Origin of the sequence: Microbacterium sp., from assembly GCF_035556355.1 — a bacterium.
GTDB lineage: Bacteria > Actinomycetota > Actinomycetes > Actinomycetales > Microbacteriaceae > Microbacterium.
The window spans coordinates 1-52,970 of the sequence record NZ_DATMFG010000031.1; the positions used below are offsets into that span (position 1 = coordinate 1).

Consider the following 52,970-nt stretch of genomic DNA (forward strand, 5'->3'; position numbering starts at 1 on the left):
CGCTCGGTGGTCGTGTTCACGCCGGCGAGCTCGGGCACCTCGTCGAGGTTGCGGTACGTCAGCTCGCCGACGATGTCGCGCAGAGCCTCGCTCGCGCGGCCGATGTCGACGACGATGCCGTTCTCGTCGACGTCGGCCGACCGGAACGTCGCGTCGACGAGGAAGGTCGCGCCGTGCAGCTGCTGCGCGGGACCGAACACCTCTCCGCGCAGGCTGTGCGCGATCATGATGTGGTCGCGGACGGTGAGGCTGAAGGTCATGCCTCGCTCCAATCGATCGTGTGGCACAGCGCACCGGCGGTGCCCTCGGCAAGGTCGGCGGTCAGGCGTGGAAGGTCGGTCCAGGGCGAGCTGTCTGCGAGAAGCGTGTCGAACGCGGGATCCGCGAGCAGGCGCAGGGCGAGCGCCAGGCGGTCGTGTGTCGACCTTCGCGACCGTCGGCTCGCGGCGACGGCGCCGACCTGGCTGGAGCGGATCGTGAGCCGACGCGAGTGGAAGTCGGCCCCGAGGTCGAGCGGAATCGGGCGGCTGCCGTACCAGCTCGCGACGACGATGAGCCCGTCGGTGGCCGCCGCGCGGAGTGCGTGCTGAAGCCCCGCACCGTTGCCGCTTGCTTCGATGACGATGTCTGCGGGCGGCAGCTCGTCGGCGGGGTCGGCGAACCCCACGCCGAGAGACGCGGAGACGTCGGCCTTCGCGGGGTCGACGTCGACGATCGTCACCTCGACGCCGGGGATGCGGCCCGCGAGTGCCGCCACGGCGCATCCGATCATTCCCGCCCCCACGACGATGACGCGATCGCCGAGGTGCGGCTCCGCGTCCCACAGGATGTTGACGGCGGTCTCGACCGCGCCCGCGAGGACGGCACGGCGGGCAGGCACATCGTCGGGCACGACAGTGAGGGCGTCGGCCGGGACGACGAAGCGCGACTGATGCGGGAAGAGCGAGAAGACCGTGCGGCCGACGAGGTCGTCGGGTCCCTCCTCGACGACGCCGACATTGAGGTAGCCGTATTTGACGGGGAACGGGAAGTCACCGGATTGGAAGGGCGCCCTCATACGGTCGCGCTCGCTCTCGGGCACTTCGCACCGCGCCACGAGGCTCTCGGTTCCGCGGCTGATGCCCGTCCAGAGCGTGCGCACGAGCGCCTCGCCGTCGCCGCGGGGCGGCAGCGGCTCGGGGCGGTGTTCACCCTCGCCCGGGGCCACGATCCACCATGCGATGGCCGCGTCTGTGGCATCCGCGTGAACCGCGGCGGGTACGTTCGTCGTATCCATGGTGGCCGCCATGAAATCTACACGGAGAGCACATGGGAAACGTTCAGTGGGTGCCGTGGTGGTTCGCGGTAGTAGGGTTTGCCGCCTTGATCGCCGCGTCGGCCCTCAGCCCCCTGTCTCCATGGGGATTCGGCGCAGGAATCGCGTACCTCGTCGTGTCGAACCTTCTGCTCGCGCTCGGGCTGCGCAGACGCGGTGCGGCACGGTTCGGGCAGGCCAACATCGTGACCGCGACACGTTCAGTCCTCGTGGGGCTCATCACGGCGATCGTCGTGTCGTCCTTCACCGCTGCCGTCTCGACGCCGCTGCTGGTGACACTCGCCGCGATCGCTCTCGCCCTCGACGGTATCGACGGATACGTCGCCCGGCGCACGTCGAGCGAGAGCGAGCTCGGCGCGCAGTTCGACATGGAGGTCGACGCGTTCCTGCTGCTCGTGCTCAGCGTGTGCTGCGGGCCGATCGTCGGCTGGTGGGTGCTCGCCTTCGGCCTCATGAGGTACGCGTTCGTCGCGGCCGGGCTCGTGCTGCCGTGGATGCGCGAGACGCTGCCGCCGCGGTTCTGGCGCAAGGCGGTCACCGCGATCTGCGGCATCGCCCTGACGGTCGTCGCCAGTCGCCTGCTCCCCGAGGTCGTCGCCGCGATCGTCGCGCTCGCAGCGCTCGCCCTCCTCGTCGAGTCGTTCGCACGGGATGTGACGTGGCTCGTGCGCACCCACCTGTCGCGGGTGAACCGCTCGGGCATCCGGCTCGTGTCCACTGAGGAGGCCTCGACAGAGGAGGCCTGAACCGCCAACATTCACTCGAAGCGAACCACTCGCAGAAGGAAGGGTCGGACATGAACGGAAGCGGCGGGCGTGTGCTCTGGGTCATGCGCATCCTCAGCGCGATCGCCCTCCTCGTGGCGGGCGGCATCCATCTCTACCTCGTGTTCGACGGCGTCGGGGGCATCCTGGGCGTGTTCTTCGTCCTGAACGCGATCGCCGCCCTGGTCCTCGCCGTCGGGATGGTCTTCCTGAAGGGGCGCCTGCTCCAGGTCGCGACCCTCCTGAGCCTGCTGTTCCTCATCGCGACACTCGGCTCGCTGCTTCTGGCGCTCACGGTCGGGCTGTTCGGCATCACCGAGACGTGGGACTTCACGCTCGTTCCCGAGACCGTCATCGCCGAGTCGATCGGCATCGTCATCCTCTTGATCACGACGGTGCTCGTCTTCCGCCGGTCGCCGGCGGTCGAGTCGGCGCGCTAAGGCGCGAGGAGCTGCGAGACGCGGTCGAGCGCGCCGGGAACGAGCTTGTAGTACGCCCACGTGCCGCGCTTGCTGCGCTCGAGGAAGCCCGCCGTGGTCAGGACCTTGAGGTGATGCGACACCGTCGGCTGGCTGAGCCCGACCGGTTCGATGAGGTCGCACACGCACGCTTCCGAACCCTCGGATGCCGCGACGATCGACAGCAGGCGCAGACGGGCCGGATCAGCCAACGCCTTCATCGTGGTGGCGAGCTGCTCGGCTTCGTCGGCGGAGAGCGGCTCCCGCACGAGCGGCGCGCAGCATGTGTCCGCAGTGATGTCGGTGACCTCGAGAACCGTCGGCATACATCGATGCTAGTCGATATTGACAACCATCGATAGCTCGGCGCAGAATCGGGCATCGAAGCTCATCGATATCTGGAGGTTCCCCGATGACCTTGCTCGACATCACACCGCGCACCGTCGACGACGATCGGCTGGCCTCACTGCCCGTCGCGATCATCGGCGGCGGACCGATCGGACTCGCCGCCGCCGCGAACCTCGTCGAGCGCGGGATCGACTTCGTGGTGTTCGAGGCAGGTGATGAGGTCGCGGCGAGCGTGCGCGCGTGGGGTCACACGCGGCTCTTCTCACCGTGGCGGCACCTCGTCGATCCGGCGGCGCGCCGCCTGCTCGAGGCGCGGGGGTGGGAGCATCCGGACTCCGATCGGGCACCGCTGGGCTGTGAGCTCGTCGATGACTACCTCGCTCCGCTCGCCGCGCTCGAGCAGCTCGCCCCCCGCATCCGATACGGCGTCGAGGTCATCGGAGTCGCTCGCGAGGGCATGGATCGCACGCGCACCCGCGGACGGGCGGGGGTGCCGTTCGTCGTCAGGCTCCGAGACCGCGGGGGCAGTGTCGACGAAGTGACGGCGCGCGCGGTGATCGACGCCTCCGGCACGTACACGTCGCCGAATCCGCTCACATCGAGCGGACTCGAGCTTCTCGGGATGACCGAGATCGCGGACCGCGTGACGGATGCCCTCCCCGACGTGCTCGGTCGAGACCGCGAGCGCTTCGCGGGCCGCCATACGACGGTCGTGGGCGCGGGTCATTCCGCGGCAAACACTCTGCTCGCGCTCGTGGAGCTCGCGCGCGAGGTTCCGGGCACATCGGTCACGTGGCTCATCCGCAACGCGCAAGCCGCGCGCCTCTCGTCCTCGGAGGATGACGAATTGGCGGACCGCGCCCGCCTCGGCAACAGGGTCGATCGAGCCGTCGCAGAGGGGGCGATCGCCGTTCTCGACCGGTTCGAGATCATCCGTGCGCGACGCGCGGGCGGTGCCGTCGAGCTCATCGGCCACCGCCGAGGCGACGTCGTGACCCACACGACCGAGGTCGTCGTGAACGCGACGGGGTTCCGCCCGAACCTCGACATGCTCCGCGAGATCCGGCTCGAACTGGATGAGATCGTCGAGGCCCCACGACGGCTCGCACCTCTGATCGACCCGAATGTCCACTCGTGCGGCACCGTCGAGCCGCACGGATTCCGTGAGCTCACGCATCCGGAACCCGGATTCTTCATCGTGGGCATGAAGTCGTACGGCCGTGCGCCGACGTTCCTGCTCGCGACCGGCTACGAGCAGGTGCGCTCGGTCACGGCGTGGCTCGCGGGCGACACCGCATCCGCCGCGGACGTGAAGCTGACCCTGCCCGCGACGGGCGTGTGCTCGACGGATGTCGGCAATGGCGGAGGATGTTGTTCGTGACGCGCATCCGACCGATGACGCCCGCCGACTGGCCGGCGGTCGAGCGCATCCACGCACAGGGCATCGAGGACCGCGAGGCGACAGGATTCCGAGTCGTCGGCCGCCGCGAACGGATGGCGAAGTCCGGTGCCGGCCCGCACGCGGGCCGATGGCGTGACACCATACTCATCGGGCGCCGGAGTCGCACGGTCGGCGTCGACCCGGAGGACGCACCATGACCGACAGACCGACGGTGCTCTTCGTATGCGTCCACAACGCAGGCCGCTCGCAGATGGCGGCCGGTTACCTGCGCGCTCTCGGCGGCGATGCCATCGAGGTGCTGTCGGCCGGATCCGCGCCGAAAGACGCGATCAATCCGGTCGCGGTGCAGGCGATGGCCGAAGAGGGCATCGACATCGCGGATGCCACGCCGACTCTGCTGACGACGGATGCCGTGCGCGAGTCGGACATCGTCATCACGATGGGCTGCGGAGACGCGTGCCCCGTCTTCCCCGGCAAACGCTACGAGGACTGGGAGCTCGAAGATCCCGCCGGCAAGGACCTCGAGACCGTCCGGTCGATCCGCGACGAGATCCGCACGCGCGTCGAGGCGCTCCTGGGCGAACTGTTGCCGGGTGCTTGGGTCACCGGCACGTGAACCACACCGACTCGCCCTCCGCGGCGGGGTTCTCCGGCACGCCGCGACCGACGAGCAGCTGCACGCGGCAATCGGGATCGTCGGCGGCGTAGTCGGGCACCCAGAAGCCGAGGTTCCCGGAGAGCTCCCCGCCCGGCTCGACATCCGCGATGGTGAACTCGTCCGGCATCCGTATCGTGCCCGCCTGCACCGCACGATGCGACACGTCCCACCCGGCCGCGTGCAGGATCACCTCGAACCCCCACGGGGCCGCGGGCTCCTGCCCGCCGTTGGCTGCCGTGAACGTCAGCAGCGCCCACCCGTATCCGTCGGCGACGGCCGGCGGGGCGTATGCCTCGGCCAGCACACGGTCGCGCTGATGCCACTGCACGGGATCGACGGTGTACTTCCAGCGCCCGTATTGCACCGACGTGCCCGCGGGAAGCGGCTCGGTCTCGCTCGACACCGGAAAGGCCTCGGCGGTCGGCGACGGGAGCGGCGGCGCCGTCGCGCGAGGTGCGGCGGCCCTCGCGGACTCCGTCCCGCATCCGGTCAGCACGACCGCGGCGGTCAGCAACGCCACGGCCGCGACGCAGCGCATACAGACACTCGTCACCTGCCGCCATACCCGCGGCAGCTCTCCACGCGCTCGCAGAACAGTCACCCCCGTCGAAGCGAACACGACAAGACCGCGCCGACGCACGAACCGGTGTGACGACGGAACGTCGAGATCACACGGGTGTGCTGCGGTCCCCCGAGAGCAATTTTATGCGGTCGATTCCGGGTGGGGCATGGAGCACTTCTTCGCACTCACGCTCACCGCGCCGACCGCGCCGGGAACCGCGAGCCACCGCGGACAGCCGGGATCAGAAGTTCACGAGGCCGGACCTGTGCGCGATGACCACCAGCTCGGGGCGGTCTCGCGCACCGAGCTTCGCGAGCATCCGACTCACGTAGGTCCGGACCGTCGCGGGACTCAAGTGAAGCGCCACCGCGATCTCGTCGTTGGTGTCGCCGTATCCGATGCGCGTGAGCACGTCTCGTTCGCGCGAGCTCAGCAGCTCCAGCCGAGGATCCGGCACTGCCGCCGCTCTCCCGGCCGCCACCATGTCCATGAGGCGTTCGGTGATCTCGGGCGAGAGCAGCCGCTCCCCTCGACCCGCACGTCTGACCGCGTCGCGCAACTCGTCTCGCGGCGTGCTCTTGAGCAGGTAGCCGACGGCCCCGGCGCGGATCGCCTCGACGATGTCCGCGTCATCGTCGAAGGTCGTCAACACCACGACGTGCGTATCGGCCAGCTCCTCGTCACCACGGATCACGCGGGTCGCCTCGATGCCGTCCATCAGCGGCATCCGGAGATCCATGAGGACGACACTCGGCTTGTGCTTGCGCGCCGCCTCGACCCCACGGCGGCCATCCGTCGCCTCGGCGACGACATGGATGGACTCGTCGCGCGTGAGGAGCGCGCGCAGACCGGCGCGCACGAGATCCTGATCGTCGACGAGGACGACCGTCGTCACGAGCCACCACCTCCCATCAGTGACCACCACCGTGACCGGTGAAGGGCGCCGTGTCATCGTCCCGGGAGGGGATGTCGATCACCTTCGGCGCCGTGGATGCGTCCTCCACGACGGTGAACTGCCCCATCATCCCAGCGTCCTCATGCGCGAGGAAGTGGCAGTGGTACATGTACGGCGTATCGGGATCCGCGTAGTCCTCGAACCGCATGATCAGCTCATAGATCACGCCGGGTCGCGTGTAGATCGTGTCCTTCCATCCGGCGAGCTCGGGCGGCGGAGCCTTCCCGTCCACCGAGAGCACCTGGAACTGGACGTCGTGGATGTGGAAGGAGTGCGCGAACTGCATCCGGTTGCGCACCTTCCAGATCTCGACGGTGTCGACCTCGACGATCTCGTTGACCGTGTGCATCTGCATGGACTGACCGTTGATCTGCAGGCCGTCCATCTCGAAGTGGCGTTCATTCGCCGCATCTGACGGGTTCATGCGCGAGATCTCGGCGAACCGCTCCGCGAGCGGCGCACTCGCCTCCAGCACGGGCGCGGCCCGCAGCTGCATGATGTCGAGCCTGTCGGACCCTCCGTTCATCGCCGCAATCGGACCGGGCATGCCCAGGTCGGGACTGATCGAGCGCAGCACGGGCTGTTCGCCGGGTCGCACACGCACCACGATCTCCGCGCGTTCACCGGGTGAAAGCTGCACATGGTCGGTGCGGTGCGGCGCCTCGAGCAGGCCGCCGTCGGTGCCCACCAGGTCGAACGACCGCTCATCGTCGAACTCGAATCGATAGGTGCGGGCTGTGGAGCCGTTCAGCAGCCGCAGTTTCACGAGCTCCGTCGTCACCTCCAGATACGGAGCTGCGGTGCCGTTGACGAGCACGGTGTCGCCCAGAGCCCCGACGAAGCCTCGGGTCGACGTCGTGAACTGGCCGCTGCTCGTGAACTGCCTGTCCTGGACGATCACCGGTATGTCGTCCACCCCGTATCGGTGAGGCAGCCCGAAGCGATCCGGATCCTCCGGTTCGAGCAGGAACAGGCCGGCGAGCCCCATCTCCACATGCGACTCGGTTTCGCCATGGAGGTGCGGGTGGTACCACAGGGTCGTGGGCTCCTGATCGATGGTCCAGGACGGCGACCAGGTCACGCCCGGCTCGATGACCTGATGAGGACCGCCGTCCATCTCAGCCGGAAGATGCATCCCGTGCCAGTGGACGGTGGTGGGCACGAAAAGGCCGTTCTCGACATGGATTCGGACGGGTTCGCCGACAGTCGCGGCGAGCGTCGGACCCAGGTAGCTCCCGTTGAATCCCCAAGTCGTCGTCCCGACACCCGGAGTGAACTCGGTGACCCCTTCGGCCGCGCGCAGCCGGAACTCCCGCACACCGTCGGGTCCGACCGTGCCCCGGTCCAGTGGCGGTATCGCGAGCGCGTTCTCGAACTCGACCTGACCGACCGTGTCCACCACGGGTGCTCGCTGGACAGCGTCGCAGCCGCTCAATGCGGTCACTGCCAAGGCGACAGCTGACGACACGGCGACCGAGCGGATCGACCGGCGACGAGCGATCCTTCTCGTACTCAGACGGGAATCTCTTGGCATTGATGCTCCTCGCATCGTGTCCCCGGTCCTGCCCGGGGACGGGAATGCAGGGTTTCGCTGAGCGGGCGGCGGGGTTTGTCCCTACTCGGTGCCGGTACGGCGGCGACGCGTCGCCGCGGAAATCGCCCACGCGACGAGCCCACCCACGGCACCGGAGACGACACCGGCGACAAAGCCTCCGGGGATCGCGATGAGGCGGATCGCGACCCCACTGCCACCGATCTCCGACGGGTAGTCCCAGAAGAGGACGTCCCACAGGGCTTGGTAGGTGATCATGAGCAGAACACCCGAGATGGCGCCGATCATGAGAACCGTCGAGAACGGATGCGGCACACTCCGGACGACCGCCACGACGACCCAGACAGCGACGACCACCCACGGCAGGAGCCCCGAGACCCAATGCCCGGCATCGACCACGCGGAGGTCTTCCAGGATCGAAGCGGGCACCCGCAGCGCGGCCAGACCGATGAGTGCGAGGAAGGGAAGCCCGAAGCTGCGCGGCCGCGGCACCTGCGTGTCTGATTGAGCGACGTCTTGTGACATGCCGCCACGGTATGGATCGCCTTGGCCGCCGGTCATCGTCCCGAAGACGACATCAGCGTCGCCATTCGACGACTGCCCGGTACACGCGAATGCGACAGCGGGCCGCACGACGCACGCCCGCGGGGCGTTCGGCGAGAAGACTCAGCCGGATGCGGCTTCGATCGGAATCCTCGCACGCACGGTGAATCCGTCACCCGAGCGCCCGGCGGAGAACTCACCGCCGAGCAGAACGGTTCTCTCGCGCATTCCTGCGATGCCGCTTCCCGTGTGGCTCTCGGCCGACGGGTTCGTCGGGCCGCCGCATCCGTCGTCGACGACGCTCACCGACACGGAACCGTCGGACTCTCGGACGCTCACGTCGACGCGCGACGCCTGCGCGTGCCGCACGACGTTGACGATGGACTCCTGCACGATCCGATAGATGGTCGTCTCCACTGCCGACGGCAGGGCGGTCATCACCGAGACACTCAGCGTGGTGGCGACGCCGATCTGCGCCGCGGGCGCGATGGCCGACTCGAGATCGGAGAGTCGCAGGGGCGATCGGGGCGCACTCCCTTCGCCTCGCAGGCTGAGGACGGTTCTCCGGAGGTCTGCGAACGTCGCCGCCGTCGTATCGGTGATGGCTCTGAGGGAGCGTCGCAATTCCTCGTCCTGTGGCGTGAGCGACTCCTCGAGCACCTGCCCATGGAGCGTGACCACCGTCAGAGCATGGCCCACGGAATCGTGCAGCTCCCGTGCGATCTCCAGCCGTTCGGTCATCACTCGCCACTCCGCCTCGCGTTCGTAGCGCTCCGCTGTCATGGCGGCTATCCGTTCCGATTGTCGGCGGAGCTCGCGGCGCGAACGTACGCCGTCCCCCAGCGCGACAGCACCCGCAAGCAGAAGCGCCTGGGCGGGCAGCTCGTACGCGATGAGGTACGCAGGGTCCTGGCCGATGGCGAGTCGGTATGAGAGCGCGATCGTGATCACGGCTGCCGAGACCACGGCTGCCCCCATGGCCCGCCCGAACTCAGCAGCAGAGAACATCACCGCAGCGAGAGGCACGGCGACCCCGATCGGCGCGTGTCCGGATGCGTGGTATCCGATGACCGCCGCTCCGGAGCCGATCGCGACGAGGAGTGGATACCGGCGACGCGCGAGCAGGAGTGCGCCGAGGACGAGGGCCCATGGGTACTCCCACCCGCCGGCGCCCATCCCTCCGACGTTGACGGCGATCAGCCACGCCACGGTCAGTGTGACGCCGAGACCGAGCAGTGCGTCGATCACCCATGGCGCAGGCGCGGTCGCGCCGCGGGGAGGACCGCTCGCCTCGAGCATCCTGCGTGTCATGGTAGGGGCCGCCTCGGCCGGTCATCGACGCCTGTGATCTGGCGAAGGAGCTGCTCCGAGTAGTTGCTCCCCGTGGCGATGGTCGCCACACGTGCCCCGGGGATGCCGTGCTGCATGATCGCTGCGATCCCGACGACGGCGGACGGTTCGAGGATCAGTCCGACCGTGTCCCGGACGAGCGACAAGGCGTGCCAGATGACCTCGTCTTCCACGAGCAGCATGTCGTCGACGTACTCGCGGAACATCGGGATGATGCTCGGCACCGGAACGCGAACCGCGACGCCGTCGGCGATGGTGTTCGCGCGATCAGTCGCCGCGGGAATCCCCGTGCGCCACGCGTTCGCCATCGCCGGCGCCCCGGCGGCGGAGACTCCGATCACTCTGCACCCCGGTCGCCGGGTCCGGACCCAGCACCCGATCCCCGTCGCCAGCGCACCATTGCCGACGGGGACGACGATGACATCGGGCGCCTGGTCGGCCAGCTCGACAGCGATGGTGCCGGCGCCTTCTGTGATCCGCAGGTCGTCTCCGTCTTCGACGAACCTGTGCCCTTCCACGGCCGCATGCTCCCGCGCCGCTTCCTTGGCGACATCGAAGTCCGCGCCACGCACGATGACCTCCGCGCCCACATCCCGGATTCGGGCCACCTTGGTGGCGTTGGCGGTCGCGGCGCAGTAGACCGTGACGTCCACTCCGCGCAGCATGCCCGCGTACGCCATCGCGAGCCCGAAGTTGCCTGCGGAAGCGGTGACGACGCGCTGACCGGGGGCCAGGTCTCGCATGAGGAGGCTCGCGCCTCGTCCCTTGAACGACCGGACGGGGTTGAGAGTCTCGAGTTTCAGAACGACATCGCGGCCGAGCGCGCGGGAGAGCGCGGCGTCGCGGAACTGCGGCGTGTCGACGAACACCGGCTCGATGAGCTCGACGGCGGACTCGATGCGCTCAGCGGAAAGGCCGACCATATCGTCTATCGTATACAATATACCGTTATGCCGGTACAGCCCACAGTCCAGCTCGGGAATCCGACACTTCGAGCCGCAACATCCGCCGTCACGCGCGAAGACCTGCGGGCGATCCAGCCGCTGGTCGCCGACCTCGCCGACACGCTGGCGGATTGGCGATCGCGGACCGGATACGGCCGAGGGATCGCGGCCCCGCAGATCGGAGTCGGCAAGCGGTTGGTGTACGTCGAGATCGACGAGCCGTGGGTCCTGGTGAATCCCCGGATCGTCGAGCGATCATCCGAGACCTGGGAGCCATGGGACGGATGCCTGAGCTTCTCCCTCTCGTTCTTCTGCCGAGTGAGGCGGAACGCCTGGGTCACGGTCGAGTACGAGACCCCCGAGGGCCGGCAGCAGACCATCCGCGCGGACGGCGAACTCGGCGAGCTGCTGCAGCACGAGATCGACCACCTGGACGGCATCCTCGCCGTGGACCGCATGACGGCGATCGAGACGCTGTGCATGCGATCCGAGTTCGAATCGCGGTACCGCGACGACAGCCCCTACCGCGTGCGAGCCACCCGATGACCGACGACCGCGGCCCGATTCAGCGCGGCCAGCCGTTGCGCGAGGCCGTCTACCGACGGGTCATCGCGCTGATCTCCTCGGGCGACTACTCCCCCGGCACGGCTCTGACCGAAGCGGCCATCAGCCGTTCGCTCGAGGTGTCGCGCACCCCTGTCCGAGAAGCCCTCATCAGGCTGGAGGCGGAAGGCGTGCTCCAGTCGTCCCTCGCTCGCGGTTTCGTGGTGCGTCCGCTGACGCGATCGGAAGCCGAAGAGATCTACCCCATCCTGGGCGCCCTCGAATCCCTCGCACTGACGACTTCCGGCGCGACCACCGAGTCCTCGCTCGGCGACCTGCGCGCGGTGGCGCGCGAACTCTCCGAGTGCGACGATCCGGTTCGCAGGTGGCAGCTGGACTCCCACTGGCACGATCTGCTGACGGCGACGTCAGGCAACGCCAAGCTCGTGGAGATGGCGCAGAGTCTGCGAACCAGCATCTCCCGATATGAACTGACCTACATGCGGTTGGTCGGGAGCAGAGCCGAGGCGGATGCCCAGCACCGAGCGATACTCGACGCACTGGCTGACGGAGACCGGGAGAGAGCCGCCGACATCGTCCGCCGGCACTGGCGCGACGGTCTGGAGCAGGTCCTGCATTGGCTCACACTGGACGACCGGCCCGCCTGAGACGGGCACGATCACCCGTTTCGTCGACGTGACGTGACCCAACGCCAGAGGAAGACGGCCGCCACCACCGCTGCAAGGGCGGCGATGACGACTGTCCACAGAACGACTGCCGCGGGCTGAGCCGGCCCCGTGAGGGACTCTGTATCGCCGGCGCCGGATGCGGGGTCGACAGTGTCGCCGTCCCCGACCCGGAACGTGAACGCTCCGGATATCGGGTGGCTGTCGCTCGAGACGACCCGCCACAGCACGTCATACTCACCGTCGGGGAGTTCTCGCTCGAGCTGGACGGTGACGGTCGCATCGTCGACGGCAGGTGAGCCGAACACCCAACCGCGGGACTCCGAATCCGACACCGCCACCACCGCGCTGTCCTCGAAGACGCGGTCCGAGAAGGTCAAGGTGATCTCCGAGGGACCCGATGCGAGGACGTCTCCGGATCTGGGCGAGCTGTCCGTGAGCGCGTCGTGCGCTCCGGCGCTGGTGGACGTCAGTGAGACCGCCAGTCCCAGCGCGATTCCCGCCGCGATGACCCTCCTTGTGATGATCATCCGATTCGGCCTTTCATCCTTCCTCCTGCTCCCCGTCCTCCTGCCCCGGCTCACGGATCGGCTGCGAACGTGTGATCGAACGTGATCGTTGCGTTGTCGAGATAGGGCTTGCGCGTCCACGGATCTTCGATCCCGAAGGCGACGTCTTCGAGCCACTTGCAGCGTGCGTGGAATCGGATGCGGCGCAGCTCGTCCTCGGTGATGGGCCCGTCCAGGCTCTCCCCCACGCGGAGCGCCGCGGCGGGCCCGAGGTCTCGGTAGAGGGACCCGATGTCGCGCGCCGGGTCGGTCATCGCCGCATCCGTCCAATCGATGATCCCGGTCACCTCTCCCGCGTCGTCGACGAGGATGTGCTCCGCTCCGAGGTCGTTGTGCTGAGCGACGGTCGAAGTCCGTGTGGGCGGCGGCGGCTCGCTCAGGAACGCGCGGACGATGCGCGCCTGCTCGCCGTCGAGGTGGTTCAACACGGCCGTGTACGTTTCTGCGGCATCCGCATGCCACTGCTCATTCGGATACGGATCGACCGGCAGGCGCGAGGCGCGTGGAGACTCTCGGAGCGCAGACAGCACGTCGATGAGCGCGTGTCGGATCTTCTTCGTGTCACGGTGACGTCGGTGAATGAGGGGCGCGCCTCGAAGCCGTCGGTATGCGAATGTTCCGGACTCCGGTTCGTGCAGCTCCGGTGTCGGTGTGGGGACGGAGGTCGCACCCGCGAGCGCGTCGAGCAGCTCCACCTCACGGTTGACTGCATCGAGATCGCCCGAACATCGGACGATGTACTCACCGACCGCGAAGGTCGTGTTCTCGCCCCCGCGGGATACGAGGGTCGGCTCCTCCGCGGGCGACCACAGTCGGTAGCGCATCCCCAACTCGGCGATTCGAGCACGGTCGTCCGCGCTCAGCTCAAGGGTCATATCCTCTCCCGAACGGTGGCTGTCGGTCTCATGGCTCCGGCTCGGCCGTCTGCCCTGGGCGGATAAAGGTCACACCAGGGTGTCGCCGGCGTATCCACCTTCCCCGAAGCCCGGCAGGATCGCGAAGATGGCACTGCCGGTGTGCTGGATGAACTCGTTCAGGCGATCCTGCTCGGCGAGCCGCTTCTGCGCCGCGATGAACTGACGATCCGGGTCGTTGCCGTACGCGCAGAACAGCAGGCCGACATCGAGCTTCCCGTGGCCACCGTGGTGGTGCTCCTCCGTTCCGGGAGCATGCGGATGATCCTCGGGATGCTCGAGCGGATCGGGGCTGCCACCGGCCATCGCCGTGAGGAGGCCGTAGTCGTAGTTGTAGCTGCGACGCAGCATCGGGACGCCGTGCGCACGCCGGATGTGCGCATCCGGCTCGATCACGGGCTCGCCCCCGGCCGTTGCGGCCTCGAAGTCGGGCTCGTCGAACTCCGTCTTCCCGGTCAACGGCGATCCGTCCGTGCGACGACGCCCCATCACCGCGTCCTGCTCGTCGCGCGCGGTGAGGTCCCACTTCGCGGTCATCATCCGGATCTTCCGGAAGACGAGGTAGGTGCCTCCGCGGAACCATGACGGCTCGTCCGGAAGCGACCACACGGCATCGTCGAACTGTGCGGTCCCGACGCGGGGGTTGGATGTTCCGTCCTTCTGCCCGAACATGTTGCGAGGCGTTCCGCCGCCCTTCGGCGGGGTGAGGAATCCGGTCTGCGTCCAACGGATGACCGCGTACCCGGGCATCCGTGCACGCAGCGCGCGCATGGCGGCGCTGACCACTTGCGGGTCGTCTGCGCAGATCTGGAACAGGAGGTCTCCCCCGCCCCAACGCGGATCGAGGTGATCGCCGGTGAACTCCGGCAGCGGTCGCAGCCGTCGTGGGCGCTCACGGGAGATTCCGGGCAGATCGAAGACGCGCGGTCCGACTCCCGTCGTCACCGTCAGGCGGGAGGGAGACAACCCCGTGGCGTAATCCGTCGGCGTCACCGCGTCGTCCGGATACAGCGGTGAGGGCGGGGTCTCCTCGCCGTGGACGATGGCCACGACCGTGTCCGAGACGTCGGCGAGGAGTCGACGAAGCAGCGCGGCGTCCTGCGCGGCCAGATCCGCCGCGACGAAGGTCGCGTACCGTTGCTGCGGCGTGGCGACGCCGGCCTGGTGCGCGCCGAAGGGCGAGATCACGTCCTCCGCGCCCGAGCCTGAGTCCGGCGACGCGGCATCGGCGGTCAGAGGTGCCACACGCGCGGCGGCGAAGCCGATCGCCGCGGCCCCGCCCGCAGTCACGAGCGCTGAGCCCAGGAGTGCGCGGCGGGACAAGGTCACTCCCCCGACCTGCTTCGCACCGAGTCCATCGGGCGCGCCCGGTGCGTGATCTTCATTGCTCTCGGGCCGCTGACCGGGAGTCTCATGCATGCTCAATGTCCGGGTCCTCCATCCGGTGACGACGAAGTGCGACTGCTCAGTTCGGCGGGCGCCGCATGAACCAGTTCGGCACGCCGAGGATCTCCTCCTCCGCGATGACCGCGTATCCGTGCCGCTCGTAGAAGCCGACCGCCTCGGGGCGATCCGTCTCGAGGTACCCGGCCACACCCAGCGAGTCGAGGTGAGTCGTGTGGCGGAGCATCAGGAGAGTGCCGATCCCCCGCCCTCGCAGATGCCGATCAACCGACACCGGCCCGAGGTGCACGTGCGGCTCCGAGATATCGTGCGCGGCCCATGCCCGATTCCAGGTCAGAAGGCGCTCCGCTGCTCGCGGGCCGAACGTCACGCCGCGAGTCACAAGCCGCAGCCGAGCCACGGCCCGTGGCTGACAGCGTCCCGGTGGTGCTGCCGCTGCAACGCCGACGAGCGCTCCGCCTTGCTCCACGCCGTCGATGGTCAGAGCGGGCGAACTCGAGAGGAGCACACGCATGAGCGACGCATGCCGACGGATTCGCGTGACTTCGTCGTCGCCGTACACCGATACGTGGATCGGGTTGTCGGCCATTCCCCGCCCGAGCAGGGCCGCGGCCTCAGCGACGTCGGTGCGATCAAGCACGCGAAGGTGGAGGTACGGTTCGCGATGTTCCATCGAGTCAGTCCTTGTCGTCGAGCGATCGCCATCCACCGTGCTCGATCCCTGGGCCGCCCGAAATCCTCACCGATCGACATCTGACACCGCCCTCCGACGACCTCGATGTCGTCGCGGAGCGAACGCGACCTCGAAGCGGTCTGCCTACCTTCGTCAGCATGAGCGAGCCTCCACCGCACTCTCACCCGCGAGCGGTACCCACCGGCCGGCATCCCGGACTGAGCTGGCCGGCCGTGGTCGGTTTCGGTCTTCTGGGGCTCCTCTGGCCCCTCCTTCGCCAGATCGGTCTGGAATCGATCGTCGGCGACGTCGCGACCGCGATGATCGCCTTCTTCGCCACCTTCGCCGTCTGGGTGCTGGGGGCCGGCCTGGGAAGGGTGCCGCGGCCGGTCCTCACCCTCACGCTTTCCGGAGTCCTCTTCGCGCTCCTGCTCGGCGCGACCACCGTCCTCACCGGCGACCGGTCCGACCACGGCGTCGGCCCGAACCTCCTCGTGGGCGCCGTCGAACTGGGCAGATCGGCCGGTCTCGGCGCGCTCAGCGGCCTCGTTGCCGAGTCGATCCAGAAGTCACGACGCCGGTGAGAACGTTCGTAGCAGGAGCGGGGCTCGGCCACTCCGCCACTCCACACGCCGCTGCGCGGCGCGCGGAGCCTCCGGCGGAGCGGGACCCCCCACGCGTGACGGGTTCGACCAACCGCCCCGGAACGAACGGAAGCCCGCCAAAAGGCGGGCTTCCGTTCGTAGCAGGAGCGGGGCTCGAACCCGCGACCTCACGATTATGAGTCGTGCGCTCTCACCAACTGAGCTACCCTGCCGCGACGCACCCGCGGTCACAGAGACGGATGCTGCGAGCCCCGAGTCAGGATTGAACTGACGACCCCTTCCTTACCATGGAAGTGCTCTGCCACTGAGCTATCGGGGCATGTCGCCCGCGCGCGGGCAACTAGAAGAGGATACCAGAGGCGCGGCATCCGTCTTAATCGAGATCAGCCTCCGGCGTGCTGGCGGAGCCACGGAATCGGGTCGATCGCCGTGGTGCCGTTGAGCAGGATCTCGAAGTGCGTGTGGGCGCCGTACGAGCGACCGGTGTTGCCGGTGAGACCCAGCACCGTGCCGACCGTGACGTGCTGCCCGGCCTGCACGCGGCGCGAGCCGTACTGCATGTGCGCGTAGTGGCTCGAGACGAGCTGACCGTCGATCACGTGGTCGATGATCACGTGGACGCCGTACGCGCCGCCCGCGTCGGTCGACTCCCGCACGACGCCGTCGGCGATCGCCTGGATCGGAGAGCCCGCACCGGGCGTGAAGTCCACGCCCTCGTGCATGCGGCCCGAGCGCATCCCGAAGCCGTAGCTGATGGGCACGCCCACCGCGAACGGCCACTGGATCGGCGAGTTCGGGTCGTTGACGAAGAAGTTCGAGAAGTTGCGGATGCCGGACTCCGAAGCCAGCTCGGCGAGCGTCATCGTCGAGTAGTCGTCGTCGGGACGGTCGAGCGCGACGGCCTCGAGCTCCGCCGGCGCGACATATGCCTGGACCTGGTCGTCGTCGAGCTCGGCCTCGGCGACCTCGCTGCCCGCGACGACCGAGAGCGGCTCGGGGACGGAGCCGTTCATCGCGGCGACGGCCTCGGCCGGAGTCGTCATGCCCACGGTCATGAGGCCGACGACGCCCATGACGCCGATCGAGAAGGACAGTCCTGCGATGCGCTTGATCGTCGTGCGCGAGGTCGGACGCGTGCGCCGCGGCGCGACGTGGTCATCGGACGATGCGGCCTTCGGCGCCTCGTCGGACTCGGCCTGCTCCGCCTTCGGCTCGACCTTCGCCTGCACCGGCGTCTCGCCGGTGAACGAGAACACGCGCGCAGCGACTTCGAACACGTCCTCGAGTTCGTCCTCGATGCCCCGCTCCGCGGCGGGCGCGGGGGCGGGCTGGGGCTCGGGTGCGACAACCGGCTCCAGCAGCTCGAACGGCTCGGCCGGGGTCATCACAGGCTGAACGGGCGAATCGACGGATGCCGCAGCCGGCGTCGGCTCGACGACCGGCTCCTCCGACGTCGAGGCGGCCGGCATGCGGATCGGCTCGGGGACGATCGGGGCCGCGGCTCCACGCCCCGCGGCGCGGCGGGCCCGACGGGCGCGGATCTGCGCCTGCTGGTCCTGCTGTGCCTCGTCGATCGGCGCGGCGGCGACCGGCGAGGGCGCGACGATCGACTCGGCCTGGGCGACCTGCTCGACCGGCTCGGCCGGGGCGGCGACGCTCGTGGGCGAGACGGTGACGGGGCTCGTGCTCGTGGTGACGGCGATGACCGTGTCGACGGGCCCGGTCTCGACGACGGGCTCGGGAACGGCCGCGGCGGCCTCGGGCTTCGAGGCGCCCGGGCGGTCCTCGACCGCGGGCTTGGGCCCCGGAACCGCGACGACGTTCTGCTCACCCGTCGAGGCGCGCGCGACGCGGGCTGCGCGGCGAGAGGTCCGGCCCGTGGAGGCTGTCGGGGTGGTGGGGGTCGCGGAGGGGACCGGCGCGGTGGGCGACGAGGTGGGGGTCGAGTCCGTGACGGTCGGAGGAACGGCGGTCGGCGTCGCGGAGACGACGGTGTCAGCCGGACGGCGGGAGGAGCGCGCGCGACGCGAAGGGGCGGGCGCGGCATCCGTGGCCGTGGACTCGGTCACCGGCTCGGCCGGTGCCGTCGACGACGGGGCGGCCGGGGTCGCGGAAGCGGTCGGGGCGGGAGCGGGAGCGGCTGCGGGAGGGGGTGTCGCGGGGCGGCCCCACACGATGGCGGGGCGCTCTGGAGCGTTCGCTCCTTCACGACGACGCGCTTCGGCGCGCGAGATCCCGGCTGCTTCCGCTCGCGCCTGTGCAGGCGTCGAAGCGGGGCGGCTCGAGCGGCGCGTGGGCGCAGGCTCAGCCATCGGGGCGTCGAAAGGCAAAACGCAGGGGCTCTCGGGTACTGGTCGCTCGCGGGGGCAACGGGCGGACAATCGGGCTTCTGATCACCCTCGCCGTTCGGGCGACGAAGGTAACAATCGCGTAAACACTACCCCGGTCTCTCTGAGAATGCCATGTACAGGTTCCCGCGTGGCGGGGCAAATCCATTCCCAGGGCTTGACTCCGACCCCCGATTCGTGGGAGCGGTCCCGGTCAATCGGCGATTGCGGTCGCGAAAAGCTCGTCGACGAGGCTGGGCCCCGCGGCCACGACGAGTGCCCGCGTCTCGCCGGGGTCCAGCGAGCGCCGGAACACCCCGCCGGCCTCGCGCACCAGGAGCTCTCCTGCGGCGTGGTCCCACGCGTTGATTCCCCGCTCGAAGTACCCGTCGAGGCGACCGGCGGCGACGAACGAGAGGTCGAGTGCGGCGGACCCGATCCGACGGATGTCGCGCGCCAACGGCATCACCCGCATGACGCGCACGAGGTCGCCTTCATGCGTCGCGGGGTCGTACCCGAATCCGGTCGCGAGCAGCGCTCCGGCCTCGCCGACGGGATCGTTGACCGCGAGGCGCGCATCCCCGAGCCACGCACCCTCCCCGAGCGCGGCGTGGAACTCCTCGCCGCTCGCAGGATTGCGCACGACTCCCGCGAGCACCTCCCAACGGCTCGGGTCGGGCTCGCCGGCGATGGCTGCGATGCTCACCGCGTATGACGGGATGCCGTAGGCGTAGTTCACCGTGCCGTCGATCGGGTCGACGACCCACGTGACGCCGGTCTCGCCGGACTCCGCGCCCGACTCCTCGCCGAGGAATCCGTCGCCCGGCCGCGCCGCGGTGAGCCGCTCGCGAATGAGCGCCTCGACCTCGCGGTCCGCGTCGGTGACGATGTCGGCGAGCGCGGACTTGGTCGCGGCGATCGCGACCCCCGCTGCGCGGAGGCGGTGGGCGAGCTCGCCGGCCTCGCGGGCGACCTCTCGTGCGATGCTCTCGAGTTCCCGCGGTTCGACCATGCCTCTACGGTATCGGCCGTACGGTATCGGCCGCGTCGGCTAGGCGCCGGGGTCGCTACCTTGGAGGGATGGTCGCCGAAGACTCCACTCGCACGCACGACGTCGTCATCGTCGGAGGGGGCCACAACGCCCTCGTCGCCGCTGCCTACCTCGCTCGTGCCGGGCGGTCGGTGATCGTGCTGGAGCGCCTCGACCACGTCGGCGGCGCCGCCGTGTCGGAGCGGCCGTGGGCGGGCGTCGACGCCCGCCTGTCGCGCTACTCGTACCTCGTGAGCCTCCTCCCCCGCCGCATCATCGACGAGCTCGGTCTGCGCATCGAGCTGCGCCGGCGCCGGTACGCGTCGTACACGCCCGACCCGGCAGACCCGTCGCGCGGCATCCTGGTCGACACGGCGGATGCCGCGGCCACCGCCGCTTCCTTCGCCCGTGTGCTGGGCGACGCCGGCGAGGCCGACCGCTTCTCCGCCTTCTACGACCGCATCGGCCCCGTCGCGAAGGTGCTGTTCCCCTCGATGACCGAGCCGCTGCGTCGACGCGCAGAGCTGCGCCGCGCGCTCGGCGACGACCGCCTGTGGGACGACGTGTTCGAGCGGCCGCTCGGCCACGTGCTGCGCGCGTCGCTCGAGAGCGACATCGCGCGCGGCATCGCGCTCACGGACGGGCTCATCGGCACGTTCGCGTCGTCCGACGACGAGACGCTCGCGCAGAACCGCTGCTTCGTCTACCACGTCATCGGCGGCGGAACGGGCGACTGGGACGTGCCGGTCGGCGGCATGGGCCGCGTGACGGGCGAGCTCGAGCGCGCCGCGCGCGACGCGGGGGCGACGCTCAGCACGAGCGCGGAGGTCGCCTCGATCGACCCCGACGGAGTCGTGACGCTGGCCGACGGCACGCGCGTGCACGGGCGCCTCGTGCTGAGCGGCGTGGGGCCGGCCGTGCTCGACCGGCTGCTCGCGGCCGGAGGCAGCGCATCCGTCTCTTCCGGCCCCACCGAGTCGGATCGCCCCGAGGGCGCACAGATCAAGATCAACATGCTGCTGACGCGCCTCCCTCGGCTGCGCGACGCGAGCGTCGACCCCGCGGCCGCGTTCGCCGGGACGTTCCACATCAACGAAACGATGACGCAGCTCGACGACGCGTACGCGCGTGCGTCGAGCGGCGACGCTCCGGAGCCCCTGCCGGCGGAGATCTACTGCCATTCGCTCACCGACCCCTCGATCCTCGGACCCGAGCTGCGGGCGGCGGGCGCCCAGACGCTCACGCTGTTCGGCCTGCATGTGCCGCACCGGCTGGTGCAGCGACGCGAACCGGATGCCGCGCGCCGCGACCTGCTCGAGGCCGCGCAGCGCTCGCTCGACTCGGTGCTCGCCGAGCCCGTCGCCGACTGCGTATACGTGGGTCCGGACGGCGAGCCGTGCATCGAGGCGCGCACGACCGCCGATCTCGAAGAGTCGCTCGGCATGATCGGCGGCGACATCTTCCACGGCCCACTCTCGTGGCCGTGGGCCGGCGACGACGAAGACCTCTCGACACCGGCGCAGCGATGGGGCGTAGCCACCGCGCACGAACGCGTCCTCGTGTGCGGCTCGGGCTCGCGCCGCGGCGGTGCGGTCAGCGGCCTCGGCGGGCACAGCGCCGCGATGGCGGCGCTCGAGATGCTCGGGGGCTGACCCGCTGACGCGCGCCCCTGATGCGAGTTATTGGCGCGGCGGAAGCGGCGGAGGCGGTGGGTAGCCCTCGTACCCCGTCGGCGGCACCGACGGCGGAACCTGCTCCGACGCCGTCGGCGGAGCCGGCTGCTCGGGCGCATGCTGCTCCGTCGGATACGGGAGCGTCTGGAACGCCACGAACGACTGGTCAGGCGCCGGCTGCACCGTGGGGTAGCCCGTGTAATACGCGTTCCAGTCAGGAGTGCCGTCGGGCATGACCGGCAGCGGCGTGACGCCGTCGGCGTACGTCGGCCACGGCGCGGGCGCATAACCGGCGATCGGCTGCTGGACGCCGCGCGGAGCCCGCGGCTTCTTGGGGGCGAACAGCGCGTTCACGAGCGGGATGAGCGCGGTTCCGACCGCCGCGAGGATCGTCACGGCGACGACGATCCGCCAGTAGAGCTCGGGGAAATCGAGCCACTCGTTGAGCACGATGGAGAGGATCAACAGGGCCGCGAGCGCGACCACGAGGGCGATCGTGATGATCGCGACGACGCGCGTGAACGCGGTCACGTAGCGCTGGAACGCCTTCACATAGAGCCGGATGTGCAGCAGGAGCAGCTGCAGGATGAGCACGACGACGAGGAACTGGAAGAACCTCGTGAAGCTGCCGAAGGCGTAGCGCTCCGGCATCCAGATGAGCACCGCGCCGATGAGCAGCGCGGCGACCCACGACGCCATGCTCGCGAGGGCGAACCACGCCGGACGCCGCGGCGCGAGGTGCGCGTCGAGGATGGCGACGCCTGCGAAAGCGGCGAGCAGGAGGATCGTGAGGAACGCCCGGCCGACGATGCCGTTCTGCGAGCCGATGAGCACCCACACGACGCACACGATCGCGGCGGCCACGAGGGCGCCGATCGCGACCCAGATGGCCGCTCGCAGGAGCGGGTTTCGAGCGGTGTCGGTCGCCTCGTGCGGCGCGGTCGGGTCGGGCACGGCCATGTCGCTCCTCTCAGTGCGGGCGGTGCCCGCGTGACTCATCCTGGCACGCGGGCCAAACCGTCGACCACGTTCGCGCCGGGGAGTGTGGAAAGCACCGACCCGGGGAGGAACAGCTTGCTCGACCGCACTCCCCCGCCGATCACCACCTCCGGCGCCGCCGCGACGGCGGCGTCGACGAAGATCGCCCAGTCGCCGGGCAGCCCGAGCGGAGTGATCCCGCCGTACTCCATGCCGGTGAGCTCGACAGCCTCATCCATCGGCGCGAACGACGCGGAGCGCACGTCGAGCAGTCGGCGCACGACGCCGTTGACGTCGGCGCGCGTCGTCGCGAGCACCATGCATGCCGCGTATCGCACCTCGCCCGCGCGCTTGCCCTTGACGATGACGCAGTTGGCCGACGCATCCGGAGCCACCCCGTAGCGTTCGCAGAACGCCGCCGTGTCAGCGAGCGACGGGTCGATCGACGCCACGCCGATCGTCGCGGCGACATCGGGAGCGAGGGCGCGGATGCCGTCGGCCACAGGCTCTGCGACGAGCTCGAGCTTTTCGAGCGCGGGCTCGGCCGTGAGGGATCCGGTCGCCGTCCAGCCCATCACTCTTCGTCGTGGTCGGTCGTCAAGAGCTCCTCGAGGCCGTCGAGGATCGACTCGTCGCCCTCGGTCGCGATCGTCACCTCGTCGCCCTGCACGACTCCGAGCGAGAGGACCGACAGGATGCTCGCGGCGTCGACGGTCTTGCCGCCTTTCGCGATCGTGACCTTGGCGCCCGCCCCGGCGGCCGCGCGTGTGAAGAGCGCGGCGGGTCGGGCGTGCAGCCCCTGGGCAGACGCGACGGTGACGGTGCGCTCGGGCATCCTTCTTCTCCTTCAATCGGTTGACGGACTCATTCGCCCGGTCATGCCGTGGGGCGGCGCATCAGCACCGCCCCACGGCCCCCGGGTCAGGTGTTGTCGGGCTTGCTCTCGCCCTCGGCCTGCGCCTTCGCCTCGGCGCGGGTCTGCGCCGGCTCGGATGCCGCGGCACCGACGCTCGCCGTCTCGTCGGCCTTGGCCTCGGCCTCCTGGGCGGCGAGGTACTCGTCGCGGCGCTTGCCGGGCGTCCAGCCGGTGTCGACGACCTTGCGCTGGAAGATCGACGCGGCGACCACGAGGATGATCGCGATCAGCAGGCTCACGACGATGCCGAGCACGGGACCGCCGAGGAAGCTCGAGCCGATGAGGGCGCCGAACCATCCGAAGTCGGCGTCGCCGAACGTCGAGTTCTCGAAGCCCAGCTCACCGAAGACGAGCAGCAGGAGCGCCGGCAGGATCGTGATGAGCACGCCGTTGACGAAGCCGCCGACCATCGCGCCGAGGCGACCGCCCGTCGCGTTGCCGTACACGCCCGCACCGCCACCGGTGAAGAAGTGCGGCACCATGCCGGGCAGGATCAGCGCGAGGCCGAACACGGGGTTGAGCCACGCGGCGATGATGCCGAGCGTCACGAGACCGCCGATGAACGAGAAGATGAAGCCGATCAGGACGGCGTTCGGGCCGTACGGGAACACGATCGGGATGTCGAGCGCGGGCTTGGCGCCGGGGACGACCTTGTCGGCGATGCCCTGGAACGCCGGCACGAGCTCACCCAGCACGGTGCGCACACCGAAGAGGATGATCGCGACACCCACGCCGAACTGCAGCGCCGAGCCGAACGCGGCCATGATGTACGCGCCCACGTCCGCGGAGCCGAAGATGCCGAGCGCCTCGTCGAGCGGGAGCACGATGAGGCCCCAGATCGCGAAGACCCAGTAGATCAGCACCATCGAGAGGGCCGTGGCGACCATCGAGTCGCGCAGGAACCGCAGGCCCTGCGGGAAGTTGATGGCCTCGGTCGAGTGGCTGCGACGGCCGACCGCCTGACCGGATGCACCGGCCGCGATGTACCCGAGAGTGCCGAAGTGGCCGATCGCGATCGTGTCGTCGCCGGTGATCTTGCGCGTCCACGGTTGGGCGAACGCGGGCATGACGACCATGATCACGCCGACGAGGATCGCGCCGAGCGGCACCACTGCCCACTGGCCGGACTCGCCCAGGCCCACCGAGAGCACGACCGTCAGCATGATCGACATGAAGACCATGTGATGGCCGGTGAGGAAGATGTAGTGCAGCGGAGTGAACCTCGCCAGGATCAGCATCACGATGAAGCCGAGCGTGAGGATGTACGCGCCCTGGGCACCGTACTGCTCGGCCGCGATCGCGGTGATGACCTCGTTCGTCGGGATGACGCCCTGCGCCCCGGTGACGGCGAGCACGAGCTCGCCGAGCGGGTCGAGGGACGCGATCACGACGCCGGCGCCCGCGCCGAGGATCAGGAACCCGAGCGCGGCCTTGAGACCGCCGCCGATGACCTGTCCTGCCGACCGGCGGAGCGCGATCAGGCCGATCGCCGTGATGATGCCGATCAGATACGCCGGGACGTTGAGGATCTGTTGACCGATGAAATCGAGGATGGCGACAAGCCACTCCATCGTGGACTTCCCTTCTTGTGTGCCTGGCGGGCCGCGAGGCGTCGGCCGCTTCGGCGGTTTCGGGTGCTAGCTGAGCGCCTCGGTGAGCTTCGAGGTGATCTCCTCGGTGTTCGTGAAGTTGTTGATCACGATGACCTTCGCGGGGACGTCGCCGATCTCATCGGCGAGGTCCGCGGAGGTCAGTACGATCTCGGCCGTACGGGCCGCGCCGCGCGCGGTGCCGATGTCGGCAGCCTCCACGTCGGCGTCCACGCCGAGTCCGCGAAGGGCCTTCTCGGCGTTCATCTTCAGCAGCACGGACGTTCCGATGCCCATGCCGCAGACGGTGATGATCTTCATGGGGTCTCCCCTTCCGGCGGCGTCGCCGCGTCCTGCCCGGCGCTTCCCGCCGCGCGAAGCTCTTCGAGCAATTGCTCCGGTGTCTCGGCGTCCCTCAGCCGAGCGAACAGGGCCTCGTCGCCGATCGCGCCGGCGAGCTCGGCCATCATGCCGATGTGCCCGTCGTGGTCGGTCGCCGCGAGGCCGACCACCACGCTGACGGGGTCGTTCTGCTCCGAGCCGAACTCGACCGGCTCAGCAAGCGACACCCAGCTCAGCCCGGCGCGCAGCACGGCGGGCGAGGGGCGCGAGTGAGCCAGGGCGAAGCCCGGCGCGATCACGATGTACGGTCCCAGGCGTTCGACGGTGTCGATCATCTCCTGCGTGTACTCGTCCGTCGTCGCGCCGCCGGCGACGAGCCCGTCGCCGGCGAGGCGGATCGCCTCGCGCCAGTCGGCGGCGTGCGCCCGCGTGCGAACCGCCTCGAGCGGCAGCGAGTCAGCGAGGGTCACAGCGCCTCCTTCCCACGGTCTCGAGCCGGGGCGGGCGCCCCGTTGGTCGTCACCATATACGTTGACCTGACTTTTGAACAGTATTGAACGAAAGCGGATGTCACGACTACGCCTCCGCTCCCACTGAGCGATCCGCGCGCTCGGTGCGCTCCGCCATCAGCCGGTCGACCCGGTCCGCGTCGAACAGCGCGTCCTGCGCGATGAGCGCCGCGCCCCGCACGCCGGCGCGATCGCCGAGCCGGCTCTTCTCGATGACGAGTCCCCGCCGGGCGTACGGCAGGGCGGTGCCGAGCAGCTCCGCGCGGACCGCGCTGAGGAATCGGTCGCCCGCGTCGGCGAGGTTGCCGCCGATGATGACCGCCTCCGGGTTGAGGATCCCGACGACCTCCGCGAGCGCGGAGCCGAGTCTCGTGCCCATCTCGACGAGCGCCTCCTCCGTGGTGCGGTCGCCGGACTGCGCGAGCGCCACGATCTCGGCGCTCGTGCGCGCGGCGATGCCGTCCCGCGCGAGGCGATCGCGCACGACCGCGCCGCTGGCGGTGACCTGCAGCTCGCGCAGCGGCTGATCGACGCCCGTGCGGGGCGCACTCAGCTGGCCCGCTCCCCCGCGCGCACCGCGCACGATCCGCCCGCCCGACACGATCGCGCAGCTCAGTCCGATGCCGGCCTTCACGACGAGGAGGTCGCTGTACGTCGGCCAACCGACGCGGCTCTCCGCCACGGCGTGCACGTTGACGTCTCGATCTAGCGCGAAGACCGCGTCGAACCCCTCGAAGTACCGCGAGACCCGCACGCCTTCCCATCGCCGGTCCGGTTGGCCCGCACCGAGCTCGCCCGTGCGCGGGTCGACCGGGCCCGGCACGCCGATGCCGATCCCGCGCACGTCGGCGCGCGTGCGGCCGACCCGCGCGAGCAGGAAGTCCCACACCTGGAGCGCCCACTCGAAGATGTCATCGGGGCCGTCCTCGTTGCCGATGTCCGCCTCGTCCTCCTCGAGGACGTTCGAGACGAGGTCGGTCAGACCGATGCGCGTGTGCGAGCCGCCGATGTCGAGCGCGAGAAGCACGCCCGCGTCCTTGTTCACGGCGAGGCGCTCGGGCGGCCTCCCGCCCGAGGAGTCCAGCTGCCCGCCGCTCACGATGAGCCCCGCGCCGACCAGTTCGTCGAGCCGACGGCCGAGCGTGACGCGCGACCACCCCAGGTGCGCGATGAGCTCGCCGCGCGTGGTCGCGCGCCCCGTGCGGATGAGCTCGAGCACCGCGCCCGGGCCGGTCGGCAGCATCCGTTCTCCCCTTTCACAAGTCCACAGACGACGTCACCGTCGCGTTGACTTTTGTATAGACCTATCCCAAAGTGGGATGATGCGCAACGACGAGCTTTCCTCCGACAGCGGCCAGTCCATCGTGCGCTCGTCCGATCCCGCCGAGGTGCGTGCGGTCGAGACCGCGATCGCGCTCCCCGCGCACGTCGTCCAGGCGAAGGGCCACGGGCATGCCGGCACCGCGATGGCCCTCGCTCCGGTCGCACATGTGCTCTACTCGCGCGTGCTGCACCACGACCCGGCCGATCCGTCGTGGGAGGGCCGCGACCGCGTGATCCTGTCGGCCGGGCACGCGTCGCTGCTGCTGTACGTGCAGCTGCTGCTGACCGGCTACGGCCTCGAGCCCTCCGACCTCGAACGCAGCCGCGGACTCGACTCGCGCACGCCCGGTCATCCCGAACTCGGTCACACCCCCGGCATCGAGCTGTCGACCGGCCCCCTCGGGCAGGGCGTCGCGAGCGCTGTCGGCGTGAGCCTCGCGGCCCGCCGGGATGAGGCGCTGCACGGTGCGGGCACCGGGCTGTTCGACCCGACGGTGTGGGTGATCGCCGGCGACGGATGCCTCGAAGAGGGCGTCTCCGGGGAGGCGAGCAGTCTCGCCGGCACGCTCGGCCTCGACAACCTCGTGATGCTGTGGGACGACAACCGCATCACGATCGACGGCCCCACCGACCTCGCATTCACCGAGGACGTGCGGGCCCGCTACCGCGCGTACGGATGGCGCGTGCTCGAGATCGACGACCCGCTCGACCTCGACGCCGTCGAGGGTGTTCTCCGTGAGGCGCGCGAGCGCACCGGGCGCCCGACGTTCGTCGCGATCCGCACCACGATCGGCTTCCCTTCGCCCGCGCGGGCGGGAACCGCCGCAGCGCACGCGGGGGCCTTCGGCGTCGACGACGTCGCCGAGGTGAAGCGCATTCTGCGGTTCCCGCCCGACGCGGGTCTCGACGACCTCATCCCCGACGAGGTCCTCGCCCACACCCGCCAGGCGCTCGATCGCGGCGCACGCCTGCGTGAGGAGTGGCTCATCCGCTTCGCGCAGTGGGAGCGCACGCACCGCGTCGAGGCGTCGCGGCGCCGCGTCCTCGCGCGCGGCGGCGACCCCGAGGCGCTGTCGCGCGAGCTGGACGCCGTCGCCGCCGAGATCCCCGGGCCCGGGGCATCCGTGGCCACCCGCGCCACGAACGGGAAGGTGCTCGTCGCACTCGCGCCGCAGGGCGTGCTGTGGGGCGGCTCGGCCGACCTGTCGGAGTCGACGAGCGTCGCCGTGCCCGGCACCGGCGTCGACGCGGCGAACCCCGGGGGCGATTTCATCCGGTTCGGCGTGCGCGAGCACGCCATGGCGGCGATCCTCACCGGCATCGCGGTGCACGGACTGTGGCGCCCGTTCGGCTCGACCTATCTGGCCTTCAGCGACTACCAGCGCCCGTCGATCCGCCTCACGGCGCTCATGCGGCAGCCGGTCGTATACGTGTACACGCATGACTCCGTCGCAGTCGGCGAGGACGGCCCGACGCATCAGCCCGTGGAGCAGATCGCGTCGCTGCGCACCGTGCCGCACCTCGACGTCGTGCGACCGGCCGACGCGCATGAGGTGGTCGGCGTGTGGCGCCGACTGCTGTCGGAGCGCTCGCACCCGACCGCCCTCATCCTGTCTCGTCAGGGCGTGCCCGTCGCTCCGTCCGGCACGGCCGCGGATCCGGAGTCGGTCGCGCGCGGCGCCTATGTCGCGTGGATGAGCGGACACGGGACGGATGCCGCGATCCTCGCGACCGGAAGCGAGCTCTCCCTCGCCATCGAGGCCGCGAAGCGCGTCGCCGACGAGGGCGTCCAGGTGCGCGTGATCTCGATGCCGTGCGAGACGTGGTTCGAGCGCGAGAGCGCCGAGTACCGCCACGAGGTGCTGCCGTCGTCGCTGCGCGCGCGTGTCGCCGTGGAGGCCGGGCGAGGGGCCGGCTGGTACAAGTGGGTCGGTCTCGACGGCGTCGTCGTGTCGGTGGAGGACTTCGGCGAGTCCGGTCCCGGTGCCGCGGTTCTCGAGCGCCGGGGAATCACCGTGGGGAACGTCGTCGAAGCCGTGCGGCGCGTGGTCGCGGGCGTGTAGCGGCCGCGCCGCATCCGCATCAGTCCGCTTCGTCAGGCTCTGCCGACGGGCTCGTCTGAACGGGTGCGGAGCAGATCCTTCAGCTCGGCGATCTCCGCGCGCAGCTGATCGACCTGCGCCGCGGTGGCGGCCGAGTGCGCCTCGGTCGAGACCTTCTCGACCAGCCACGACGCGAGCGTGGCGGTGACGACGCCGAGCAGCGCGAGACCGCCGACCATGAGGCCGACCGCGACGATGCGCCCCGTCACCGTCACCGGCACGAAATCGCCGTATCCGACGGTCGTGATCGTCACGAAGGCCCACCAGATCGCGTCCCCGAACGACTGGATGGTGCCGCCCTGTCCTCGCTCCGCGTCGAGCACCGCGAGCGCGGCGACGAAGATCGTGAGCGCGGTGGCGCCGACGGTGTACACGACGACCTTCCCGCGCAGGACGGAGCCGGAGCCGCGCTGGATGATCGCGAGGATCGTCAGGAAGCGCATGAGCCGGAGCGGGCGGAGCATCGGCAGCACGACGATCGCGAGTTGGCCGCTGCTCCCACGAGCCCGGTCCGGGCGTCGCGAGTGACCGCCGTGAGCCTGCTCAGCGCCCAGTCCCCCGCACGCGCGACGCGGTGGCCGCGCAACTCGAGGTCGGCGATCACGTCGTCTCCGAGGCGATCCTCGACGACCGCACCTCCCGGGGTCCACGTGCGCGGCCAGAAGCTGTTGGGGAAGCTCGTCGTGTGGAAGGCGGGAGCCTCTATCGCCTGCTGGGGAGTCATCCCCCCGACGAGCATCCGCACCAGGAAGCCGGCCTGCCATTGGTCCTGCTGGTCGCCCCCGGGGGATCCGAATGCCGCGACGACGTGGCCGTCGCGTGCGAGGAGGGAAGGCGTGAGGGTCGTCCGCGGCCTGGCTCCCGGCCTGAGTGCGGCGGGGCTGCGCGGATCGAGCCACGTCATCTGGAGACGTGTTCCGAGCGCGAATCCGAGCGCGGGGATGGTCGGTGACGACTGAAGCCAGCCGCCGGAGGGGGTGGCCGAGACCATGTTCCCCCAGCGATCGACGACGTCGAGATGACACGTGTCGCCGCGCACCGCGCCCACCGCGGAGACCGTAGGCTCCCCGGTCGACGCGGCGGCGGCCTCGGCACGGTACGCCTCGCGCAGGGGCGGCAGGAACTGACGCCCGCCGTCGAGATCGCCTGGCCGCAGTTCGAGCGAAGCGCGGTCGGTGATGAGGCGGCGCCGCTCGCGCGCGTACTCGGGCGAGAGCAGGTGCTCGAGCACGTCGGGAGCGACGTCCGCGCCGTAGTAGGTGTCGCGATCCGCGAGCGCGAGCTTGAGCGCCTCCAGCACCCGATGCACCCCCGCTGCAGTGTTCAGGTCGAGGTCCTCGTCGTCGAATCCGTCCAGGATCGCCAGCGTCTGCAGCAGCATCGGCCCCTGCGACCACGGCCCCGCCTTGAGCACGTCGTAGCCGCGGAAGGTGCCGCGGACAGGGCGCTCGTAGGTCGCCTGGTGCCGCGCGAGATCCTCGTACGCGAGCACGCCGCGGTGGACCGTGCCGCTTGCGTGCATGTGAGGGGTCGACGAGACGAACCGGTCGATCTCCTCGGCGACGAAGCCCTCGCGCCACTCGCGACGCACCGCGTCGATGCGCTCCTCCCGCGTCTGACCGCGCTCCGCCGCGACGAGGCGCTCGAGGGTTCGGGCGTACGTGGGATTCCGCACGATGCTCCCCGCGTGCGGGACCGCACCGTCGACAAGCCAGAGATCCGCGGACGTGGGCCAGTGATCTCGGAAGAGGTCGGCCACGCCGGCGATCGTGTCGGCCGCCTTCGGCAGAAGCGCATGGCCGCGCCGCGCGTACTCGATCGCCGGCTCGAGCACGGCGCCGACCTCCCACGTTCCGTAGTCGCGCAGAAGCATGAGCCAGGCGTCGACCGCCCCCGGGATCGCCGCCGCCAGGGCACCCGCACCGGGAACGAGGTCGAGTCCCTCCTCCCGGAACCTCTCGATGGTCGCACCGGCCGGAGCCGGACCCTGGCCGACGACGGTGACCGGCTCGCCGTCGGCGGGAGCTGCGAGCGCGACGAGATCCCCGCCCGGCCCGTTGAGGTGCGGCTCGACGACGTGGAGCACGAACGCCGCCGCGACGGCTGCATCGAACGCGTTGCCCCCACGCTCCAGGACGGATTGCCCCGTCGCCGATGCGGTCCAGTGCGTCGAGCTGCACATGCCGAACCATCCGAGGAGATCCGGCCTCGCCTGCAGCTGGTCCTGGCTCATGGGTCCTCCAAGATTGGATTTACATACGTTTAGATTGGATGCAACACTATGGCACAATGGTGCGAGATCAAGTGAGTCCCCTCGTGGGACGATGAGACGAACGCACGTGGACAATGGCGTGTTGGCTGCTGCACGACGACAGCGGATGTCGGTCGCACCAGCACCAGGAGCGAGGATTCGGTGACAGTACCCGTCGACAGCAGTGAGTACGTCTCGCCGGCTGATCGCATCGTCACGACGCTGCAACGGCGAGTCGTGAGCGGTGAGATCGCGATCGGAACGTGGCTGCGGCATGACGCCCTGGCCGCCGAGTTCGGCGTCAGTCGCACCCCCGTGCGCGAGGCTCTCCGCGTGCTCGCGGCGCAGGGGATCGTGACGATCGCGCCGAATCGCGGCGCCCGCGTCAACGGGCTCTCCGTGCGCGACATCCGTGAAATGGGCGAGGTCCGGGCCGAGCTGCAGGGACTCGCCGCCGAACTCGCGGCGATCCGAATCAACGACGATCAGATCACGCGCCTGTTCGCAGCATGGGACGAGTTCCGCGAGGCACTCGAGCACGGCGCGTCGTCCGACGACCTCGGCGACCTGTGGGCCGACGCGAACGAGCGCTTCCACTCGGTCGTCGTCGAAGCGGCCGACAACCGGCAGCTCGCCCTCACGATCGCGGAGCTGCATCGACGCGTCCCGCGCAACCTCTCCTTCGGCGGCTACGCGGGGAACACGCATCGCCTGCGCGTGAACCTCGCCGAGCACGACGAGATCGCACGTGCCATCGCCGACCACGATCCGGTCCGCGCACGCGAGCTCACCGAGGAGCACTACCGCAAGGCGAACGAGTCGACGGCGCGCTGGGTCGAGACGCGTCTGTCCGAGCAAGGCGCATAGCGCGTGGGGGCGTCAGATCAGCCGCGGCGCAGTGCCGCGGCATCCGTCCTCCTGTTCGTCTCCATCGGCCTTCTGACCGGGTTCCTGTCGGGTCTGTTCGGCGTCGGCGGCGGTGTCGTCATCGTGCCGCTGCTGGTTCTCCTCCTCGGCTTCGACCAGCGGCGCGCCGCCGGCACGTCGCTCGCGGCGATCGTGCCGAGCGCGGCCGTCGGCGTCGTCTCGTATGCCGTCAACGACGCGGTGGCGTGGATCCCCGCGCTCATCCTCGCGGCCGGCGCGGTGCTCGGCGCCCAGTTCGGGACGTGGCTGCTTCCGCGCGTGTCGCAGACCGCGCTGCGCTGGGCGTTCGTCGGGTTCCTCCTGGCGGTGATCGTGAGCCTTTTCGTGGTGATCCCCTCACGCGACGTCCACCTGACGCTCTTGTGGCCGGCGGTCATCGGCCTCGTCGTCCTCGGACTGGCCACGGGGACCGTCTCCGGACTGCTCGGAGTCGGCGGCGGCATCATCGTCGTGCCCGCGCTGATCCTCGTCTTCGGCACGAGCGACCTCCTCGCGAAGGGCACGTCCCTGCTGATGATGATCCCGGCCGCGATCTCGGGCACCGTCGGCAACATCATCCGGCGGAACATCGATCCGCTGGGCGCGGTGTGCGTGGGGCTCGCGGCGTGCACGACGACGGCGCTCGGCGCATGGGTCGCAACATCCATCGACCCGTTCACCGCGAACATCCTGTTCGCCGTCTTCCTCGCGTTCATCGCGACGCAGATGGCGGTGAAAGCGGTGCGCGGCCGCCGGCGCTGAGCGCAGCACTCCGATGAACGATGAAGGGCCCCGCATTCGCGGAGCCCTTCATTCGTTCGGTGGCGAGTGAGGGATTCGAACCCCCGAAGGCAATGCCAGCTGATTTACAGTCAGATCCCTTTGGCCGCTTGGGTAACTCGCCGGGTGCGCACCCGCCCGGCTTGTACAGTCGACCGGAGGCGCGATCAACAATCCTACCTGCTCAGACGGACTGCTCGAAATCGGCGGGCAGCCACCGTCGCATCAGGTTCCGAGGCGGTCCAGATCCGGCCCGACGAGGGCGGACGGCAGGCGCAGCAGGGCTCCCTCGAACCGGCACGTCGCGGCCGCGACGTCCATCGCGCGCTCGAGCATCGCGCCCCACGCGTCGGCGTCTTCGGGCCAGCCGGATGCGAGCGCGGCGAGCACCGCGGCGAAGGCGGCGTCGCCCGCACCCATTGTGTCGACGATGCGGCCGGGCAGGTCCGAGACCGGGCGGGTCCATGCATCCGTCGCCGTCTCGATCGCGGCGCCGGAGGCACCCTCCGTCGCGAACACCGCCCCCACACCGAGGTCGATGAGACGCGGAGTCACCGCGTCGATCGGCTCGCCGTAGAGCAGCGCGGCGTCGTCGACGCCGATCTTCACGAGTGCCGACCGTGCGGCGAGGCGCTCGAAGCCGCGCACGAACTCATCGCGATCGCGCATGAGGTCGGTGCGCGGATTGGGGTCGACCGCCACACGCGCACCGGCCAGCGCGAGCGCGAGCTCGTCGGTCTGCTCGGCGTCGTCGAACGGGAAGCAGCTGATCGCCACGAGCGGCGCGGCCGCGATCGCCGCCCGCTCCTGGTCGCCGAAGCGGATGCGCCGCGCCTTCGCGGCGTCGTTGAAGACGTACTCGGGCTCTCCTCCGCCCGTGCGCGTGCTCACGGCGCGCGACGAGCCGAGCAAGGACGGCGTCGCGATGAGCTCGACGCCGTAGTCGGCCAGGTACGTTCGGATGCGCGAGCCCGGCTCGTCGTCGCCGACCATCGCGATGAGCGTCGCGGGCACGCTGAGCCGGCTGAGCCCGACCGCGACGTTGAGAGCGGCACCGCCGACGAACTCCCGCACACCATGGTCGTCGCGGAGTTCGTCGATGAGCGCGTCGCCGATCACGACGACGCGATCGCTCATGCGGCGCTCCCCTCGAGGACTCGCTCGACGAACGCCTCGGTGCGCTCGCGCGTTCCGTCGATGCGGCGGTCGACGCTCGCGCGGATCTCGCTCGGTGCGAGCGGCGCCGCGAGCCGCACGTTCTCATGGCAGGAGAGGTCGGCGCACATGTACGTGCCGACGCTGTCGCCGTGGCGTCCGGCCGGGCCCGCCTTGCGCGCGGTGAAGAGCGACACCTGGTCGCCGGGCTGCATCGTGTGGCACAGGTTGCACATCGCCGACCGGGCTCGCGACGAGCCCTCTGCCGCCCTCAGCACGATGCCGATCGGCTCGCCGTCGACCTCCGCGATCACGTACCCGCGACTTCGCGTGCGGGGATCACGCCACGCCAGGAAGTCGAGGTGATCCCAATCGGTGAGCAGGAAGTCCGGCGGCAGAGCGATGAGCCGGAGCTCCTCTGGGGCGGCATTCACGAAAGATGCCAGGACGTCGTCTTCGGTCAGCGGGCGCATAGAACCTCCTCGCCGTCACGGCCCAGTCTAAGTCGTGGCGGCGGTCGTCTCCTCCGGCTCGGGCTCGGCCGCGGCATCCGTCGTCTCGCGCTCGCGGATGATGAAGCCGAAGCCGAACGCGATGAAGAACATCAGCACGCCGTAGACCGCGGCCGGCAGGCTGAGCTCGGTCGAGCCGAGCACGGACTGCGCGATGACGATCGCGAGCGTCGCGTTGTGGATGCCGATCTCGAACGACGATGCGACCGACTGCCGCTTGCCGACGTGGAAGAGGCGGGGCGCCCAATACCCGACCGCGAGGCTGACGAGGCAGAAGACGATCGTGATGGCCGCGAGGCGTCCGAAGTCGGCGATCAGCAGATCCAGTTCGAAGCGACCGCGCCCGCGATCACGACGATGAGGATGATGATCGATGCGATGCGCACGGGCTTGTCCATCGCCTTCGCGAAGTTCGCCCAGAAATGCCGCACGATCATGCCGAGCGCAACCGGCAGCAGCACGATCGCGAACACCTCGAGCGCCTTCGACCACTGCAGGCCGAGCTGGTCGTCGAACGGGTTGAAGTACGCGATCGCGAGGTTCGTGATGATCGGCAGCGTCACGACGGCGATGACCGAGTTCACGGCGGTCAGCGAGATGTTGAGGGCGACGTCGCCCCGGAACAGATGGCTGTAAAGGTTGGCGGTGGTGCCTCCGGGCGACGCGGCGAGCATCATCATGCCGACGGCGAGGATCGGCGGAAGCTGGAACAGCAGCACGAGGCCGAAGCAGATCGCGGGAAGCAGAATGAGCTGGCAGAGCAGAGCGATGATCACCGCCTTCGGCTGCTTGACGACCCGGGCGAAGTCGCCACCCAGCCCAGTCGCTGCGCGACCGCATCCGCCGCCCGCGAGGGGAACGCATCCCACCCCGGTTCGAGCACCTCGCGCGTGAACGCGAACAGCTCGCGCGCGCCGTCCTCGGCCGGACGCTCGAGCGCCGCCGCGATGCGCGCGCCCCATTCCGGGTGATCGCGCTCGAACCGCCGCACGGGGTCGATCACGTCGCGGAGCGAACCGGATGCCTCGGCGAACCGCCCCCGGATCGCCCGCACGAGGTGCTGCACCGCCCACTGCCGGATGAACTGCCCGCCGTTCAGCACCTCGCCGCGCCGCACGCGCCCGACGCCGATGAGCAGCTTCACCAGCACGAGGCGCACGTCGTTCTCCGCGTCGAACCCGTCGGCGGACTCGGCTCGGGCGCGGGCGCGATCGATGACCGCGGAGGTCGTGCCCAGCTCATCGTCGACCACCACGGTCGCGTCTCCGGCGACCGCACCCGCGAGCTCTCCGGCCTCCGACAGCGCGAACTCGAACACGTGCCCGTCGTCGTACACCGCGACGAATCCGATCTCGCCCTCGCGCGCCGTGAGCACGATGCGCTCACGATCGGGCAGCCACGACAGGTCGGGGCGCACCTCCGCGCCGCGACCCTCTTCGACGATCGCGAAGAAGTCGTGATCGGACCACTCATCGCGGCGACCGGATGCCCCGTCGGACGCCGATCCGAGCAGCACGAGCCCGATGAGCCCGTCGCGGGCGCGAACGCCTTCCGCGAGTCCGGCGCTCAGCGCATCGAACCGCTCCGCGCCCACCATCACGGCACCGCGACGCCGGGAAACGCCCACGCGGCGAACGCCGGGCCTTCCGCCGACAGCAGCACGGAGCCGTCGTCGGCGACCGCGAGAGTCGCGTCGCCGAACAGCACCTCCGCGTACGCGGCGCCCGGCACGACGCCCGCCGGCAGCGACACGCCGACGTCGCCGCGCGAAGCCAGCACGAGGACCGTTTCCTCCTCCGACTCGCGCACGAACACGAGCCCTTCGTCGTCCACGTGCACCCAGCGCAAGCCGCCCGTGGCGAGCACCGGGTGCTCGCGCCGCAGGCGGATGAGGTCGCGGTACAGGGCGAGGCGGGCCGCGGCATCCGGTTCGTCCTCCGTGCCCCAGGGCATGGGCGTACGGCTCATCTCGCCGTCGACACCCGTGAGCCCGAATTCGTCGCCCGCGAACAGCACCGGCACGCCGGGCAGGGTCACGGAGAGCCCGACAGCGACCGGCACCGTCCCGGACGCGGCGTGCGTCGCGAAGCGGCCGGTGTCGTGCGTGTCGAGCGCCTGCATGTTCCCGAGGCGCACGCGCCACGGGATCGACCCCGTGAACCGCACGACCGCGTCGGCGAACTGCTTCGCGGTGTAGCGCGGCATGCCGCCGATCGGCTGTCCGAAGAACCAGGGCTCGGTGCGCCACTCGCCCTCGGCGGTGAGATACGGCTCGCCGCTCGGCTCGCACAGCCACCCCCACAGCGGGCGCGTGAACGACGGATACGTCATCGCCCCGTGCCAGCCGTCGCCCTGCAGGTCGCTCGCGGCGTCGTTCGTCGACTCGGCGAGGAGGATCGTGTCGGGGTTGATCTCCTCCATCGTCTGACGCAGCAGCCGGCGCACCTCGGCGTTGAGGTCGATGTCGCCGAGGCGTCCCGTCATGTTCGCGACGTCGATGCGCCAGCCGTCGGTGTTGAACGGCGGCTTCAGCCATTTCGCGACGACCGAGTCGGGGCCGGCGATGAACCGGCGCCGCAGCTCCTCCGACGCCCAGTTGAACTTCGGCAGCGTGGGCGTGCCGAGCCACGACTCGTACTCGGTGTTGTCGTCGTTCAGGAAGTAGTAGAAGTCCTCCTCCGGCGCGCCGGGGTGGCCGTAGGCGGCCTGGAACCACTCGTGCCGGTCGCCGGAGTGGTTGCTCGTGAGGTCGCCGATGACGCGGATGCCGCGCGCATGCGCCGCCTTGACGAGCCGTACGAGCGCCTCGTCACCGCCGAGCAGCGGGTCGACACGATCGAAGCTCGACGCGTCGTAGCGGTGGTTCGACGCGGCCGGGAACACCGGCGTCAGGTAGAGGAGGTTCACGCCGAGGTGCACGAGGTGGTCGAGGTGCTCGACGATCCCGTCGAGGTCGCCGCCGTAGAACTGCTGCGAGCGCCCGGGGAGGACGGGATCGACCGGGTCGTCCCAGGCGGCCGGGATCGCCCAGTCGGGCGTCGGATGCCGGTCGGCCTGCGCCGAGCGCGCGAACCGGTCCGGGAAGATCTGATACATCACGCTGTCGAACAGCCACGCGGGCGGCGCCGGGTGGGCGACGAGCGCGAAGTCCTCGGCGTCGAGCGTCTCGATCCGGTGCAGGCCGGTCTGGTTGAACCACTCGATCGTGCCGTCTTCGTGCACGAGCAGCCAGCGGTAGCCGTGACGTCGGTTGCGGACGGTGACGGGCGCCTCCCACCAGTCCCATCCGTCGGCGGAGCCGAGCAGTGCGGCATCCGTCCACTCGGGTTCGTGGTCGGGATTGGAGCGTGTGCGCACAGCGCTCAGCGGCCCGTAGCCGGAGGGCACGCGAAGCCGGACGGTGACGGTATCGCCCAGCTCCGGGGCGAGGTTCGAGACGTACAGGGGCGAACCGTCGTGGTGCGGGATGAGGGTGGTCACGGACGAGCCTTTCGAGACGAGGCGGCGGCGCCGCCGATGGAAGCGACGTGGTTGCACGGCCGCGCCGTGACAGAGCCCTCAGATTGTTGTTCAGTTGTGCGCGAGTCGATTGTAGGACTACGACCGGGACCCGATGTGGATCGCAGCGGCACCCAGCGGCTCGAGCTCGAACACGACCTCACCGTCGCCGACGGTGTAGGTCTCTCCGGCGATCACGTCCCGGTACTCCCCCGCCGGGAGCGACGTGGGGATCGCGATCGTCTCGGGCTCGGAGCCCACGTTGACGGCGACGACACCGCGACCTTCGCGCTCGAATCCGTAGGCGTCGCCTTCGTCCACACCGGGGAGCCGTGGGGCGTCGCCGGCGAACGCGCGGAACTCGAGCATACCCGCGATCGCGGTCCACGCATGGACGCACGTGCGCTCGCCGTCGTCGTACGACTCGGCCGGTCCGGCGACGCCGTCGCACGCGGTGTCGAGCACGCGGCCGTCGGCGCCGATCGGCGCGCCCGCGTCGCGGTCGGAGAACGCGTACCCGGAGTAGACGACGGGTGTGCCGTAGTCATCAGCGAGCATGAGCGCGTTCGCGATCACGTACAGCCCGCCGTCGCGATAGGTCACGTCGGCCTCGCCGCGCTCGGTGTCGTGGTTGTCGACGAACACGATCGCGCGATCGGATGCCACGTGCAGCGGCCGCTCCCCGCCGAGCTCGGGGTCGTTGAAGACGCCGTTCGCGAGCGGCGGCGTCAGGTCGCCCGCGTAGGTGAACTCGAAGACCTCGCCGAACCCGGCGTACTCCTCGGGAACGATCGGCTCTCCGGCGCCCCTGATGACCTCGCTCATGACGCGCGTGCCCTCGGGCAATGCCCCGACGATCGCCTCGACATCGTCGGCGGCCATGTGCTTCGCGGCGTCGATGCGGAATCCCGCGACACCGAGCGACAACAGGTCGTCGAGGTAGTCGACGATCGTGCTGCGCACCTTCTCGCTCGCCGTGTCGAGGTCGGCGAGGTTCACGAGCTCGCACGTCTGCACCTGCTCGCGCGAGTCGTAGTCCTGGATGTCGTCGTTCGCCGTGAGCCCGCAGCGGTGGAAGTCCTCTGCCGCGTACAGCCCGGGGTACTCGTAGTGCTCGTACGGCGTGCCCGCCCAGCCCTCGCCAGGCGCGTCCTGGCCGGTCATGTGGTTGATGACGGCATCCGCGATGACGTCGACGCCCGCCGCGCCGCATCGCTCGACCATGTCGGCGAACTCGTCGCGCGTGCCGAGGCGCGTCTCGAGCTCGTAGCTCACCGGCTGGTACGACGCCCACCACTCATCGCGCTGGATGTGCTCGTTCGGCGGTGATGTGAGCACCCACGCGAAGCCGTTCGGCCCGAGGGTCGTCTCGCATTCCTCGGCGATCGACGTCCACGGCAGCTGGAAGAGCTGCACGCCGACGTCGGGCGCCGCCGGCTCGGGCGTCGACGGTGAGGCCGTGCACCCGGCGAGCGCCAGCGTGAGCGCCACGGCGGATGCGCCGGCGAGGCGCGCCGGGTGGGGCATCCGCTATTTCACGCTCCCGGCCGTCAGGCCGCCGACGATGTACCTCTGCAGTGCGAGGAACAGAGCCACGGGCAGGATCGCCGCGAGCACCGCACCGGCTGCGAAGATGCTCCAGTTCTTCGAGAACTCGTCCGACACGAACTTGTACAGGCCCACCGCCAGGGTCTGCTTGTCGGGATCGATGAGGATCACGCTCGCGAGCATGAACTCGCTCGCAGTTCCGATGAACGACAGCAGGCCGACGACCGCGAGAATCGGAGCGACGAGCCGCAGGATGATCGTGAAGAAGATGCGTGCGTGGCCCGCGCCGTCGATCTTCGCGGCCTCGTCGATCGACGACGGCACCGTGTTGAAGAACCCGTACATGAGGTACGTGTTCACGCCGAGCGCCCCACCGAGGTACACCATGATCAGGCCGATCTGGGTGTTGAGGCCGAGCGCCGGGAAGATGTCGCCGATCGCGACCATGAGGAGGAAGATCGCGACCGCGGCGAGCATCTGCGGGAACATCTGCACCACGAGCAGGGTCGTGAGCCCGAAGCGGCGGCCGGTGAAGCGCATGCGCGAGAACGAGTAAGCAGCCAGCGCGCCCATCAGGACCGTGCCGGCTGCCGTGACGAGGCCGATCACGAGCGTGTTGACATACCAGGCGCCGTACGGATGCCGCGGGCTGTTGAACAGGTCGACGTAGCTCTCGAAGTTGAAGTTCGAGAACAGTCCGTTGGCCGTGAGCAGCGTGCCGCCCGGGTTGAGCGACGCCGAGAAGACATACAGCAGCGGGAAGATCGCGAAGATCGCGACGCCGATGCCGACGAGGTGGCGCCACCCCGTCTCGCGGAAGTAGCGCTTGAAGGGGCGGCGGGGCTGCTTGCCCTGGCCGCGAACTCCACCGCCGCCGGTTGTGAGGGTGGTCGTCGTCGTGAGCTCGTCGTCAGACGCCGCGACCCTGTCGAGCAGGCCGCGCGCTGCAGGGGCTCCAGGTTTCAGGTCGCTCATGTCAGACCAGCTCCTCCAAGGCCTTGGTGCGCCGGAACGCGATCACCGAGATCGTGCCGACCAACAGGAAGATGATGATCGAGAAGGCGCTCGCCAGACCGTAGTCGGACGTCGACCCGACGAACGCGACCTTGTAGACCATCGAGATGAGGATGTCGGTCGCGCCGACGTTCACGCCCGCGCTCACATCGCGGGGTCCGCCGCCGGTGAGCATGTAGATCAGCACGAAGTTGTTGAAGTTGTACGCGAACGACGCGATCAGCAGCGGGGCGACAGCCACGAACAGCAGCGGCAGCTTGATGTTGCGGAACACCTGCCAGGCGGATGCGCCGTCGACGCGCGCGGCTTCCTGCAGCTCATCCGGGATGGCCTGCAGAGCGCCCGTGCAGATGAGGAACATATAGGGGAATCCGAGCCACAAGTTCACGAGCAGGATGCTGAACTTGGCGAGCCACTCATTCGTGAGCCATGGGATGTCGGCGCCCCCGAAGAGCACGACGTTGATGAAGCCGAACTCCTGGTTCATCATGCCCGCCCATACGAGCGCCGACAGGAAGCCGGGGAACGCGTACGGGAGGATCATGATCACGCGGTAGTACCGCTTCGACTTCATGCGCGGATCGTTGAAGACGATCGCGAGGAAGAGCCCCGCTGCGAAGCACAGGAACACCGACAAGAAGGCGAACACGAACGTCCACGTCAGCACCGAGAAGAACGGACCGCGGATCGACTCCTCGCCGAACGCCCGCACGAAGTTGTCGAAGCCGACGAAGATCTGCCAGCCCGGGAGCAGCTCGGTGCCGTCGGGTGCGGTGAACGCGCCGGTGCCGATATCGGAGTAGACGACGCCCGTGCGCGTGTCGGTCATCGTGTCGGCGGCCTCGTCGTACACGAGCTTCGAGACGTACGCGTACGCGACGGATCCGTCGGGCGTGCGCAGCGCGCCGTCGTTCGGGTCATCGCTGATGGGCACCGCCATGTCGGCGATGCGCTGCTGGTCGGCGACGATCTGCGCGAACGAGAGGGTGTTGTAGCCCGGGACGCCGACAGCCTTGCCGCCGTCCATCTCGGCGTTGTCGACCGGCTCGAGCGGTCGCTCCTCGCCGCCGAGGCGGACATCGCCGTCGGGATCGGTCACGAGGAACGAGAGCTCGCCCAGCTGCTCGACGATCGTGAGCTGATAGGCGGGCGAGTCCGGCACGCGCTCCTGCGCCGACAGCATGAGCGCGTTGATCGCGCTGTCCTTCGTGCTGTTGTGGCCCGTGCCGTAGTTGGTGAACGCGACGTAGCCCGTGTAGCCCGCCGCGAAGATCTGGAAGACGAAGAGGAAGATGAGACCGGGGATGAGGTACTTCGCCGGCAGATGGCCGCGGCTGAAGTAGATCCAGTTCGCGAAGGCGGTCACCGCGAGGACGATGCCCGCGATGAGCCACTGCTCGCTCTGCACGAGCACGAGGATCGCGTAGAGCGCCATCGCGTCGATGATGCCCAGCGCGATGACCTTGAACAGGAGCACCTTCCACCCGCCCGACGCCGCCTCGGCGATGCGGGTCGCCCGGCGGGCCCGTTTGGTGGGTTTCGGCGCTTCGGCCGTGTGTGGTTCTTCGATGGTCGGCGTCGTCATCGCGTGTCCCTCGGTCGCATGCTGTGACGGATGCGGGGCGGCAGCCTTGCGGATGCCGCCCCGCATCGGCGTCGATTACTCGATGGCCGCCTGGATGTCGGACGCCATCTTGTTCCACAGCTCGACCGGGTCGCCGCCCTGGCCGTTGATGATGGCGGCCTGGGTCACGCCCCAGAACTGCCACACCGAGCCCATCTCGGGGATGGACGGCATGGGCACGGCGTTCGCGCCGACCTCGCCGAAGCCCGCGGTGATCGGGTCGGACCCCACGGCCGCGTCGAACGCGGCGGTGAGCGCCGGGGCGCGGCCGCCGACCTCGTAGAGGGCCGTCTGGACCTCTTCGCTGCCGATGTAGTTGATGAGGAACTCGTTCGCAGCGAGACGGTTCTCGCTCTCCGAGCTCAGGAAGAAGCCCTGCACACCCGCGAACGGCTGCGCATCCTGACCACCGGCCGACGGGATCGGGTCGACCGCGATGTTCAGGCCGGCCTCCTCGGCTGCCGGGACGTTCCACGGACCGGTCAGGAAGAACGGCGACTTGCCCGCGACGAAGTTCTCACGCGCGAGGTCGCCCGTGATGTTCGTGTTGAAGACGCCCGCGCCGGTCGCGCCCTGCGAGGCGAGCCACGTCGCGAACTCCTGGCCGCCCGCGTTGCCGATCTGCAGGTCGGCCGGGTCGTACGCGCCGTCCGCGTCGGTTCCGAAGACGGGGGCGCCGAAGGACGTCTGGAACGGGTACAGGTGGTACGGGTCGGATGCCTCGGGGTCGAGGCCGACGAGGAACGCGTACTCGGTGCCCGCCGCCGTGCCCTTGGCGATCATGTCGTCGTAGCTGGTCGGAGCCTCGGCCACGAGGTCGGTGTTGCGAAGCAGGCCGATGTTCTCGATCGCGTACGGCACGCCGTAGGTCTGTCCCTCGTAGCTCCACGCGTCGATGGCGACCTGCTCGAAGTCGCTCGCCGTGTCACCGAGCTCGACCGGCGCCACGACGCCGTTCGTGACGAGGACGCCCAGCCAGTCGTGCGCGCCGACGGCGATGTCAGGACCCTCGCCGGTCGGAACCTGCTGCACGAACTGGTCGCGGATCTCGCCGAACTCCTTCTGGACCAGCTTGACCTCGACGCCGGTGTCGGCGGTGAAGTCCTTCGCGGCGTCTTCGAGGACGCCGGCACGGTCGGCGTCGACCCACACGGTGATCGAACCGGCCGACTCGGGGGCCTCGGTCTCGTTGCCGCCGCCGCCGCCCGCGCAGCCGGCCAGGACGACCGCGCTGCCCGCGACGATCGCCGCCAGGCCGATCGCGCCCTTCTTGTTCACCTTCATCGGTGTGTGCCTCTCTTGTCTGCGGAGACGAGATGGATGCGTCGGCGTCCACATCGTCGCCCCTCGGTAATGCAAGCGCTTACAGTTTCACCGAAGACGGGCCTTCGCGCAATCCCGGAGTGAACCCGATATCATCCCGTGACCATCGCCCCGATAGGTTTGGAAGCGCTTGCACGGTGGTGGGGCATCCGTTTCGTCCCCTGCCCGACGGGAGCCGCCGGATAGACTGCCCCGCATGGCTGATTCCTCTTTCGACATCGTCAGCAAGGTCGACCACCAGGAGGCCGACAATGCGCTCAACCAGGCCCGCAAAGAGGTCGAGCAGCGCTACGACTTCCGCGGCACCGGCGCCTCGATCGAGTGGAGCGGCGAGCAGATCCTCATCAAGGCGAACAGCGAGGAGCGCGCGAAGGCGGTGCTCGACGTGTTCCAGTCGAAGCTCATCAAGCGCGGCATCTCGCTCAAGAGCCTCGAGTCGGGCGACCCGGTCGCGAGCGGCAAGGAGTACCGCATCGTGTCATCGTTGAAGAACGGCATCTCGTCGGAGAACGCCAAGAAGATCTCGAAGATCATCCGCGACGAGGGTCCGAAGTCGGTCAAGTCGCAGATCCAGGGCGACGAGCTGCGCGTGCAGTCCAAGAGCCGTGACGACCTGCAGGAGGTCATCCGCATCCTCAAGGCCGCCGACCTCGACGTCGACCTGCAGTTCGTGAATTACCGATAGCAGGCCCCTCTGGGGAAGGATCGCCCGTGTGGGCGGTTACCAAGACGCGTAGAACGCGTACCGGTAGCCCTTCTTGTACCACCACGCCCCGTTGGAGTCGATTTTCACGATGTTCTTCAGGGGAAAGCAGGACCCGACCGATTCCCCGGCGCTGATGTAGAAGGCTCGTGTGCTCTTGCATTCGCTGAGCGTGCGACTGACGTTGAGCTGGGTTGCCGGCGCCGAGGCCGAGGCGGCAGTGGCTCCGGATGCGACCGAGATGAGCGCAGCGAGAGCGATGGCGATGCCGGGGGCGATCCTGTTGCGTTTCATCTGCCCAACACTACTATTCCTCGGGATATCCCTTGGGACCGGACCGCGTGCGGGCACGCCGATCGACGCCCCCTCCGCCGTCAGGCGATGGCGCTCGCGCCGGCGACGATCAGGCTCACGCCGACCGCGATGAGCGACAGCGCGAGCACGACGACTCCCGCCCACAGCAGCGCGATCAGGCGGCCCGGGCGCTTCGGATCCTGCCCCAGCACCGAGAGGAAGAACCCGGCCGGGATGAGGATCGCCGACGCCAGCACGCCGACCGCGGACCACAGCCAGGGACCGGTCACACCGGCCACCGTGAGCAGCAGGGCGGACACGAGCCCGAGGATCACGAGCACGCCCGCGTGGGCGTGACCGGCACGGAAGAACGTCTTCTGCAGGCCGTTGAACGGGAGGCCGTGCGACGCGATGCGGAGCAGGAACGTGCCCCCGGACATGATGCCGATGACCGTCAGCACCGTGGCGCCGAGGACGATGGTGAGTACGGGATCCATGCTTCTCCTTCGGTAGATCTCGGTCCAGCGAGATTGGATAGTTTTGCTATTCAGTATTAGATAGCTAAACTATCTACATGTCCAATCCATTCCCGACACGCGCGTCGGACCGGCGGACCCTTCCGTGAGGATCTCCGAGCTTTCCAAGCGCAGCGGCGTGCCGGTCGCGACGCTGAAGTTCTACATCCGCGAGGGCTTGCTCCCCCGCGGCGAAGCGGTGTCGGCGACGAACGCGGAGTACGGCGAGGAGCACCTCGCTCGTGTCCGGCTCATCGCCGCCTTGGCGGATGTGCGAGGGCTGCCGCTGTCGCGGGTGCGCGAGATCCTCGCGCTCATCGACGAGCCGGCGCCCGACCCGGTCGAAACGCTCGGGCGGGCGGTCGGCGCACTGCCGCCCTACGTCGAGGAGGCCGACGACTACCCGCGTGCGCGCGAGGCGATCGAGCACGCCGGGCTCACGTACGAGCCGAGGTTCGCCGCGGTGAGGCAGCTCGACTCCGCGATCCGCGCGATCGAGGATGCGGGGCTGCGGTGGAATCCTTCCGTGCTGAGCCGATACGCGGATGCGATGCGGGCGGTCGCGGGCGAAGAGGTCGCACCCGTCGCCGAGATGACCCTGCAGGACGCCGTCGTGTACGCCGTGCTGGGCACGGCGCTGTACGAGCCGGTCATGCTTGCGCTGCGGCGGCTCGCGCACCACCACCTGCTCGTGAGCGGAGCGGTGCCACCGCCCACGGAGAGCGCGGCGGATTAGATCTTCTCGATCGGTGCGACCTTGATGAGGAGCTTCTTCGCGCCGGCGGTGTCGAAGCGCACGTGAGCGACGCGCTTCGCGCCCTCGCCCGTCACGAGGTCGACGCGGCCCTCACCGAAGTCGTCGTGGCGGATGCGGTCGCCCGGCGCGAGCTCGAGGTCGCCGTTGTCGCGCACCTTCGCGGGAATGCGGTTCGCGAACTTCTCGATCGACCCGTTCGGCTGGCGGCGAGCGAGCGGCACGAGGTCGTCGCCGTAGCGCTTGCCCGACCCGGATCCGCCGAAGCCCCGGCGGGCGTTGAGCGCGCGCGACTGCGAACCTCCGCGCGAGTTGACATCGCCCGGCGACTGCCGCCAGTGCAGCAGCTCCGACGGGATCTCCTGCAGGAAGCGGCTCGGCATCGCGACCGACACCTCGCCGAACTGCGCGCGCGTCATCGCGAGCGACAGGTAGAGGCGCTTGCGCGCGCGGGTGATGCCCACATAGAAGAGGCGGCGCTCCTCCTGCGGCCCACCGGGCTCCCCCGCCGAGATGCGGTGCGGAATCAAGTCTTCCTCGACGCCCGTCACGAACACCGCGTCGTACTCGAGGCCCTTCGCAGTGTGCAGCGTCATGAGCGACACCGACCCGGAGGCGTCTTCGAGGTCGTCGGCGTCGGACACGAGCGCAACCTCGGTGAGGAAGTCGAGCACCGTCCCTTCGGGGTTGTTGCGGGCGAACTCGCGCGTGACCGCGACGAGCTCGTCGAGGTTCTCGACGCGCGCTTCGTCTTGCGGGTCGCGGCTCGCGCGCAGTGCGTCGATGTAGCCGCTCTTGTTCAGCAGCAGCTGCAGCCCCTCCGTGACGGACGTCGGCGGGGCGATCTCACCGGAGGGCGGGAGCATGATGTCGGATGCCTCGGCCAGCACCGCGTCGAGGTGCGCGATGGCCGCCTGGATCTTGGGTCCGACTCCGAGCGCGGACGAGTTCGCGAGCGCGTCGCGGAAGGTGATCTGCTCCTCGCGCGCGTACCGCGAGATCGCCTCGATCGTGACGTCGCCGATGCCTCGGCGGGGCTTGTTGACGATGCGGCGCAGCGCCATCTCGTCGGCGGGGTTCGCCACCGCGATGAGGTACGCGAGCGCGTCCTTGATCTCGGCGCGCTCGTAGAACTTCGTGCCGCCCATGATCTTGTACGGCACCGCCGAGCGGATGAAGATCTCCTCCAGCGCACGCGACTGCGAGTTCGTGCGGTAGAAGACGGCCATCTGCCCGTAGTCGACGCCCTCGCGGCGGAGCGCCTCGATCTCGTCGGCGACGAACTGCGCCTCGTCGTGCTGCGAGTAACCGGTGAACCCGACGATCTTCTCGCCCGCGCCGACGTCGGTCCACAGCTTCTTGTCTTTGCGGTCGAAGTTGTTGCTGATGACCGCGTTCGCCGCGCTCAGGATGTTCTGCGTCGAGCGGTAGTTCTGCTCGAGCAGCACGACCTTCGCGCCCGGGTAGTCACGCTCGAACTCGGTGATGTTGCGGATATCCGCTCCGCGGAACGCATAGATCGACTGGTCGGAGTCGCCGACCACCGTGAGCGATGCGGGCTCGGGAGCATCCGTCGCCGGCGCATCGAAGATCATCATTCCGCCGGATGCCTCGAACGGCTGCGCGTCGGACCCGACGGGCTTCGTCAACTCGTTGATCAGGGCGTACTGCGCGTGGTTCGTGTCTTGGTACTCGTCGACGAGGATGTGCCGGAACCGCCGCCGGTACACGTCGGCGACATGCGGGAACGCGCGGAAGAGGTACACGGTCTGCGCGATGAGGTCGTCGAAGTCGAACGCGTTCGCGCGCTGGAGTTCGCGCTGGTAGGCGCCGAACACCTCGACGAACACACGCTCGACGGGGTCGTTCATGTTCGCCTGACGCGCGTACGACTCGGCGTCGGCAAGCTCGTTCTTGAGCTTCGAGATCTTGCCCTGCACCGCGGCGGGCGTCAGGCCGAACGCATCCGCCTCATGCTCCTTGACCAGCCGCTTGATGAGCGCGCGCGAGTCGCCGGAGTCGTAGATCGTGAACGAGCTCGTGAAGCCGAACTGCTGCGCCTCGCGCCGCAGGATGCGCACGCACGCGGAGTGGAACGTCGAGATCCACATTCCGCGCGCGGAATCGCCGACGAGCTGCTCGACGCGCTCGCGCATCTCGCCCGCTGCCTTGTTGGTGAAGGTGATCGCGAGGATCTGGCTGGGCCATGCCTCTTTGTTGCGCAGCAGGCTCGCGATGCGGTGCGTCAGCACGCGGGTCTTGCCGGAACCTGCGCCGGCCACGATGAGCAGCGCCGGACCGCGGTAGACGACCGCCTCGCGCTGCTGCGGGTTGAGCCCGGCGAGCAGGTCTTCGTCGGCGCGCGCCGCACCAGGGCGAGGCCCTGAGCCCCCGCCGACGATGATGGGTGTGACGGCGTCGGTCATGGCCCCTCAAGTCTAGTTCCGGCCCACCGACACGGCCCCCGCGGGGTCACGCCGACTGCCACAATCATCTCGTGCGCACCGTCCTGAACGTCATCTGGCTCGTCCTGTCCGGGTTCTGGCTGTTCCTCGGCTACGTCGCGGCGGGCATCCTGCTGTGCGTGCTCATCGTGACGATCCCGTGGGGGATCGCGTCGTTCCGCATCGCGGCGTACGCCCTGTGGCCGTTCGGGCGGACGATCGTCGAGAAGCAGAACTCAGGTGTGTGGGCGTTCCTCGGGAACGTCGTGTGGGTGATCCTCGCGGGCTGGTGGCTCGCCGTTGCGCACATCGTGTCGGGCGTGCTGCTTTGCCTCACGATCATCGGCATCCCACTCGGGATCGCCGACTTCAAGATGGTGCCGATCTCGATCATGCCGCTCGGCAAGGACATCGTCTCGACGCACCGCGGAGAGTTCGACGAGGCGATGGCGAAGCGGGGCGCCTGACGCGCCCCGCTTCGCCGCGGGGTCACTCGGCGAGGAGGCTGCAGCCCTCGTCGCCGCCCACGCAGAGCACGAGCGTCGAGGGGTCGACCAGGTCTTCGGGAACCTGGTAGCTCCACACGAAGGTGTACGACTTGTTCGGGGCCAGTTCGATGTCGACGTTCTGACGGGCCTCCGCCTCGGCCGAGAAGGACTCATCGGCGGTCGAGCGGAGCACCGGTGCGACCTCCGCACCCGTCACGCCCTCCTCGGTCACCCACTGAGAGACGTTCGCCGTGACCCACTGCTTGCCCGGGTCCGCCTCGCCGATCGTCTCGTCGGGCACGGCGGCGCTCCACACCTCGAGCAGAACGCCGTCCGCACCGACCCGCTCGCCGACACCCGCGGGCTCCGTCACCGAGGACTCGACCGCGGCGGCGTCGGGCGCGGACGTCTCCGACGGGCTCGACTCGGCCGCACAGCCGGCCAGGAGCAGACCCGACACGGCGAGGGCGGACAGGATTGCAGAGCTGCGCGAACGCATGACAAACACCTCTTCGATTCGGTTGGGATGCTCTTAACGCTACGCCTCGCACTTTTCCGCGAGGGCCGCGCGGCACCCGCGCGCGCCCGCTCACCGGGAAGCGCTGTCGAGGCGCCGCCTCCACGGCAACGCGAGCAGCGAGCCTGCTGCGAGCACGATGAGACCGACGCCGGCCGCCCACCAGGGCGTCGACGCGGGGATCTCCAGGAACGTCGTGATGCCGAGGATGCGCGCCATCCCCCACGGCAGCAGTCCCATCTCGTCGTTCCACACGGTGAGCGCCCGCTCGAGCCCCACGATCGCGACGGCGAACGCCGTGACCGCGAGCGCGGCGCCGACGCCGGCGAGCACGAACCCCGTCGCTCGGCGTGCGCCCACCTGCATCGACATCGCCCAGCCCGCCGCGATGAACGCCCACACGAACAGCGCGAACGCGATCGCGATGTAGACGACCCGCGCGACGGGCTCCGTCCAGAACGCGAACCAGTATCCGCCCGGGCCGGTGAACGCCAGGGCGAAGAGCGTGACGATGCATCGCAGCACGACGACGCCGCCCACGGCCGCGATCACCGGATAGGGCGAACGGATGCCGACGCACACGCGCACCACGAGGAGGAAGAGAAGCCACGCTCCGAAGACGAGCGCGAGGTGCGTCCACGAAAGGAGCGAGGTCTGCAGCGCGCGCGTGGCGACGAGGAGGCCTCCAGGAATGACGACCAGCAGCCACCTGTCGAGGGCGAGCATGCCGAGGGTCGATTCCCGGGCGCGCCACGGGCGCGTGGAGGCGATCCACGCTGCGCGGGCGGCGGCGGCTCCGGGTCGTCGCACGAGACGTGTGCGGGCGGAGAGCATTCCGATGATGAGCCATGCGACGGCGAGGAGGAGAAGGATGCGCGCACCCCACGCGACGAGCAGATCGCGATCGGCGCGGTCGATGCCGAGCTGCGCGGCGGTGAGGTTCCACGCGGGAAGATCGACGTCGCCTTCGTACGCGTCGACGTGCGCGGCGGCGCGGGCGACGTAGTCGTCGCGCGCGTGCTGCCACCGTTCGTAGGCCTCGGGCGATCCGGTGTCGTGCCACTCCCCTTGCACGAGGAACATCTCGCGGTAGGCGCCGAGCATGCCGAGGGTGTCGATCTCGTAGTCGAGCGTTTCGAGGAAGGCGTCGCGCAGCTCGGGATCGTGCCAGGTCGCGGCATCCGTCTCTTCGATGTCGGCGCGCATCCGCTCGGCCGCGGCGAGCGCGATTCGCCCGCCCTGGATGGTCTCGTCGACGCGATGGGGGCCGATGATCGCGTAGAGGACGTCGAGCGCGGCCGAGTCGCCGGTGAGGATGTCCCACTCGAAGAGCCACATCTGCGGGGGCGGCTCGAGGCCGAGCGCCGACACGCGGGACTCGGCGAAGGGCTCGAGGTAGAGGCCGTTCTCGATCGCGCTGCGCGAGCGCGCCATCGCCTGAGCGATCGCCGCGACGGTCGCGGGGTCGTCGGAGAACCACTCGCGCGCCCAGTCGGCGGTGATCTGCGCGAGGTCGGCGTCGGGGTCGCGCGCGAGCGCGGCGGCCTGGCGTGTGTTGTGCTCGTACAGCTGCCAGAAGCCGGACTTGAGGTAGAGCGACATGGGGCCCGCACGCCACGGACCGCCGTCCTGCGTCCATGTCCAGATGCCCTCGATGTTCGGGTTCTGCGCCAGGAGCTCGCCCAGCGCCCACTGGAACTTGGGGCCGAGGTCGTTCGGGAAGGAGCCGAACGCCTCGAACTCGCGGCGGCTCTGGAACTCGACGATGCGCCGGTGATCGCCCATCGCGAGAGTCTCGTTGAGGGGCAGCCAGCTGTAGAAGTCGCCCGCCGTGTACTTCGTCGACACGATGAGCGCGTCGGAGTCGATGCCGCCGAGCACGGCCTCGTACGACCCGGGATCGATGTGCATGTCGCCGACGTCGCCGATCCCCACGCTCCATGTGCGGAAGACGACCTCTGCACCGGATGCCTCGGCCCCGGTCGTGAGCACGTCGAGCATCGTGCGCACCGCGTCGACGCTGCGCACCGCGAGCGCGGAGGAGTAGTCCCAGCCCGGGGTGTCGTAGATGTCGCCCGCCTCGCCGATGCGGATGACGACGCCGTCGAGCGCGGGCTGGTCGGCGTAGAGCTCGTCGAGCGCGTCGGCGTAGACCTGCCACAGCTCGGGGTTCTCGGTGTCGGCCCCGCCGAAGCGCTTCGTGAAGTAGTCGTCGAGTGCCGGCGTCAGCGCGAGCATGTCGGTGCGCAGGAAGACGTCGACCTCGAGCTCGGAGGCACGGTCCCAGAACGGGCCGAACGCCTCGCGCAAGGCTGCTGCCCGTGCGATGTGCGGGTCGCCGTCGGGGTAGACGGGCCCGTCCGGGGCATGCGCGAAGTCGACGAACTCGATGAACCCCGGCCATGCGACGGCGTTGTACCCCTGGGCGACCGACGTGCGGAGGAACTCGTCCCACTCGTCGAACGCGTCGTCGAGGGCCGCCTCGTCGATGTACGGCTCGTCGGCGAGGTACACGTCGCGGAATGCGTCGGACACGTGCGAGTAGTTCGTGCCGGGGCGCCATTCCTCCGGGTCGGCGGTGACGCCGACGGCGCCGATGTCGACCATGCGGAACGGCAGGCGCGACGGCTCGTGCGTGCCCGCGAGGTCTTCGATCGCGCGCCCGCCGCGGATCTGCGCGGCGAGGTCGTACACGCCGCGGACGGCCCCGGCTTCGGTCGGTGCGTCGATGCGGATGCGGGGGCCGTCGGCCGCGAGGGCGTAGCCGTCGTCGTGTTCGTCTTCGTCGGGGCCCGCGGTGACTGTGAGGGTGAATTGCTCTGCGTCGGGCGCGGCGTCGGCCGTGGCATCCGTCAGGTCGTCGATCGCCGCCTCGAACCGTGGGCCGCCGGGTGCGTCGATGTCCGTGAACGAAGGAGTGGGGACGGATGCCTCAACCCGCGCGATCGCCGGTTCGGCCGGGTGCATGCGGTCGGACTCCTCGACCCGGATGCCGAGCGCGTCGCCGACCGCGACGCCGACGCCCGCGCCGAGCGCGACGAGCACGAGAACGGTGACCACGGCGGTGATCCCCCGTCGCACGGCCGTCGTCATTCGATCAGCCTACGTCGCCGCGTATGCCGCTCCTGACAACACCGGAGTTGTGCGGACCTCGCTCACACGGACGCTCGACCCGTCGGTGGTGGCGGGGCGTTCGGCTGCCGTGCGTCGGCCACGCCCATTCGGCAGCTTCGCTTTGCGGGCGGGTCGCGGTCTTTCGCGCAGCGCGCGCAGCCGACCCGCCCTTGCGCGGGCCCGCGCGTGCTCTGGCGCCGCGCGCTGGCGCGGGCGCGCGGGGGCGCGGGGGCGCGGGCGTGCGCTGGCGCATGGGCCTCCAGCACCTGGGTGCGGTCAGAAGGGGGCGTCGTTGGTGTGGGTGGGGTGGAAGACCGGCACGCGGCGTTCGGGTTGCACCACGTACCGTCGCCCTGCGGGTGAGGTCCATTCGAGTGCGCCCCCGCTGTCGGGGAGTTGTCTGACCTGCCACCCGCCGTGGTGTTTCACGGTGTGATGGCCCTTACAGAGCGGGGCGAGGTTGTCGAGCGCGGTGTTCCCGCCGTGTTCCCACGCG

54 protein-coding genes, 3 tRNA genes and 1 pseudogene are annotated in these 52,970 nt (G+C 69.5%); 15 read left to right on the top strand and 43 right to left on the bottom strand.

Annotated features, from left to right (window positions below; genetic code table 11):
* Positions 1 to 260: 6-pyruvoyl trahydropterin synthase family protein (locus VNR19_RS08570; RefSeq protein WP_325725829.1), on the bottom strand; the 260-nt coding region annotated here is incomplete at its 3' end.
* On the bottom strand, positions 257 to 1,276 hold the full coding sequence (locus tag VNR19_RS08575) for a zinc-dependent alcohol dehydrogenase (protein WP_325725831.1): 1,020 nt from the start codon (positions 1,274 to 1,276) through the stop codon (positions 257 to 259). The genes VNR19_RS08570 and VNR19_RS08575, both read right to left, overlap by 4 nt.
* A 32-nt stretch (positions 1,277 to 1,308) precedes the next feature.
* Here VNR19_RS08575 and VNR19_RS08580 point away from each other — a divergent pair, with 32 nt between their 5' ends.
* Positions 1,309 to 2,061: a CDP-alcohol phosphatidyltransferase family protein gene (locus tag VNR19_RS08580; RefSeq protein ID WP_325033815.1), complete on the top strand. Its 753-nt coding sequence runs from the start codon at positions 1,309 to 1,311 to the stop codon at positions 2,059 to 2,061.
* 50 nt (positions 2,062 to 2,111) lie between these two features.
* Positions 2,112 to 2,519 carry a hypothetical protein gene (locus tag VNR19_RS08585; RefSeq protein ID WP_325725833.1) on the top strand — a complete coding sequence of 136 codons (408 nt, stop codon included), beginning with the start codon at positions 2,112 to 2,114 and terminating at the stop codon, positions 2,517 to 2,519.
* Here VNR19_RS08585 and VNR19_RS08590 read toward each other — a convergent pair.
* The gene (locus tag VNR19_RS08590) at positions 2,516 to 2,863 is read right to left on the bottom strand and encodes a metalloregulator ArsR/SmtB family transcription factor (RefSeq protein WP_325725835.1); all 348 of its coding nucleotides are present in this window, start codon (positions 2,861 to 2,863) and stop codon (positions 2,516 to 2,518) included. The genes VNR19_RS08585 and VNR19_RS08590 overlap by 4 nt on opposite strands.
* Positions 2,864 to 2,949: 86 nt before the next feature.
* On the opposite strand from VNR19_RS08590, the gene VNR19_RS08595 reads away from it, so the two are divergent.
* Genes VNR19_RS08595 through VNR19_RS08605 form a run of 3 tightly spaced genes read left to right on the top strand, consistent with a single transcriptional unit; the run spans position 2,950 to position 4,903 of the window.
* Positions 2,950 to 4,266 carry an NAD(P)-binding domain-containing protein gene (locus VNR19_RS08595; RefSeq protein ID WP_325725837.1) on the top strand — a complete coding sequence of 439 codons (1,317 nt, stop codon included), beginning with the start codon at positions 2,950 to 2,952 and terminating at the stop codon, positions 4,264 to 4,266.
* Complete coding sequence (locus tag VNR19_RS08600) at positions 4,263 to 4,484, top strand: GNAT family N-acetyltransferase (RefSeq protein WP_325725839.1); 222 nt, start codon at positions 4,263 to 4,265, stop codon at positions 4,482 to 4,484. Before VNR19_RS08595 ends, VNR19_RS08600 begins: the two co-directional genes overlap by 4 nt.
* Positions 4,481 to 4,903: an arsenate reductase ArsC gene (locus tag VNR19_RS08605; RefSeq protein ID WP_325725841.1), complete on the top strand. Its 423-nt coding sequence runs from the start codon at positions 4,481 to 4,483 to the stop codon at positions 4,901 to 4,903. Before VNR19_RS08600 ends, VNR19_RS08605 begins: the two co-directional genes overlap by 4 nt.
* Here VNR19_RS08605 and VNR19_RS08610 read toward each other — a convergent pair.
* From VNR19_RS08610 to VNR19_RS08635, 6 genes are all read right to left on the bottom strand, one after another.
* Positions 4,890 to 5,465, bottom strand: coding sequence for a hypothetical protein (locus VNR19_RS08610; RefSeq protein WP_325725843.1), 576 nt, complete (start codon positions 5,463 to 5,465; stop codon positions 4,890 to 4,892). The two genes, VNR19_RS08605 and VNR19_RS08610, sit on opposite strands and share 14 nt — an antisense overlap.
* A gap of 283 nt (positions 5,466 to 5,748) precedes the next feature.
* Positions 5,749 to 6,402 (bottom strand): response regulator transcription factor, encoded by a 654-nt coding sequence (locus VNR19_RS08615; RefSeq protein WP_325033118.1) that lies wholly within the window; start codon positions 6,400 to 6,402, stop codon positions 5,749 to 5,751.
* Between the two features lie 16 nt (positions 6,403 to 6,418).
* Positions 6,419 to 7,864: a multicopper oxidase family protein gene (locus VNR19_RS08620; RefSeq protein WP_325725845.1), complete on the bottom strand. Its 1,446-nt coding sequence runs from the start codon at positions 7,862 to 7,864 to the stop codon at positions 6,419 to 6,421.
* A gap of 213 nt (positions 7,865 to 8,077) precedes the next feature.
* On the bottom strand, positions 8,078 to 8,539 hold the full coding sequence (locus VNR19_RS08625; protein WP_325725847.1) for a hypothetical protein: 462 nt from the start codon (positions 8,537 to 8,539) through the stop codon (positions 8,078 to 8,080).
* Between the two features lie 141 nt (positions 8,540 to 8,680).
* The gene (locus VNR19_RS08630; RefSeq protein ID WP_325725849.1) at positions 8,681 to 9,868 is read right to left on the bottom strand and encodes a sensor histidine kinase; all 1,188 of its coding nucleotides are present in this window, start codon (positions 9,866 to 9,868) and stop codon (positions 8,681 to 8,683) included.
* Positions 9,865 to 10,830, bottom strand: a complete 966-nt coding sequence (locus tag VNR19_RS08635; protein WP_325033114.1) for a threonine ammonia-lyase — start codon at positions 10,828 to 10,830, stop codon at positions 9,865 to 9,867. The genes VNR19_RS08630 and VNR19_RS08635 overlap by 4 nt, the downstream gene beginning before the upstream one ends.
* Before the next feature lie 27 nt (positions 10,831 to 10,857).
* On the opposite strand from VNR19_RS08635, the gene VNR19_RS08640 reads away from it, so the two are divergent.
* Together VNR19_RS08640 and VNR19_RS08645 are read left to right on the top strand one after the other, a co-directional pair.
* Positions 10,858 to 11,397, top strand: coding sequence for a peptide deformylase (locus VNR19_RS08640; protein ID WP_325725851.1), 540 nt, complete (start codon positions 10,858 to 10,860; stop codon positions 11,395 to 11,397).
* Positions 11,394 to 12,062 carry a GntR family transcriptional regulator gene (locus VNR19_RS08645; protein ID WP_325725853.1) on the top strand — a complete coding sequence of 223 codons (669 nt, stop codon included), beginning with the start codon at positions 11,394 to 11,396 and terminating at the stop codon, positions 12,060 to 12,062. The genes VNR19_RS08640 and VNR19_RS08645 overlap by 4 nt, the downstream gene beginning before the upstream one ends.
* 11 nt (positions 12,063 to 12,073) lie before the next feature.
* On the opposite strand, the gene VNR19_RS08650 is transcribed toward VNR19_RS08645, so the two are convergent.
* From VNR19_RS08650 to VNR19_RS08665, 4 genes are all read right to left on the bottom strand, one after another.
* On the bottom strand, positions 12,074 to 12,610 hold the full coding sequence (locus tag VNR19_RS08650; protein ID WP_325725855.1) for a copper resistance CopC family protein: 537 nt from the start codon (positions 12,608 to 12,610) through the stop codon (positions 12,074 to 12,076).
* A gap of 50 nt (positions 12,611 to 12,660) precedes the next feature.
* Entirely contained in the window at positions 12,661 to 13,524 is an 864-nt protein-coding gene (locus VNR19_RS08655; protein WP_325032671.1) for a phosphotransferase family protein, read from the bottom strand.
* Between the two features lie 69 nt (positions 13,525 to 13,593).
* Positions 13,594 to 14,892 (bottom strand): Dyp-type peroxidase, encoded by a 1,299-nt coding sequence (locus tag VNR19_RS08660; protein ID WP_325725858.1) that lies wholly within the window; start codon positions 14,890 to 14,892, stop codon positions 13,594 to 13,596.
* A 136-nt stretch (positions 14,893 to 15,028) separates the two neighbouring features.
* Positions 15,029 to 15,640: a GNAT family N-acetyltransferase gene (locus tag VNR19_RS08665; protein WP_325725860.1), complete on the bottom strand. Its 612-nt coding sequence runs from the start codon at positions 15,638 to 15,640 to the stop codon at positions 15,029 to 15,031.
* A gap of 11 nt (positions 15,641 to 15,651) precedes the next feature.
* Between VNR19_RS08665 and VNR19_RS08670 the strand changes: the two genes are divergently transcribed.
* Positions 15,652 to 16,224, top strand: coding sequence for a hypothetical protein (locus VNR19_RS08670; RefSeq protein ID WP_325725862.1), 573 nt, complete (start codon positions 15,652 to 15,654; stop codon positions 16,222 to 16,224).
* A 159-nt stretch (positions 16,225 to 16,383) separates the two neighbouring features.
* Here VNR19_RS08670 and VNR19_RS08675 read toward each other — a convergent pair.
* The 4 genes from VNR19_RS08675 to VNR19_RS08690 form a co-directional block, all read right to left on the bottom strand.
* A tRNA-Met gene (locus tag VNR19_RS08675) sits at positions 16,384 to 16,457 on the bottom strand.
* Positions 16,458 to 16,492: 35 nt separating this feature from the next.
* A tRNA-Thr gene (locus VNR19_RS08680) sits at positions 16,493 to 16,564 on the bottom strand.
* A gap of 64 nt (positions 16,565 to 16,628) precedes the next feature.
* Complete coding sequence (locus VNR19_RS08685; RefSeq protein ID WP_325725864.1) at positions 16,629 to 18,314, bottom strand: peptidoglycan DD-metalloendopeptidase family protein; 1,686 nt, start codon at positions 18,312 to 18,314, stop codon at positions 16,629 to 16,631.
* Positions 18,315 to 18,786: 472 nt separating this feature from the next.
* The gene (locus VNR19_RS08690) at positions 18,787 to 19,584 is read right to left on the bottom strand and encodes an inositol monophosphatase family protein (protein ID WP_325725866.1); all 798 of its coding nucleotides are present in this window, start codon (positions 19,582 to 19,584) and stop codon (positions 18,787 to 18,789) included.
* 68 nt (positions 19,585 to 19,652) lie between these two features.
* On the opposite strand from VNR19_RS08690, the gene VNR19_RS08695 reads away from it, so the two are divergent.
* Complete coding sequence (locus VNR19_RS08695) at positions 19,653 to 21,254, top strand: phytoene desaturase family protein (RefSeq protein ID WP_325725868.1); 1,602 nt, start codon at positions 19,653 to 19,655, stop codon at positions 21,252 to 21,254.
* 27 nt (positions 21,255 to 21,281) lie between these two features.
* Here VNR19_RS08695 and VNR19_RS08700 read toward each other — a convergent pair whose 3' ends face one another.
* The 7 genes from VNR19_RS08700 to VNR19_RS08730 form a co-directional block, all read right to left on the bottom strand.
* A complete protein-coding gene (locus VNR19_RS08700) occupies positions 21,282 to 22,235 on the bottom strand; it encodes a hypothetical protein (protein ID WP_325032665.1) in 954 nt (317 codons plus the stop codon).
* Positions 22,236 to 22,270: 35 nt separating this feature from the next.
* Positions 22,271 to 22,828, bottom strand: a complete 558-nt coding sequence (locus tag VNR19_RS08705; RefSeq protein WP_325032664.1) for a YbaK/EbsC family protein — start codon at positions 22,826 to 22,828, stop codon at positions 22,271 to 22,273.
* Positions 22,828 to 23,088 carry an HPr family phosphocarrier protein gene (locus VNR19_RS08710; RefSeq protein ID WP_325032663.1) on the bottom strand — a complete coding sequence of 87 codons (261 nt, stop codon included), beginning with the start codon at positions 23,086 to 23,088 and terminating at the stop codon, positions 22,828 to 22,830. The genes VNR19_RS08705 and VNR19_RS08710 overlap by 1 nt, the downstream gene beginning before the upstream one ends.
* A gap of 86 nt (positions 23,089 to 23,174) precedes the next feature.
* Positions 23,175 to 24,740: a PTS ascorbate transporter subunit IIC gene (gene ulaA / locus VNR19_RS08715; protein WP_325725870.1), complete on the bottom strand. Its 1,566-nt coding sequence runs from the start codon at positions 24,738 to 24,740 to the stop codon at positions 23,175 to 23,177.
* 66 nt (positions 24,741 to 24,806) lie between these two features.
* Positions 24,807 to 25,079, bottom strand: coding sequence for a PTS sugar transporter subunit IIB (locus VNR19_RS08720; RefSeq protein ID WP_325032661.1), 273 nt, complete (start codon positions 25,077 to 25,079; stop codon positions 24,807 to 24,809).
* A complete protein-coding gene (locus VNR19_RS08725) occupies positions 25,076 to 25,570 on the bottom strand; it encodes a PTS sugar transporter subunit IIA (RefSeq protein ID WP_325725872.1) in 495 nt (164 codons plus the stop codon). Before VNR19_RS08725 ends, VNR19_RS08720 begins: the two co-directional genes overlap by 4 nt.
* Positions 25,571 to 25,676: 106 nt before the next feature.
* Positions 25,677 to 26,852, bottom strand: coding sequence for an ROK family transcriptional regulator (locus VNR19_RS08730; protein ID WP_325033832.1), 1,176 nt, complete (start codon positions 26,850 to 26,852; stop codon positions 25,677 to 25,679).
* A 79-nt stretch (positions 26,853 to 26,931) separates the two neighbouring features.
* Here VNR19_RS08730 and VNR19_RS08735 point away from each other — a divergent pair, with 79 nt between their 5' ends.
* Positions 26,932 to 28,995: a transketolase family protein gene (locus VNR19_RS08735; RefSeq protein ID WP_325725873.1), complete on the top strand. Its 2,064-nt coding sequence runs from the start codon at positions 26,932 to 26,934 to the stop codon at positions 28,993 to 28,995.
* A 32-nt stretch (positions 28,996 to 29,027) separates the two neighbouring features.
* On the opposite strand, the gene VNR19_RS08740 is transcribed toward VNR19_RS08735, so the two are convergent.
* Together VNR19_RS08740 and VNR19_RS08745 are read right to left on the bottom strand one after the other, a co-directional pair.
* Entirely contained in the window at positions 29,028 to 29,498 is a 471-nt protein-coding gene (locus tag VNR19_RS08740) for a potassium channel family protein (protein ID WP_325725875.1), read from the bottom strand.
* The gene (locus tag VNR19_RS08745; RefSeq protein ID WP_325725877.1) at positions 29,465 to 31,267 is read right to left on the bottom strand and encodes a gamma-glutamyltransferase family protein; all 1,803 of its coding nucleotides are present in this window, start codon (positions 31,265 to 31,267) and stop codon (positions 29,465 to 29,467) included. The genes VNR19_RS08740 and VNR19_RS08745 overlap by 34 nt, the downstream gene beginning before the upstream one ends.
* A gap of 180 nt (positions 31,268 to 31,447) precedes the next feature.
* Here VNR19_RS08745 and VNR19_RS08750 point away from each other — a divergent pair, with 180 nt between their 5' ends.
* Together VNR19_RS08750 and VNR19_RS08755 are read left to right on the top strand one after the other, a co-directional pair.
* The gene (locus VNR19_RS08750) at positions 31,448 to 32,152 is read left to right on the top strand and encodes a GntR family transcriptional regulator (RefSeq protein ID WP_325725879.1); all 705 of its coding nucleotides are present in this window, start codon (positions 31,448 to 31,450) and stop codon (positions 32,150 to 32,152) included.
* Between the two features lie 3 nt (positions 32,153 to 32,155).
* Positions 32,156 to 32,953 carry a sulfite exporter TauE/SafE family protein gene (locus VNR19_RS08755; RefSeq protein ID WP_325725881.1) on the top strand — a complete coding sequence of 266 codons (798 nt, stop codon included), beginning with the start codon at positions 32,156 to 32,158 and terminating at the stop codon, positions 32,951 to 32,953.
* Between the two features lie 60 nt (positions 32,954 to 33,013).
* Here the strand turns inward: VNR19_RS08755 and VNR19_RS08760 are convergent.
* The 11 genes from VNR19_RS08760 to VNR19_RS08810 all read right to left on the bottom strand — a co-directional run bounded on the left by VNR19_RS08760 (position 33,014) and on the right by VNR19_RS08810 (position 43,606).
* Positions 33,014 to 33,095 (bottom strand) — tRNA-Tyr (locus VNR19_RS08760).
* 101 nt (positions 33,096 to 33,196) lie between these two features.
* On the bottom strand, positions 33,197 to 34,108 hold the full coding sequence (locus VNR19_RS08765; RefSeq protein WP_325725883.1) for a carbohydrate kinase family protein: 912 nt from the start codon (positions 34,106 to 34,108) through the stop codon (positions 33,197 to 33,199).
* The gene (locus VNR19_RS08770; RefSeq protein ID WP_325725885.1) at positions 34,105 to 34,599 is read right to left on the bottom strand and encodes an FBP domain-containing protein; all 495 of its coding nucleotides are present in this window, start codon (positions 34,597 to 34,599) and stop codon (positions 34,105 to 34,107) included. Before VNR19_RS08770 ends, VNR19_RS08765 begins: the two co-directional genes overlap by 4 nt.
* Before the next feature lie 27 nt (positions 34,600 to 34,626).
* On the bottom strand, positions 34,627 to 34,782 hold the full coding sequence (locus VNR19_RS08775; protein ID WP_325725887.1) for a hypothetical protein: 156 nt from the start codon (positions 34,780 to 34,782) through the stop codon (positions 34,627 to 34,629).
* A 170-nt stretch (positions 34,783 to 34,952) separates the two neighbouring features.
* Positions 34,953 to 35,414, bottom strand: a complete 462-nt coding sequence (locus tag VNR19_RS08780) for a bile acid:sodium symporter family protein (RefSeq protein ID WP_325725889.1) — start codon at positions 35,412 to 35,414, stop codon at positions 34,953 to 34,955.
* Positions 35,411 to 36,235: a hypothetical protein gene (locus tag VNR19_RS08785; RefSeq protein WP_325725890.1), complete on the bottom strand. Its 825-nt coding sequence runs from the start codon at positions 36,233 to 36,235 to the stop codon at positions 35,411 to 35,413. Before VNR19_RS08785 ends, VNR19_RS08780 begins: the two co-directional genes overlap by 4 nt.
* The gene (locus tag VNR19_RS08790) at positions 36,235 to 38,118 is read right to left on the bottom strand and encodes a glycoside hydrolase family 13 protein (protein ID WP_325725891.1); all 1,884 of its coding nucleotides are present in this window, start codon (positions 38,116 to 38,118) and stop codon (positions 36,235 to 36,237) included. The genes VNR19_RS08785 and VNR19_RS08790 overlap by 1 nt, the downstream gene beginning before the upstream one ends.
* Before the next feature lie 117 nt (positions 38,119 to 38,235).
* Entirely contained in the window at positions 38,236 to 39,663 is a 1,428-nt protein-coding gene (locus VNR19_RS08795; RefSeq protein ID WP_325725893.1) for an alpha-amylase, read from the bottom strand.
* 3 nt (positions 39,664 to 39,666) lie between these two features.
* The gene (locus VNR19_RS08800) at positions 39,667 to 40,659 is read right to left on the bottom strand and encodes a sugar ABC transporter permease (protein ID WP_325725895.1); all 993 of its coding nucleotides are present in this window, start codon (positions 40,657 to 40,659) and stop codon (positions 39,667 to 39,669) included.
* A gap of 1 nt (position 40,660) precedes the next feature.
* Positions 40,661 to 42,283: an ABC transporter permease subunit gene (locus VNR19_RS08805; RefSeq protein ID WP_325725897.1), complete on the bottom strand. Its 1,623-nt coding sequence runs from the start codon at positions 42,281 to 42,283 to the stop codon at positions 40,661 to 40,663.
* Between the two features lie 75 nt (positions 42,284 to 42,358).
* Positions 42,359 to 43,606, bottom strand: a complete 1,248-nt coding sequence (locus VNR19_RS08810; RefSeq protein ID WP_325725899.1) for a sugar ABC transporter substrate-binding protein — start codon at positions 43,604 to 43,606, stop codon at positions 42,359 to 42,361.
* A gap of 235 nt (positions 43,607 to 43,841) precedes the next feature.
* On the opposite strand from VNR19_RS08810, the gene VNR19_RS08815 reads away from it, so the two are divergent.
* Positions 43,842 to 44,330: a YajQ family cyclic di-GMP-binding protein gene (locus VNR19_RS08815; RefSeq protein WP_325725901.1), complete on the top strand. Its 489-nt coding sequence runs from the start codon at positions 43,842 to 43,844 to the stop codon at positions 44,328 to 44,330.
* 36 nt (positions 44,331 to 44,366) lie between these two features.
* Here the strand turns inward: VNR19_RS08815 and VNR19_RS08820 are convergent, their stop codons facing one another.
* Together VNR19_RS08820 and VNR19_RS08825 are read right to left on the bottom strand one after the other, a co-directional pair.
* Positions 44,367 to 44,642 carry a hypothetical protein gene (locus VNR19_RS08820; protein ID WP_325725903.1) on the bottom strand — a complete coding sequence of 92 codons (276 nt, stop codon included), beginning with the start codon at positions 44,640 to 44,642 and terminating at the stop codon, positions 44,367 to 44,369.
* Positions 44,643 to 44,722: 80 nt separating this feature from the next.
* A complete protein-coding gene (locus VNR19_RS08825) occupies positions 44,723 to 45,139 on the bottom strand; it encodes a hypothetical protein (RefSeq protein ID WP_325725905.1) in 417 nt (138 codons plus the stop codon).
* Positions 45,140 to 45,263: 124 nt separating this feature from the next.
* On the opposite strand from VNR19_RS08825, the gene VNR19_RS08830 reads away from it, so the two are divergent.
* Positions 45,264 to 45,893 (top strand): MerR family transcriptional regulator, encoded by a 630-nt coding sequence (locus tag VNR19_RS08830; protein ID WP_325725907.1) that lies wholly within the window; start codon positions 45,264 to 45,266, stop codon positions 45,891 to 45,893.
* Here VNR19_RS08830 and VNR19_RS08835 read toward each other — a convergent pair.
* On the bottom strand, positions 45,890 to 48,337 hold the full coding sequence (locus VNR19_RS08835; RefSeq protein ID WP_325725909.1) for an ATP-dependent helicase: 2,448 nt from the start codon (positions 48,335 to 48,337) through the stop codon (positions 45,890 to 45,892). The genes VNR19_RS08830 and VNR19_RS08835 overlap by 4 nt on opposite strands.
* A 71-nt stretch (positions 48,338 to 48,408) precedes the next feature.
* Here VNR19_RS08835 and VNR19_RS08840 point away from each other — a divergent pair, with 71 nt between their 5' ends.
* Positions 48,409 to 48,822 (top strand): YccF domain-containing protein, encoded by a 414-nt coding sequence (locus VNR19_RS08840; RefSeq protein ID WP_325725911.1) that lies wholly within the window; start codon positions 48,409 to 48,411, stop codon positions 48,820 to 48,822.
* 22 nt (positions 48,823 to 48,844) lie between these two features.
* Here VNR19_RS08840 and VNR19_RS08845 read toward each other — a convergent pair whose 3' ends face one another.
* The 3 genes and pseudogenes from VNR19_RS08845 to VNR19_RS08855 form a co-directional block, all read right to left on the bottom strand.
* Entirely contained in the window at positions 48,845 to 49,342 is a 498-nt protein-coding gene (locus tag VNR19_RS08845; protein WP_325725913.1) for a hypothetical protein, read from the bottom strand.
* A 90-nt stretch (positions 49,343 to 49,432) separates the two neighbouring features.
* Positions 49,433 to 52,453, bottom strand: coding sequence for a hypothetical protein (locus VNR19_RS08850; protein WP_325725915.1), 3,021 nt, complete (start codon positions 52,451 to 52,453; stop codon positions 49,433 to 49,435).
* A 297-nt stretch (positions 52,454 to 52,750) separates the two neighbouring features.
* Positions 52,751 to 52,970, bottom strand: a pseudogene (locus VNR19_RS08855) (HNH endonuclease signature motif containing protein); the annotation flags it as partial.

Excerpts from the sequence above, each read along its gene's own strand:
- VNR19_RS08575 (WP_325725831.1), bottom strand. The coding sequence starts at position 1,276 with ATGGATACGACGAACGTACCCGCCGCGGTTCACGCGGATGCCACAGAC.
- VNR19_RS08580 (WP_325033815.1), top strand. The coding sequence starts at position 1,309 with ATGGGAAACGTTCAGTGGGTGCCGTGGTGGTTCGCGGTAGTAGGGTTT.
- VNR19_RS08585 (WP_325725833.1), top strand. The coding sequence starts at position 2,112 with ATGAACGGAAGCGGCGGGCGTGTGCTCTGGGTCATGCGCATCCTCAGC.
- VNR19_RS08590 (WP_325725835.1), bottom strand. The coding sequence starts at position 2,863 with ATGCCGACGGTTCTCGAGGTCACCGACATCACTGCGGACACATGCTGC.
- VNR19_RS08595 (WP_325725837.1), top strand. The coding sequence starts at position 2,950 with ATGACCTTGCTCGACATCACACCGCGCACCGTCGACGACGATCGGCTG.
- VNR19_RS08605 (WP_325725841.1), top strand. The coding sequence starts at position 4,481 with ATGACCGACAGACCGACGGTGCTCTTCGTATGCGTCCACAACGCAGGC.
- VNR19_RS08625 (WP_325725847.1), bottom strand. The coding sequence starts at position 8,539 with ATGTCACAAGACGTCGCTCAATCAGACACGCAGGTGCCGCGGCCGCGC.
- VNR19_RS08630 (WP_325725849.1), bottom strand. The coding sequence starts at position 9,868 with ATGACACGCAGGATGCTCGAGGCGAGCGGTCCTCCCCGCGGCGCGACC.
- VNR19_RS08635 (WP_325033114.1), bottom strand. The coding sequence starts at position 10,830 with ATGGTCGGCCTTTCCGCTGAGCGCATCGAGTCCGCCGTCGAGCTCATC.
- VNR19_RS08640 (WP_325725851.1), top strand. The coding sequence starts at position 10,858 with ATGCCGGTACAGCCCACAGTCCAGCTCGGGAATCCGACACTTCGAGCC.
- VNR19_RS08645 (WP_325725853.1), top strand. The coding sequence starts at position 11,394 with ATGACCGACGACCGCGGCCCGATTCAGCGCGGCCAGCCGTTGCGCGAG.
- VNR19_RS08650 (WP_325725855.1), bottom strand. The coding sequence starts at position 12,610 with ATGATCATCACAAGGAGGGTCATCGCGGCGGGAATCGCGCTGGGACTG.
- VNR19_RS08655 (WP_325032671.1), bottom strand. The coding sequence starts at position 13,524 with ATGACCCTTGAGCTGAGCGCGGACGACCGTGCTCGAATCGCCGAGTTG.
- VNR19_RS08665 (WP_325725860.1), bottom strand. The coding sequence starts at position 15,640 with ATGGAACATCGCGAACCGTACCTCCACCTTCGCGTGCTTGATCGCACC.
- VNR19_RS08690 (WP_325725866.1), bottom strand. The coding sequence starts at position 19,584 with ATGGTCGAACCGCGGGAACTCGAGAGCATCGCACGAGAGGTCGCCCGC.
- VNR19_RS08695 (WP_325725868.1), top strand. The coding sequence starts at position 19,653 with ATGGTCGCCGAAGACTCCACTCGCACGCACGACGTCGTCATCGTCGGA.
- VNR19_RS08700 (WP_325032665.1), bottom strand. The coding sequence starts at position 22,235 with ATGGCCGTGCCCGACCCGACCGCGCCGCACGAGGCGACCGACACCGCT.
- VNR19_RS08705 (WP_325032664.1), bottom strand. The coding sequence starts at position 22,828 with ATGGGCTGGACGGCGACCGGATCCCTCACGGCCGAGCCCGCGCTCGAA.
- VNR19_RS08710 (WP_325032663.1), bottom strand. The coding sequence starts at position 23,088 with ATGCCCGAGCGCACCGTCACCGTCGCGTCTGCCCAGGGGCTGCACGCC.
- ulaA (WP_325725870.1), bottom strand. The coding sequence starts at position 24,740 with ATGGAGTGGCTTGTCGCCATCCTCGATTTCATCGGTCAACAGATCCTC.
- VNR19_RS08720 (WP_325032661.1), bottom strand. The coding sequence starts at position 25,079 with ATGAAGATCATCACCGTCTGCGGCATGGGCATCGGAACGTCCGTGCTG.
- VNR19_RS08730 (WP_325033832.1), bottom strand. The coding sequence starts at position 26,852 with ATGCTGCCGACCGGCCCGGGCGCGGTGCTCGAGCTCATCCGCACGGGG.
- VNR19_RS08735 (WP_325725873.1), top strand. The coding sequence starts at position 26,932 with ATGCGCAACGACGAGCTTTCCTCCGACAGCGGCCAGTCCATCGTGCGC.
- VNR19_RS08740 (WP_325725875.1), bottom strand. The coding sequence starts at position 29,498 with ATGCTCCGCCCGCTCCGGCTCATGCGCTTCCTGACGATCCTCGCGATC.
- VNR19_RS08745 (WP_325725877.1), bottom strand. The coding sequence starts at position 31,267 with ATGAGCCAGGACCAGCTGCAGGCGAGGCCGGATCTCCTCGGATGGTTC.
- VNR19_RS08765 (WP_325725883.1), bottom strand. The coding sequence starts at position 34,108 with ATGAGCGATCGCGTCGTCGTGATCGGCGACGCGCTCATCGACGAACTC.
- VNR19_RS08770 (WP_325725885.1), bottom strand. The coding sequence starts at position 34,599 with ATGCGCCCGCTGACCGAAGACGACGTCCTGGCATCTTTCGTGAATGCC.
- VNR19_RS08785 (WP_325725890.1), bottom strand. The coding sequence starts at position 36,235 with ATGGTGGGCGCGGAGCGGTTCGATGCGCTGAGCGCCGGACTCGCGGAA.
- VNR19_RS08795 (WP_325725893.1), bottom strand. The coding sequence starts at position 39,663 with ATGCCCCACCCGGCGCGCCTCGCCGGCGCATCCGCCGTGGCGCTCACG.
- VNR19_RS08800 (WP_325725895.1), bottom strand. The coding sequence starts at position 40,659 with ATGAGCGACCTGAAACCTGGAGCCCCTGCAGCGCGCGGCCTGCTCGAC.
- VNR19_RS08805 (WP_325725897.1), bottom strand. The coding sequence starts at position 42,283 with ATGACGACGCCGACCATCGAAGAACCACACACGGCCGAAGCGCCGAAA.
- VNR19_RS08810 (WP_325725899.1), bottom strand. The coding sequence starts at position 43,606 with ATGAAGGTGAACAAGAAGGGCGCGATCGGCCTGGCGGCGATCGTCGCG.
- VNR19_RS08815 (WP_325725901.1), top strand. The coding sequence starts at position 43,842 with ATGGCTGATTCCTCTTTCGACATCGTCAGCAAGGTCGACCACCAGGAG.
- VNR19_RS08820 (WP_325725903.1), bottom strand. The coding sequence starts at position 44,642 with ATGAAACGCAACAGGATCGCCCCCGGCATCGCCATCGCTCTCGCTGCG.
- VNR19_RS08825 (WP_325725905.1), bottom strand. The coding sequence starts at position 45,139 with ATGGATCCCGTACTCACCATCGTCCTCGGCGCCACGGTGCTGACGGTC.
- VNR19_RS08835 (WP_325725909.1), bottom strand. The coding sequence starts at position 48,337 with ATGACCGACGCCGTCACACCCATCATCGTCGGCGGGGGCTCAGGGCCT.
- VNR19_RS08845 (WP_325725913.1), bottom strand. The coding sequence starts at position 49,342 with ATGCGTTCGCGCAGCTCTGCAATCCTGTCCGCCCTCGCCGTGTCGGGT.
- VNR19_RS08850 (WP_325725915.1), bottom strand. The coding sequence starts at position 52,453 with ATGACGACGGCCGTGCGACGGGGGATCACCGCCGTGGTCACCGTTCTC.